This window comes from Rhodoferax sp. (assembly GCF_028689295.1).
Lineage (GTDB): Bacteria > Pseudomonadota > Gammaproteobacteria > Burkholderiales > Burkholderiaceae_C > Rhodoferax.
This window is the reverse complement of sequence record NZ_JAQTWL010000019.1, coordinates 1-42,924: the sequence shown is the minus strand read 5'-3', so window position 1 is coordinate 42,924 and position 42,924 is coordinate 1. Positions and strand designations below refer to the sequence as shown.

33 protein-coding genes, 1 pseudogene, 1 riboswitch and 1 other annotated feature are annotated in these 42,924 nt (G+C 62.0%); of the genes and pseudogenes, 12 read left to right on the top strand and 22 right to left on the bottom strand.

The annotated features are described in order from the left end of the window. Window positions 1-386: 386 nt before the first annotated feature. Window positions 387-1,615 (top strand): IS3 family transposase gene (locus PHF15_RS13990; protein WP_300121945.1). Its coding sequence is split into 2 segments (ribosomal slippage): window positions 387-678 and window positions 678-1,615, totalling 1,230 coding nucleotides; the frame shifts between segments, so codons are not numbered across the junction. Then, window positions 668-784: a sequence feature (AL1L pseudoknot), on the top strand. It overlaps the preceding gene by 117 nt. 225 nt (window positions 1,616-1,840) lie before the next feature. Beyond that, window positions 1,841-3,310 (top strand): mannose-1-phosphate guanylyltransferase/mannose-6-phosphate isomerase, encoded by a 1,470-nt coding sequence (locus tag PHF15_RS13985; RefSeq protein ID WP_300121944.1) that lies wholly within the window; start codon window positions 1,841-1,843, stop codon window positions 3,308-3,310. 4 nt (window positions 3,311-3,314) lie between these two features. Here PHF15_RS13985 and metF read toward each other — a convergent pair whose 3' ends face one another. The 3 genes from metF to ahcY all read right to left on the bottom strand — a co-directional run bounded on the left by metF (window position 3,315) and on the right by ahcY (window position 6,515). Then, window positions 3,315-4,154, bottom strand: coding sequence for a methylenetetrahydrofolate reductase [NAD(P)H] (gene metF / locus PHF15_RS13980; protein ID WP_300121943.1), 840 nt, complete (start codon window positions 4,152-4,154; stop codon window positions 3,315-3,317). Between the two features lie 65 nt (window positions 4,155-4,219). Beyond that, a complete protein-coding gene (locus PHF15_RS13975) occupies window positions 4,220-5,056 on the bottom strand; it encodes a TlyA family RNA methyltransferase (protein WP_300121942.1) in 837 nt (278 codons plus the stop codon). Window positions 5,057-5,063: 7 nt separating this feature from the next. Next, window positions 5,064-6,515: an adenosylhomocysteinase gene (gene ahcY, locus PHF15_RS13970; RefSeq protein WP_300121939.1), complete on the bottom strand. Its 1,452-nt coding sequence runs from the start codon at window positions 6,513-6,515 to the stop codon at window positions 5,064-5,066. 66 nt (window positions 6,516-6,581) lie between these two features. After that, a riboswitch (S-adenosyl-L-homocysteine riboswitch) is annotated at window positions 6,582-6,690 on the bottom strand. 126 nt (window positions 6,691-6,816) lie between these two features. Here ahcY and PHF15_RS13965 point away from each other — a divergent pair. From PHF15_RS13965 to glgX, 3 genes are read left to right on the top strand one after another with little or no spacing between them, the layout of a single operon-like run. Then, window positions 6,817-9,249 carry a glycogen/starch/alpha-glucan phosphorylase gene (locus tag PHF15_RS13965; RefSeq protein WP_300121937.1) on the top strand — a complete coding sequence of 811 codons (2,433 nt, stop codon included), beginning with the start codon at window positions 6,817-6,819 and terminating at the stop codon, window positions 9,247-9,249. Window positions 9,250-9,290: 41 nt separating this feature from the next. Then, entirely contained in the window at window positions 9,291-11,468 is a 2,178-nt protein-coding gene (gene glgB / locus PHF15_RS13960; RefSeq protein ID WP_300121934.1) for a 1,4-alpha-glucan branching protein GlgB, read from the top strand. Further along, a complete protein-coding gene (gene glgX / locus PHF15_RS13955) occupies window positions 11,456-13,576 on the top strand; it encodes a glycogen debranching protein GlgX (protein ID WP_300121931.1) in 2,121 nt (706 codons plus the stop codon). Before glgB ends, glgX begins: the two co-directional genes overlap by 13 nt. A 53-nt stretch (window positions 13,577-13,629) precedes the next feature. On the opposite strand, the gene malQ is transcribed toward glgX, so the two are convergent. From malQ to PHF15_RS13935, 4 genes are read right to left on the bottom strand one after another with little or no spacing between them, the layout of a single operon-like run. Beyond that, the gene (gene malQ / locus PHF15_RS13950; RefSeq protein ID WP_300121929.1) at window positions 13,630-15,144 is read right to left on the bottom strand and encodes a 4-alpha-glucanotransferase; all 1,515 of its coding nucleotides are present in this window, start codon (window positions 15,142-15,144) and stop codon (window positions 13,630-13,632) included. 51 nt (window positions 15,145-15,195) lie between these two features. After that, complete coding sequence (gene glgA / locus PHF15_RS13945) at window positions 15,196-16,644, bottom strand: glycogen synthase GlgA (RefSeq protein ID WP_300121927.1); 1,449 nt, start codon at window positions 16,642-16,644, stop codon at window positions 15,196-15,198. Window positions 16,645-16,661: 17 nt separating this feature from the next. Next, window positions 16,662-17,939, bottom strand: a complete 1,278-nt coding sequence (gene glgC, locus PHF15_RS13940) for a glucose-1-phosphate adenylyltransferase (RefSeq protein WP_300121925.1) — start codon at window positions 17,937-17,939, stop codon at window positions 16,662-16,664. A 26-nt stretch (window positions 17,940-17,965) separates the two neighbouring features. Then, window positions 17,966-19,618 (bottom strand): alpha-D-glucose phosphate-specific phosphoglucomutase, encoded by a 1,653-nt coding sequence (locus PHF15_RS13935; RefSeq protein ID WP_300121924.1) that lies wholly within the window; start codon window positions 19,616-19,618, stop codon window positions 17,966-17,968. A gap of 193 nt (window positions 19,619-19,811) precedes the next feature. Here PHF15_RS13935 and PHF15_RS13930 point away from each other — a divergent pair, with 193 nt between their 5' ends. The 4 genes from PHF15_RS13930 to PHF15_RS13915 are packed head-to-tail and all read left to right on the top strand — an operon-like array spanning window position 19,812 to window position 24,996. After that, on the top strand, window positions 19,812-21,443 hold the full coding sequence (locus PHF15_RS13930; protein ID WP_300121923.1) for a peptide chain release factor 3: 1,632 nt from the start codon (window positions 19,812-19,814) through the stop codon (window positions 21,441-21,443). A gap of 39 nt (window positions 21,444-21,482) precedes the next feature. Further along, complete coding sequence (locus tag PHF15_RS13925) at window positions 21,483-22,604, top strand: MFS transporter (protein ID WP_300121922.1); 1,122 nt, start codon at window positions 21,483-21,485, stop codon at window positions 22,602-22,604. A gap of 36 nt (window positions 22,605-22,640) precedes the next feature. After that, the gene (locus PHF15_RS13920) at window positions 22,641-23,108 is read left to right on the top strand and encodes a DUF2721 domain-containing protein (protein WP_300121921.1); all 468 of its coding nucleotides are present in this window, start codon (window positions 22,641-22,643) and stop codon (window positions 23,106-23,108) included. A gap of 10 nt (window positions 23,109-23,118) precedes the next feature. After that, the gene (locus tag PHF15_RS13915) at window positions 23,119-24,996 is read left to right on the top strand and encodes a putative nucleotidyltransferase substrate binding domain-containing protein (RefSeq protein WP_300121920.1); all 1,878 of its coding nucleotides are present in this window, start codon (window positions 23,119-23,121) and stop codon (window positions 24,994-24,996) included. Window positions 24,997-24,999: 3 nt separating this feature from the next. On the opposite strand, the gene PHF15_RS13910 is transcribed toward PHF15_RS13915, so the two are convergent. The 8 genes from PHF15_RS13910 to PHF15_RS13875 all read right to left on the bottom strand — a co-directional run bounded on the left by PHF15_RS13910 (window position 25,000) and on the right by PHF15_RS13875 (window position 33,893). Then, entirely contained in the window at window positions 25,000-27,174 is a 2,175-nt protein-coding gene (locus PHF15_RS13910) for an exonuclease domain-containing protein (RefSeq protein WP_300121919.1), read from the bottom strand. Next, window positions 27,171-27,545 carry a response regulator gene (locus PHF15_RS13905; RefSeq protein WP_300121918.1) on the bottom strand — a complete coding sequence of 125 codons (375 nt, stop codon included), beginning with the start codon at window positions 27,543-27,545 and terminating at the stop codon, window positions 27,171-27,173. Before PHF15_RS13905 ends, PHF15_RS13910 begins: the two co-directional genes overlap by 4 nt. Before the next feature lie 12 nt (window positions 27,546-27,557). Next, entirely contained in the window at window positions 27,558-30,278 is a 2,721-nt protein-coding gene (locus PHF15_RS13900) for a sensor histidine kinase (RefSeq protein WP_300121917.1), read from the bottom strand. A 2-nt stretch (window positions 30,279-30,280) separates the two neighbouring features. Next, on the bottom strand, window positions 30,281-30,493 hold the full coding sequence (locus PHF15_RS13895) for a hypothetical protein (protein WP_300121915.1): 213 nt from the start codon (window positions 30,491-30,493) through the stop codon (window positions 30,281-30,283). Window positions 30,494-30,526: 33 nt separating this feature from the next. After that, the gene (locus tag PHF15_RS13890) at window positions 30,527-30,880 is read right to left on the bottom strand and encodes a hypothetical protein (RefSeq protein WP_300121913.1); all 354 of its coding nucleotides are present in this window, start codon (window positions 30,878-30,880) and stop codon (window positions 30,527-30,529) included. Window positions 30,881-30,995: 115 nt separating this feature from the next. Next, complete coding sequence (locus PHF15_RS13885; RefSeq protein ID WP_300121912.1) at window positions 30,996-32,801, bottom strand: sodium:solute symporter family protein; 1,806 nt, start codon at window positions 32,799-32,801, stop codon at window positions 30,996-30,998. 10 nt (window positions 32,802-32,811) lie between these two features. Beyond that, a complete protein-coding gene (locus tag PHF15_RS13880; protein ID WP_300121911.1) occupies window positions 32,812-33,072 on the bottom strand; it encodes a DUF4212 domain-containing protein in 261 nt (86 codons plus the stop codon). Window positions 33,073-33,320: 248 nt separating this feature from the next. Further along, window positions 33,321-33,893, bottom strand: coding sequence for a hypothetical protein (locus PHF15_RS13875; RefSeq protein ID WP_300121910.1), 573 nt, complete (start codon window positions 33,891-33,893; stop codon window positions 33,321-33,323). A 111-nt stretch (window positions 33,894-34,004) separates the two neighbouring features. Between PHF15_RS13875 and PHF15_RS13870 the strand changes: the two genes are divergently transcribed. Then, the gene (locus PHF15_RS13870; RefSeq protein ID WP_300121909.1) at window positions 34,005-34,610 is read left to right on the top strand and encodes a CDP-alcohol phosphatidyltransferase family protein; all 606 of its coding nucleotides are present in this window, start codon (window positions 34,005-34,007) and stop codon (window positions 34,608-34,610) included. Beyond that, complete coding sequence (locus tag PHF15_RS13865; protein ID WP_300121907.1) at window positions 34,607-35,347, top strand: DUF3047 domain-containing protein; 741 nt, start codon at window positions 34,607-34,609, stop codon at window positions 35,345-35,347. The genes PHF15_RS13870 and PHF15_RS13865 overlap by 4 nt, the downstream gene beginning before the upstream one ends. A 36-nt stretch (window positions 35,348-35,383) precedes the next feature. Here PHF15_RS13865 and selD read toward each other — a convergent pair whose 3' ends face one another. Genes selD through PHF15_RS13835 form a run of 6 tightly spaced genes read right to left on the bottom strand, consistent with a single transcriptional unit; the run spans window position 35,384 to window position 41,253 of the window. Continuing rightward, window positions 35,384-36,478 (bottom strand): selenide, water dikinase SelD, encoded by a 1,095-nt coding sequence (gene selD / locus PHF15_RS13860; RefSeq protein ID WP_300121906.1) that lies wholly within the window; start codon window positions 36,476-36,478, stop codon window positions 35,384-35,386. Between the two features lie 2 nt (window positions 36,479-36,480). Next, window positions 36,481-36,699 carry a hypothetical protein gene (locus PHF15_RS13855; RefSeq protein ID WP_300121905.1) on the bottom strand — a complete coding sequence of 73 codons (219 nt, stop codon included), beginning with the start codon at window positions 36,697-36,699 and terminating at the stop codon, window positions 36,481-36,483. Further along, window positions 36,696-36,911 carry a cysteine-rich CWC family protein gene (locus PHF15_RS13850; protein WP_300121904.1) on the bottom strand — a complete coding sequence of 72 codons (216 nt, stop codon included), beginning with the start codon at window positions 36,909-36,911 and terminating at the stop codon, window positions 36,696-36,698. The genes PHF15_RS13855 and PHF15_RS13850 overlap by 4 nt, the downstream gene beginning before the upstream one ends. Before the next feature lie 28 nt (window positions 36,912-36,939). Beyond that, entirely contained in the window at window positions 36,940-38,178 is a 1,239-nt protein-coding gene (locus tag PHF15_RS13845) for an ATP-binding protein (RefSeq protein ID WP_300121902.1), read from the bottom strand. A 44-nt stretch (window positions 38,179-38,222) separates the two neighbouring features. Continuing rightward, window positions 38,223-40,460: a malate synthase G gene (locus PHF15_RS13840; RefSeq protein ID WP_300121900.1), complete on the bottom strand. Its 2,238-nt coding sequence runs from the start codon at window positions 40,458-40,460 to the stop codon at window positions 38,223-38,225. 34 nt (window positions 40,461-40,494) lie between these two features. Further along, entirely contained in the window at window positions 40,495-41,253 is a 759-nt protein-coding gene (locus PHF15_RS13835) for a haloacid dehalogenase type II (RefSeq protein ID WP_300121898.1), read from the bottom strand. A gap of 142 nt (window positions 41,254-41,395) precedes the next feature. On the opposite strand from PHF15_RS13835, the pseudogene PHF15_RS13830 reads away from it, so the two are divergent. Continuing rightward, window positions 41,396-42,472, top strand: a pseudogene (locus PHF15_RS13830) (CoA transferase); the annotation flags it as partial. Here PHF15_RS13830 and PHF15_RS13825 read toward each other — a convergent pair. After that, the coding region (locus PHF15_RS13825) for a M20/M25/M40 family metallo-hydrolase (protein ID WP_366520617.1) at window positions 42,461-42,924 on the bottom strand (464 nt) is incomplete at its 5' end. The pseudogene PHF15_RS13830 and the gene PHF15_RS13825 sit on opposite strands and share 12 nt — an antisense overlap.

Sequence of the window (42,924 nt, the reverse complement as noted above, 5' to 3'; positions counted from 1 at the left end):
TGTTTTTAATGATCTTGAAGCAACTTTTACACCGCTTCTTTTTTGTTTCACTGTGATCAGCGAAGCCTTGTATTCTAGCACGCCTTTTTTGCGTTTTTCCTAGAAATTTTGAATATTTCTAGGAAAATTTTATTTCGCAGAGAAGGCTGTTTTAGTGCAAGCTACGCCGTGATCAGCGAAGCTTTTCATTTTAGCACGCCATTTGTGTCCTTTGCTGGAAAAATTTTGGCATTCATCAAAGACCGTCAAGCATTGGTGTGTGAATCGCCCCGGGTTTGAACTGACCCCCAGAAGTTGGACGGTTGCGATGCATCCTAACAGTCAATGTTTCTCAGCTGAATCGCCCCGGGAATTGAGGAGGCTCCAAACTTTGAGAAGATGGAGCCATGAGCAAGAAATCAAATCGTTTTTCCCCCGAAGTGCACGAACGCGCGGTGCGCATGGTGCAGGAGCACCGTGGCGAATACCCATCCCTGTGGGCCGCCATTGAATCGATCGCACCCAAGATCGGCTGCGTCCCGCAAACCCTGCATGAATGGGTACGCAAGCAGGAGATCGACACCGGACTGCGCGAAGGCGTCACCAGCGAAGAGCGTGAGCGCATCAAAGCCCTGGAGCGTGAGAACAAGGAACTGCGCCGGGCCAATGAAATCCTCAAGCTGGCCAGTGCGTTTTTTGCCCAGGCGGAGCTCGACCGCCGACTCAAGTCCTGAGAGGTTTCGTGGACAAACATCGTGACACCTACGGGGTCGAGCCAATCTGCGAAGTTTTGCAGATTGCCTCGTCCGGGTATCGTCGCCATGCTGCTTGCCAACGCAAACCAGAACTGCGCTGTGCACGTGCCAAGAGGGAGGACACCCTGATGCCAAAAATCCAGCAAGTCTGGCAAACCAACATGCAGGTCTACGGCGCAGACAAGGTCTGGCATCAGATGAACCGTGAAGGCGTCGAGGTGGCCCGTTGCACGGTCGAGCGGTTCATGAAACGCTTGGGGCTGCAGGGCGTGCGCCGGGGCAAGGTCGTTCGTACCACAGTGCCAGATAAGGCGCTGCCTTGCCCGCTGGACCGGGTCAATCGGCAGTTCAAAGCCGATCGTCCCAACCAACTGTGGGTGTCGGATTTCACCTATGTTTCAACCTGGCAGGGCTGGCAATACGTGGCCTTTGTGATCGATGTGTTCGCCAGGCGCATCGTGGGCTGGCGTGTCAGCAGTTCCATGCGCACGGATTTCGTGCTCGATGCGCTGGAGCAGGCTTTGTATGACCGTCAGCCAGACCAGAATGCACTGATCCATCATTCAGACAGAGGTTCGCAGTACGTCTCCATCCTTTACACCGAGCGCCTCGCCCAGGCCGGGATAGAGCCTTCGGTGGGCAGTCGTGGCGACAGCTATGACAACGCACTGGCCGAAACGATCAATGGGCTGTACAAGGCCGCATTGATTCACCGCCGTGCTCCCTGGAAAACCAAGGAAGCCGTGGAACTGGCCACCCTTGAATGGGTGCACTGGTTCAACCACATCCGACTGCTGGAGCCGATTGGGTATATTCCACCGGCCGAGGCTGACGCAAACTACTATCGGCAACTCGCCGAGAAGACCAAAAACACGATCTGACTTAAACCAACTGGCCTCCACGAAACCCGGGGCGATTCAGTGCGATTGGGCCGTAGCATTTTGTTTGAAGACATCCGAATCGCCGTTGACGTGCGCTTTAACGAAATGATAGTGTCGCCCAGCTACTGCGTTGATCGCAGCGAATCCCTTTATCGTGACGACCATTGGGCTCTGTTTCCCTGTAATATTGCCCGCGCTTAGACTGACCTATGAGAGCTATTCAACATGCCTACATCCATACTAATCCAGCCCGTGGTTCTCTCCGGCGGCTCCGGCACCCGCCTGTGGCCACTGTCGCGAGAAAAATATCCCAAACAATTGCTTAGTTTGGTGGGGGACGAGTCACTGTTGCAAGCCACGGTGCGGCGTGTGCAGGGAACGCCCGGCGTCGAATTGGCGCCACCCATGATTGTGTGCAATGAAGAATACCGTTTTGTCATCGCCGAGCAGCTCCGCCTGCTCGGCCAAAATGGGACCGTGGTGCTGGAGCCATGTGGCAGGAATACTGCGCCGGCCCTGACGATCGCGGCGTTGTCCGCGCAAAAAAATCAGATCGATCCGGTCCTGCTGGTGATGCCCGCCGACCATGTAATTACCGACGTCATAGCCTTCCAGCAAGTGGTCAGCCAGGGAGCGGCTTTGGCTGAGGCCGGTGCTGTGGTCACTTTTGGTATCACGCCCGATGCCCCTGAAACAGGCTATGGCTATATCCAGTCAGGGGATGCCTACAGTGGCGCGAGCGGCACTAGCGCCCATTTGATCAAGCGTTTTGTCGAGAAGCCCGATCTGGCCACCGCGCAGTCTTACCTGGCAGAGGGCAGCTATCTGTGGAACAGCGGTTTGTTTATGATGCGCGCCTCGGTCTGGCTGGCCGCCATGGGGCACTGCCGTCCCGACATTCTGACCGCCTGCCAAACCGCCTGGGACCAAGGCCAAGCCGATGGCGAATTTATCCGTGTCGGCAAGGAGGGTTTTGCACAATGTCCTAGCGACTCGATTGATTACGCCGTGATGGAGCGCATTGCCGCCAGCGGCCAAGCTGACGCAGCCGAATTACCTGTCGGAGTTGTATTGCCCCTGAGCGCAGGCTGGTCTGACGTCGGCGCTTGGGACGCCTTGTGGCAAGTGCTGCCCAAGGACAGCCATGGCAACGTGAGCCAGGGCGACGTGCTGCTGCAGGATTGCGAAAACACGCTGGCGATCTCTGGAGGCCGGTTGATTGCCTGTGTCGGCGTGCGCGACCTGGTGGTGGTGGAAACGGCCGACGCCATTTTGGTTTCGCACAAGGATACAACCCAGGATGTGAAAAAGATCGTCGATGCGCTCAAGGCCAAAGGTCGATCAGAGGGCAGCATCCACCGCAAGGTGTTCCGCCCCTGGGGCTGGTACGACGGCGTGGATGCGGGTGAGCGCTTTCAGGTCAAGCGCATCGTCGTCAAACCGGGTGGCACGCTGTCGCTGCAAATGCACCACCACCGTGCCGAGCACTGGATTGTGGTCAGCGGCACCGCCAAAGTGACCAAGGGTGATGAGAGCTTTTTGCTGTCAGAGAACGAGTCCACCTTCATTCCGCTGGGCACCACCCACCGCCTGGAAAACCCTGGCCGCCTGCCCCTGGAAATGATCGAGGTGCAGTCGGGCTCCTACTTAGGTGAAGACGACATCGTGCGTTTCGACGACATGTACGGGCGTTGACGTCTCAAAGTCCCAGCCGCCTGCAAATTTCCAGCGTCGCGGCACTCTGGTTCATGCTGTAAAAGTGCAGGCCGGGTGCGCCACCAGCGCGCAATTGCTCGCACAAATCCGTTACCACATCCAGACCAAAGGCCTTGATGGAGGCGCTGTCATCGCCAAAGCTTTGCAAGCGCAATCTGATCCAGCGCGGAATCTCGGCACCACAGGCGTCGCTGAAACGCATTAGTTGCGCTGAACTTGCAATGGGCATGATGCCCGGCACCACGGGCACGCTCACGCCCAGTGCGTCGGCATCCTCGAGAAAGCGGAAATAGGCATCCGAGTTGTAAAAATACTGGGTGATGGCCGAATCGGCCCCCGCCTGCACCTTGGCGGCAAAGGCTTTCAAGTCGGCCTCGGGCGACCTGGCTTGCGGGTGCATCTCTGGGTAAGCCGCCACTTCGATGTGAAAGTCATTACCCATCTCGGTGCGGATAAAGGCCACCAGATCGCTGGCGAAATGAAATTCGCCCCCAGTGCCATAGCCGCTTGGCAAATCGCCGCGCAGCGCCACCAGACGCTTCACGCCCATGGCCTTGAGAGTGACCAACTGTTCTCGCACGCGCACGCGCGTGGCGCCAATGCACGAGAAGTGCGAAGCCGCGCTGACGCCCTCGCTCAAAATGTCGCGCACCGTGCTGAACGTGCCCTCTTGGGTGGAGCCACCGGCACCAAAGGTCACCGAGCAAAACTCGGGCGTGAGCGCATAAATCTGCTGGCGAACCACGCGGAGCTTCTCGACGCCCTCGGGTGTCTTGGGCGGAAAAAATTCAACGCTGACAGGAAAACTGGTGTTGGAAGTCATGACGACCTTCTAAAGTCATGGAGACATCGCCTGCCCCTTGGCGCGTCGGTCTGTCCCGCGGTGTTTCAGGATGCTGCGTCTTTGGTCGCACCAATAAAAAATTCACGGTTGCCATCACCGCCGGTGATCGGTGAATCAAACCAGTGCGTCACCTTCAAACCCAGCTCAGCACAGGCTTCGCGCAAACGCTGCTCGACCAGCAGATACAGCGTCGCATCCTTCACGATGCCGCCCTTGCCCACTTGGCCGGGTTGCAGTTCGAACTGGGGTTTGACCAGCGTCAGCAGCGTGCCACCGGCTTTGAGCAAGGGCACCACTGCCGGCAATACCAGCGTTTGCGAGATGAACGACAAATCGGCCACGATCAGGTCAAATTCGGGGACAAATTCAATGTCAGCTGCGTCCTGGCCTTCGTCACCATCATCAAGGTCAAATTGGCCACCATCCCCCGTGCTATCTTCGTAGGCAGCCACCAGATCAGCGGCCTCCAGCGCACGGGCGTTCACGGCTTCCACGCACAACACCCTGGGGTCCGCGTACAGCTTGGGGTGCAACTGGGAACTGCCCACGTCCACACCCACAACGAACCTGGCCCCTTGTTGCAGCAGGCAGTCGGTGAAGCCACCGGTGCTTTGACCCACGTCCAAGCATTGGAAACCGTCCACGGACAAACCAACCTGCTTCAGCGCCGCTTCCAATTTGAGGCCGCCGCGCGACACATAGCGGGCTTCCGAGTCGTCGAGCAGGCGCAACGCGGCATCGTTCGGCACGTGGTCACCGTTTTTGCCGGCCCGACACCAGCCGTCGGCCAGTTGCCACTCCACCCCACCAGCAATCAGGCGCTGGGCCTGCGAGCGGGTACTGGCCAGGCCACGCTGCACCAACAGTTGGTCAATGCGCATGGGGTGCCTAGTAGCGGTAAGAGTCGGCCTTGTACGGGCCGGACTTGCTCACGCCAATGTAGGCGGCTTGCCCGTCGGTCAGCTCGGAGAGTTGCACGCCGACCTTTTTCAGGTGCAGGCGCGCCACTTTTTCGTCCAGCAGCTTGGGCAACACATAGACTTGCCCAACCTTGTAGCTTTTGGGCTTGGTGAACAGCTCAATCTGTGCAATGGTCTGGTTGGCGAAGCTGGAGCTCATGACAAAGCTGGGGTGGCCGGTGCCGCAACCCAGGTTGACCAAGCGGCCCTTGGCCAGCAAAATGATGCGTTTGGCCGGAGTCTTGCCCTTGGCCGGAAAGATCACATGATCGACTTGCGGCTTAATCTCTTCCCACTTGCATTTGGCGAGCGAGGCCACGTCGATTTCATTGTCGAAGTGGCCAATGTTGCACACGATCGCCTGGTCTTTCATGGCCGCCATGTGCTTGTAGTTGATCACGTTCAGGTTGCCGGTGGCGGTGACAAATATGTCGCATTTGTCGGCGGCGTATTCCATGGTCACCACCTTGAAGCCTTCCATGGCCGCTTGCAGCGCGTTGATCGGGTCGATCTCGGTCACCCACACCTGGGCAGAGAGCGCGCGCAGAGCCTGGGCGCAGCCCTTGCCGACGTCGCCGTAGCCTGCCACCACGGCCACCTTGCCAGCAATCATCACATCGGTGGCACGCTTGATGCCGTCCACCAAAGACTCGCGGCAACCGTACAGGTTGTCGAACTTGCTCTTGGTCACCGAATCGTTGACGTTGAAGGCGCGCAGCATCAACTCGCCCTTGGCCGACATGTCGTTCAAGCGGTGCACGCCAGTGGTGGTTTCTTCGGTCACGCCGATGATGTGCTTGATGCGCCGGCTGTACCAGGTCGGATCGACTTTCAGCTTGGCCTTGATGGCGGCATACAGGCAGGTTTCCTCTTCGCTGGTCGGGTTGTCGAGCAGCTTGGCATTTTTCTCGGCCTTGGTGCCCAAGTGCATCAGCAGCGTGGCGTCGCCGCCATCGTCCAGGATCATGTTCGGGCCTTCAGCCGCCGCGCCCTTTTTGCCACCAAATTCAAAAATGCGGTGGGTGTAGTCCCAATAGTCGGTCAGCGACTCGCCCTTGTAGGCAAACACCGGGATGCCTTCGGCCACCAAAGCGGCGGCGGCGTGGTCCTGGGTTGAATAAATGTTGCATGACGCCCAACGCACCTCGGCGCCCAGCGCCGTCAGGGTTTCGACCAGCACCGCGGTCTGGATCGTCATGTGCAGGCTGCCGGTGATGCGCGCACCCTTGAGCGGCTGCTCTTTGGCAAATTCTTCACGGATGGCCATCAGGCCGGGCATTTCGGTCTCGGCAATGTTGAGCTCTTTGCGGCCCCATGCGGCCAGGCCGATGTCGGCAATGATGAAATCAGTGGGTTTAGCAGTTATTGATACGGCGCTCATGGTTCACTCCAAAAGTTAAGGTGACAACCACAGCATGCAGGGCGGGAAAAATCTCACCTCACGCGTTGTGGGTGAGCGCCGTTGTGAAACGCTGGGCCAGTTGCCGCAGCGGGTTCCGAGCCTCACTCAGCGCCGGGATACTGCCCTGACGTGAGCTGCAACGCTCCTCGGAATGGGCGCGATTATAGAGATGTGGCAAGACCCGCGAGTTAAACGTGGTAACCGCACGGTCAAATCAACACGAATTGGCGTGCAAAATACAGCTTTGCCGTTCCATTGCCAAAAGTCTGAAAGAATCCAGTTGAACGTTTCCACCACGCCCCTCGCCGCCCCGCTGCCCGACCAAATCAACGCCCACCTGCTGCACACCATCGGAGTGGCGCCAGAACACGCTTCAGCCAGCGATCTGATGCAGGCCACCGCCCAGGTCGCGCGCGCTCAGCTCTCCAGGCGCTGGGTGTTCACGCAGTCGCAGGAGAAAAAACAAAAGGCGCGTCGCGTGGTCTATTTGTCGATGGAATTTTTGATGGGGCGCACGCTGTCCAATGCGCTGGCCGCGTTGAACCTCACCGAAGGCGCCGCTTCGGGTCTGGCTCAGCACGCCCAGCGCCTCGAAGACATTGCCGGCCATGAGACCGACGCAGCCCTGGGCAACGGCGGCCTGGGGCGCCTGGCGGCGTGTTTTCTGGACTCGATGGCCACGCTGGGACTGCCGTCCTTTGGCTATGGCATTCGCTATGAGTACGGCATGTTCGCCCAGGAGATTCAGAATGGCAGCCAGGTCGAGTATCCCGACTCCTGGCTCAAAGATGGCACCCCCTGGGAGTTCCCGCGGGCCGACTTGACTTATACGGTGCGTTTTGGCGGCAGCGTGGCGCACCTCAACGGCAATGTGGCTTGGAAACACGCCGGCGAGGTCGCCGCCAAGGCGTATGACATGGTGGTGCCAGGCCACGGCACTGAAAAGGTCAGTACTCTGCGCTTGTGGAAAGCGGTGGCGCCCGACCATATCGACCTGGGGGTCTTCAACGCCGGCGACTATGCCCGCGCTGCCTCGGCCAAAAACGAATACGAGAACATCTCGTGGGTGCTGTACCCCAACGACAGCACGCCCGCCGGCCGCGAGTTGCGTCTCAAGCAGGAGTATTTCTTTGTCGCGGCCTCGATGCAAGACCTGATCCATCGCCACTTGACTGAACACCCCTCGCTGGACAACCTGGCCGAGCACGTCGCCATCCACCTCAATGACACCCATCCGGCCATTGGCGTGGCCGAGTTGATGCGCATTTTGTGCGACGAGCACGCTTTTGACTGGGATCGCGCCTGGGCGCTGAGCGGCAAAACATTCTCCTACACCAACCACACCCTGATGCCAGAGGCGCTGGAGACCTGGCCACTGAGCCTGATCCAGCAAGTGCTGCCACGGCACATGGAAATCATCTTCCGCATTAATAAGGAATTCCTCGACCTGGCCGCGCGCTTTCGCCCCGGCGACCATGATTTTTTGAAACGCTTGTCGTTGATCGACGAAACCGGCGAGCGCCGGGTGCGCATGGCCCATTTGTCGGTGGTCGGCAGCCACCTGGTTAATGGCGTGTCGGCGCTGCACTCCGAGCTGCTGGTGCACACGATTTTTGCCGACTTTGCGTCCCTGTGGCCCAATCGCTTCACCAACATGACCAATGGCGTTACGCCGCGGCGCTGGCTGGCGCAGGCCAACCCGGGCCTGGCCGCCCTGCTTGACGAAACGCTGGGCAAAACCTGGCGGCTCGACCTCGACCAGTTGAAGCGGCTCGAAAGCTGCCAGGGCGATGCGGCGTTTACCGGGCAATTCATGGCCATCAAGCGCGCCAACAAAGTGCGGCTGGCCGATTACATCGCGCAAGCCACGGGTGTTCGGGTCAGTCCGGACAGCCTGTTTGACGTGCAGGTCAAACGCATCCACGAGTACAAGCGGCAACTCCTCAATCTGCTCCATGTGGTCAGCCGCTACCAGGCCATTTTGACCAACCCGCAAGCACCCTGGGTGCCGCGCACCGTCATCTTTGCCGGTAAAGCTGCGTCGAGCTACCAGGTGGCCAAGTTGATCATCCGGCTGATTCACGATGTCGGCCTGACCATCAACAACGACCCCCGCATCGGCGACAAGCTCAAGCTGGTGTTCCTGCCCAACTACGGCGTATCGGTGGCCGAGGTCATCATGCCCGGGGCCGATCTGTCCGAGCAAATCTCCACCGCGGGCACCGAGGCCTCGGGCACCGGCAACATGAAGCTGGCGCTCAACGGCGCCCTGACCATTGGCACCGACGACGGCGCCAACATCGAAATCCGGCAGCAGGTTGGCGATGACAATATTTTCATCGTCGGACTCAAAACGCACGAAGTGCGCCAACTGCGGCTCGAGGGCTACCACCCTCTGCAGCACTACCAGGACAATCCCGCGCTCAAGGCCGTGCTCGATGCCATTGGCGACGGCCAATTCTCCCCGGACGAACCCGAGCGTTACCGGGCCCTGGTCAATTCGCTGGTGTGGGGCGGCGACCACTACCTGCTGCTGGCCGACTTTGCGTCCTATGTCGCCACCCAGGCGAAGGTGGACGAACTCTACAGCCGGCCTGATGCGTGGTGCCGGTGCGCCATTCGCAACGTGGCGGGCATGGGCGTATTCTCCTCAGACCGTACCATTGGCGAGTACGCGCGCGACATCTGGCATGTTGCGCCGACGCCCGACTGATTTCAAAATCCCGACCGACCGCATCACCCCGAGCCCTTGCCATGTTGCACCACCACACCATCGAGATGATCTGCAACGCCAGCCACGGCGACCCGTTCGCCGTGCTCGGGCCGCATGCCACCCGGGACGCGCAAACCTCGGTGCGCTGTTTTTTGCCCAGCGCCACCAGCGTCGCGGTGCTTGATGCCCATGATGCGTTGGCAGCACGCCTCAAGCCGCGTGCCACCGGTTTTTTTGAAGGCAAAGTCAAGGCTGCAACCAGCGCCACCTATCGCCTGCAGGTGCAGTGGGAAAGCGGCCTGAGCAGCGTCCTTGACGACCCCTACCGATTCCCGCTGGTGCTCGGCGAGATGGATGTATGGCTGCTCGGCGAAGGCACACATTTGCGCCCCTTCGAGGTGCTCGGCGCGCACCTGGGCGCCATGCTGGGCGTGGACGGCACGCGCTTTGCGGTGTGGGCTCCCAACGCCAGCCGCGTCAGCGTGGTGGGCGACTTCAACCATTGGGACGGCCGCCGCCACCCGATGCGCCTGCGCCGCGAGTGCGGCGTCTGGGAGCTTTTCATACCCGGCATTCCCAAGGGCGCGCTCTACAAATTCGAGATCCGCACGCGTAGCGGCGAGGTCTTGCCAGCCCGCGCCGACCCCTACGCGCTGCAAGCCGAACTGCGCCCGGCCACCGCCAGCCGCGTGGCTCAGTTGCCAGAAAAAATAGCGCCGTCTGGACAACGCCAACAGGCCAACGCCCTGGACGCTCCCGTGAGCATTTACGAGGTCCATCTTGGGTCGTGGCGCCGCGTCGCAGAAGACGGCAACCGCTGGCTCAGCTGGGATGAACTCGCCGACGCGCTGATTCCCTATGCAAAGGACATGGGCTTCACCCACCTCGAATTGATGCCCATCAGCGAGCACCCGTTCGACGGCTCCTGGGGCTACCAGCCGATCGGCCTGTACGCACCCACTTCCCGCTTTGGCGATGCCGATGGCTTTGGCCGCCTGGTGGCGCGCTGCCATGCCGCCGGCATCGGGCTGATTCTCGACTGGGTGCCGGCGCACTTTCCCAGCGACGCGCATGGCCTGGCCAACTTCGATGGCACTCACCTTTACGAGTACGCCGACCCGCGCGAAGGCTTCCATCAGGACTGGAACACGCTGATCTACAACCTGGGCCGCACCGAGGTCAGCAACTTCCTGGTTGGCAACGCGTTGTACTGGCTGGAGCGTTTTGGCGTCGATGGCCTGCGCGTCGATGCGGTGGCCTCGATGCTCTACCGCGACTACAGCCGAAAGGCCGGCGAGTGGATTCCCAATGTGCACGGCGGGCGTGAAAACCTGGAGGCCATCGCCTTCCTGAAACGCGTCAACGAGGTGGTCGGGGTGGAGTGCCCGCAGGCCATCACGCTGGCCGAAGAGTCCACCGCCTATCCTGCTGTGTCGCGCCCGACCTATGCCGGCGGCCTGGGCTTTCACTACAAGTGGAACATGGGCTGGATGCACGACAGTCTGGCCTACATGGCGCGCGACCCGATCTACCGCCAGCATCACCAGGGCGAAATGAGCTTCAGCCTGGTCTACGCCTTCAACGAGAACTTCGTGCTGCCGATCTCGCACGACGAAGTGGTGCACGGCAAAGGCTCGCTGCTGGGAAAGATGCCGGGCGACCGCTGGCAACAACTCGCCAACGTGCGCGCCTTTTTGGGATACATGTTTGGACATCCCGGCAAGAAGCTGCTCTTCATGGGCTGCGAATTTGCCCAGGAGCGCGAATGGAACCATGACCAGAGCCTGGACTGGCATTTGCTGGATCTGCCCGGCCACGCCGGCGTGCAGCGCCTGGTGCGCGACCTCAACGCGCTGTATCGCGCCACCCCGGCGCTGTACCAGCAGGACTTCGTGCCGGCGGGCTTCGAGTGGATCGACCACAACGACGCCGCCCATTCGGTGCTGAGTTTTGTGCGCCATGGTCTCGACGCCAGCACCTTCACCGTGGTGGTGTGCAACTTCACGCCGCAAGTCTGGCCAGGCTACCGTCTGGGCGTGCCCCGCGCGGGCAACTACCGCGAGATGCTCAACACCGACTCGGCCCACTACGGCGGCAGCAATGTCGGCACGCCCCTGGGCTGCGCCACAGCTGAGCCCACGCCCAGGCACGGCAAGCCATGCTCCATCTTGCTCACCCTGCCCCCTTTGGCCACCGTATTTTTTAAATGGACCGCTTGACCATCTCCCGTCTGCAGGACGGCCACCCGTGGCCAATGGGCGCCCATTTTGATGGCCACGGCGTTAACTTTGCCGTTTTTTCAACGCATGCCCAAGCCATGGAGTTGTGCCTGTTCGACGCCGAGGGCAAACAGGAGTTGGCGCGACTGCCTTTTCCCTGCCATACCGTCGATGTCTGGCACGGTTACCTGCCGGGGGCGCAACCCGGCCTGGTGTATGGCCTGCGCGCGCACGGCCCCTGGCGGCCCGACAAGGGACACCGCTTCGATGCCAGCAAACTGCTGCTCGACCCCTACGCGCGCGACATCGTGGGCCCGTTCGACTGGCGCCCTGAGCACTTCAGCCCCGACCGCCTGCACCCCGCGCACAAGGACAGCCACGACAACGCCGCCTATGCGCTTAAGGGCCGCGTCACGCACGACCGCTTTGACTGGGGCGATGACGCCGCCCCGGGCATCACCCTGTCCGACACGGTGCTCTACGAATGCCACGTCAAGGGCTTCTCCAAACTCAACTCGCAGATACCGCCCGAGCTGCGCGGCAGCTATGCAGGGCTGGCGCACCCGGCCTCGATCAAGCACTTGAAGGATTTGGGCGTCACGGCCATCAGCCTGCTGCCGGTGCATTACAGCCTCAGCGAAGAACGCCTGGTCAGCCAGGGACTCACCAACTACTGGGGCTACAACACCATCGGCTTTTTTTGCGTCAATCCGCAACTTGCCAGTCGGCAGGATGGCATGACAGAACGCGACGAGTTTCGCCACATGGTGCGCGCCCTGCACGCGGCCAAGCTCGAAGTCATTCTGGACGTGGTCTATAACCACACCGCAGAAGCCGATGAGTCCGGCCCCACCCTCAGTTTCAGGGGGCTCGACAACGCCAGCTATTACCGCTTGCCTCCCGACAACCCCGGCCACTACGAAAACTACAGCGGCTGCGGCAACACCCTGAACCTGCGCCAGCCCAAGGTGCTGCAAATGGTGATGGACAGCCTGCGCTATTGGGTCGAAGAGATGCATGTCGATGGCTTCCGCTTTGACCTGGCGCCGGTGCTGGGCCGCACCGACACCGGCTTTAGCGCCCAGGCCGCATTTTTTGCCGCCATGGCGCAAGACCCGGCGCTGTCGCATGTCAAGATGATCGCCGAGCCCTGGGACACCGGTCCAGGCGGCTACCAGGTGGGCGGCTTCCCGCGCGGCTGGCTGGAGTGGAACGATAAATTCAGGGACTGCATGCGCAGCTTCTGGGTTCGTGGTGCAGCCGCGGGCGCCGAGATGCCGTCGGGCTGCACGCGCGGCAACTTTGCCATGCGCCTGTGCGGCTCGTCCGACCTGTACCAGGAGCGCCGCCGCGCGCCAGCCAAGTCGGTGAACTATGTGGTGTCGCACGACGGCTTCACCCTGCTTGACCTGGTCAGTTACAACCAGCGCCACAACGAGGCCAACCTGGAAGACAACCGCGACGGTCACAACGACAACCTGAGCTTCAACTGCGGCGAGGAAGGCCCCAGCGATGACCCGGTGGTCCGGGAATTTCGAGCCCGGCTGCAGCGCGTGCTGCTGGCCAACACGCTACTGGCCCAGGGCACGCCCATGCTCTGCGCTGGCGACGAACTCGGCCACAGCCAAGATGGCAACAACAACCCCTATTGCCAGGACAACGCCACCACTTGGATCGACTGGTCGGGGTTAGATGCTGATCTGCTGGCCTTCAGCCAACATGTGATTGGTCTCAGGCACCAATTGCAACCCTTTGCCAACCGCTGGTACAACGGCATTGCCGATGCTATCGGCCAGTATGACGTGTCATGGTGGAATTTTGATGGCAGCACGTTGCAGGGCGATGGCTGGCACCAGTCAACCGCACGCACCCTGGCTTGCCTCATCGGCAAACCCGGCCGCAGCGCCACCCCCTTGCTGCTGCTGTTCAACGCGAGCGCCACCGAAGAGTCCTTTCTCTTGCCGCGCGGTCACTGGCAGGCCCTGCTCGATACCAGCCAGCCGCGCGGACAAAGCGCCCAGCAAGGCAGTGGCGGCAAGGGCCTGCGAGTCGCGGCGCACAGCCTGATGCTGTTGCAGCAAAGCGCCAGAGACTCGGTCCTTACCTGAGTTTTGCCAGGCGCTTCATCGCCAATCGTTCCAGCATTGACCCTGTTGTGGTGCTAAATTTTCAGGCGGTCAAAGTCCACCCGGCCGCTGGCGGCTGTGATGTCGGCCAGCTGCCGTGCCACTTCCGGCCCGACCCAGTCCCATTTGAATCGCCACGCCCAGCAGCCCATGGTGCCGGGGGTGTTCATGCGGTGCGCGCTGCCCAGCCCCAGCACATCCTGGAACTGGCACAGCGACAAGCGCGCCACCGAAAAGCTGGCGGCGCGCACCATCGCCCAATGCACCGCATGGCCGTCTAGCCCCAAGTAGTGTTCAGCAAAGGCCCGCTCGCGCGCGCTGGCACTGGCCCACCAGCCGGGCACGGTGTCGTTGTCATGGGTGCCGGTATAGACCACGGTGTCGGGCTCGAAGTTGTGCGGCAAAAAGGGGCTGCCGGCATCGCCGGAAAAAGCAAACTGCAGCACCCGCATGCCGGGGAAACCCGTGCGCTCGCGCAACATGGTCACCTCATGGGTGATGATGCCTAGGTCTTCAGCGATGATGGGAAGGTCGCCCAGCGCCGTCGACAAGGCCTCGAACAGCGCGTCGCCCGGACCGGGCAGCCAGCGGCCTTTCACCGCATTGGGTTCACCAGCCGGAATTTCCCAGTAATCGACAAAGCCGCGAAAGTGGTCGATGCGCACCAGGTCGGCCAGATGCAGTTGGCGGCGCACCCGCTCGATCCACCAGCGGTAGCCGTCATGCGCCATGGCAGCCCAGTTGTACAGCGGGTTGCCCCAGCGCTGGCCAGTGTTTGAGAAAAAGTCGGGCGGCACGCCGGCCACCACGCGCGGCTGGCCGCTGGCATCGAGCTCATAGAGGTCTGGCCGGGCCCAGCAGTCGGCACCGTGGTGCGCGACAAAAATCGGCAGGTCGCCCACCAGCCGCACGCCTTTGTCGTGGGCATAACGCTTGATGGCCTGCCACTGCAGCTCGAACTGCCACTGCACGAAGCGCCAAAAGGCGATTTCCTGCGCATGGCTGGCGCGCACCTTGGCCAGCGCCACCGGATCTCGCAGGGCCAGCGCCGGTGGCCACTCGGGCCACAGCGCGGGGCGGTGGGCCTGATCAAGCGCCATGAACAGGGTGTAGTCGTCCAGCCAGGCCTGCTCACCCAGGACCCAGGCGGCCAGGTCAGCCTGGTCCTGCGCCGTGGCGTGCTGCTCAAACCCGGCAAACGCCTCGCGCAATTTTTGCAGCCGCCAGGGCGTCACCGCCGCATAGTCAACGCGCTCCTCATCCCAATCGGCTTGCAAGCTTTGTGACGTCAGCCAGCCGCGTTGCACCAAAGGCTCGAATGCCACCAGCAGCGGATTGCCGGCAAATGCCGAGCTGCCCATGTAAGGAGAGTCACCCGGCCCAACCGGCCCCAGCGGCAAGGTTTGCCACAGCGTTTGCCCGGCGCTGTGCAGCCAGTCGATGAAAAAATACGCATGGGGGCCGAAGTCACCCATGCCGTGCGGCCCGGGCAAAGAGGTGGGATGCAACACCACCCCGGCGGCGCGCTGCGCCATCCATGAATCAGCCATGCGTGACAAACTCCCCATAAAAATCAAAAGAACGGCTGTTTTCCAGACCACTCAACCAAGCAGGCGCTGGTACAGCGCCACATACTGCGCTGCCGCTTTGTCCCAGCCCAGTGGCTGCGCCATGGCACGCTGGCGCACGCTGCGCCACTCGCTTTTGCGTTCATACAGCGCCAATGCGCGGCGCATGGCACGCGCCAGCGCCTCGGGCGTGAAATCATCAAACACAAACCCATTCGCCGTGCCGTCGGCCAGGTTTTCCAGCGCGCAATCGACCACGGTGTCAGCCAGGCCACCGACCCGGTGCACCAGCGGCAGGCTGCCGTATTTCAGGCCATACATTTGCGTCAGACCGCAGGGTTCGAAGCGCGATGGCACCAGCGTGACATCAGTGGCCGCAAAAATGCGATGGGCGAAGGCTTCGTCGTAGCCAATGCGCACCGACACTGCTTGCGGGTGGGCTGCCGCGCGCGTCTTGAAAGCAGCCTCGAGCGCGGCATCGCCGGTGCCCAGCACCACCATTTGCCCGCCCCGGGCGATCAGCTCATCAAGCACCGCCATCACCAGGTGCAGCCCCTTTTGCTCGGTGAGACGGCTCACCACGCCAAACAGCGGCGCCTTTCCTCTGGCATCCAGGCCCAGTTCCAGCTGCAACGCGCCTTTGCAGCGCGTCTTGCCGGCCGGCGTCTTGGCATCGAAGGGGTGGGCGATAGCTGAATCGGTGGCCGGGTTCCAGACCGCCTCGTCCACCGCATTGAGGATACCGCTCAGATCATGGGCACGCGAGCGCAGCAGGCCATCGAGTCCGCAACCCTGCTCTGGCGTCTGGATTTCCCGGGCGTAGGTCGGGCTCACAGTGGTGATGTGGTCGGCGTAATAAAGCCCGGCTTTCATGAACGACAACTGGCCATGAAACTCCAAGCCGTTGACCGAGAAAGCAGCGTTGGGCAGACCGAGATCGAAGAAATGGCTCGGCGCAAACACGCCCTGATAGGCCAGGTTGTGCACGGTATAAACGCTCGCCACCTGCCTGCCCTGGGCTGGCCCATACGCCAGGTAGGCTGGCGTCAGGGCGGCATGCCAGTCGTGGCTGTGCACCACCTCGGGTTGCCAATGGGCATCGAGTCCGCACGCCAGCCTGGCCGCCACCCAGCCTAGCAAGGCAAAGCGCCGATGGTTGTCATGGAACGGCCGGCGCTGCGCGTCTTCATAGGGTGTGCCAGGTCGGCAATACAAAGCTGGCGCATCGATCACATAGGCAGCCAGGCCCGGCGTGCCCAGTACGCCCTTGCGCAGCAGCACGCGCTCACCCCAGGGGGCGGTGAGCTCGGCCAGCACGCTGGACGACTGCAGATCGCCCATGATCGGCGTAAAACCCGGCAACAACACGCGCACATCGCAACCGGCGGCCTTCAGGGCGACAGGCAGGGCGCCCGCAATATCGGCCAGGCCCCCGGTTTTGAGCAGCGGAAAAATCTCGGCGCTGACTTGCAATACATTCATCTAAAAAGTCTTTCGTTTCACAGCCTGGCCAGCATGTCGCGCGTGATCAGCACCACGCCGCCTTCGGTTCGCTCGAAGCGCTGCGCGTCGAGCACCGCATCTTCGCCCACCACCAAGCCTTCCGGGATTTCGCAGCCGCGGTCGATCACCACTTTGCGCAGGCGGCAGTGGCGGTGAATGGTCACATCGGGCAGCACCACGGCCTCGTCGATATGACAGTCAGAATGCACCCGCACCTCGGAAAACAGCACCGAATGCGCCACATGCGAGCCCGACACAATGCAGCCGCCCGACACCACGGTATTGGCATAAATGCCATGGTTGCCATCCTTGTCCGGCACAAATTTGGCCGGTGGCAACTGGCGCTGGTAGGTCCAGATCGGCCATTCGGTGTCGTAAATGTCGAGCTCCGGCACGGTCGAGGCCAGGTCCAGGTTGGCAGACCAAAACGCGTCGATGGTGCCGACGTCACGCCAGTAAGGCTCCACCTCTTTGACCCGTGACACGCAGGACAGTCCGAACGGATGCGCCAGTGCCCGGCCATCAGCCACGGCCTGCGGAATCACGTTCTTGCCAAAGTCGTGCTCTGACTGCGGATTGGCCAGGTCATCATCGAGCAGTTGATACAGGTAATCTGCGTCAAAAATGTAAATCCCCATGCTGGCCAGCGACACGGCGTCATTGCCAGGCATTGGCGGCGGGTCATCAGGCTTTTCGACAAAAGCGGTGATTTGGCGCGTCTCGTCGATGGCCATCACCCCGAACGCGCCGGCCTCTGCGCGAGGCACTTCGATACAGCCCACCGTGCAGCCCGCATCACGGGCCACATGGTCCTTGAGCATGATCGAGTAGTCCATCTTGTAAACATGGTCGCCGGCCAGGATCACGATGTATTTTGGCTTGCTGGAGCGGATGATGTCCAAGTTCTGAAAAATGGCATCGGCTGTGCCGCGGTACCAGTGCTCCTCGCCTGCACGCTGCTGGGCCGGCAGCAGGTCCACCATTTCATTGAGCTCGGCGCGCAAGAAACTCCAGCCGCGCTGCAAATGGCGCATCAGCGAATGCGATTTGTACTGTGTCACCACCGCCATGCGCCGGATGCCCGAGTTCAGGCAATTCGACAGCGCAAAGTCGATGATGCGGAACTTGCCGCCAAAGTACACCGCCGGCTTGGCGCGCGTGTCGGTCAATTGCTTGAGCCGCGAGCCGCGACCGCCGGCCAGGATCAAGGCCACGGTATGCCGCACCAGTTGATGGGTTTCCGGGGCTCTTGTCTCTATCTGGGCTTGCACCATGAATGTCTCCTTGAGGTTGATTTTTTTCAGGTGGCCACCGTGGGGCCGGCCATGCCGGTGCGCACCCTGATACCGGCGACCTGTTCGGCCACAACCGCCAGTTCGGCCAGCGCCTGCTGCACGGGCTGGTCCTGCTGGGCCACGTCGGCCTCGTAACGCTCCAGGTACAGCCGCAGCGTGGCGCCCTCGGTGCCGGTACCCGACAGCCTGAAAATGACGCGCGCGCCATCGTCAAACATCAGGCGAATGCCCTGCTGGCCCGAGACGGAACCATCCACCGGATCGGTGTAGGAAAAATCATCGGCCACCACCACCCGACGTTGGGCAAACTGCCGCCCGACAAGGGCGGGCAAGGCAGCGCGCAAAGCCTCCATCAGCGTATTGGCCACATCCACCGCAATGCCCTCATAGTCATGCCGGGTGTAGTAATTTCGGCCGTAAACACGCCAGTGTTCGCGCACCAGAGTCTCCACCGAACGGCCCGTGGCGCCCTGCAAACTGAGCCAGAACAAGATCGCCCACAGCCCGTCCTTTTCGCGCACGTGGCTGGAGCCGGTGCCGTAGCTCTCTTCGCCGCACAAGCTGACGCGCCCGGCATCAAGCAGGTTGCCAAAAAACTTCCAGCCGGTAGGGGTCTCGAAACAGGGCAAATCCAGCGCCTTGGCCACGCGGTCCACCGCTGCCGAGGTCGGCATGGACCGCGCCACGCCGAGCAGTCCGTCCTTGTAGCCCGGAATCAACTTGGCGTGTGCGGTCATCAGCGCCAGGCTGTCCGACGGCGTGACGACAAAGTTGCGGCCCACCACCATGTTGCGGTCGGCATCGCCGTCCATGGCGGCGCCAAAGTCGGGTGCATCGGCCCCTTGCATGTGGGCAATCAGGTCTTCGGCGTTGACCGGGTTGGGGTCGGGGTGCAGGCCACCAAAATCTTCCAGCGGCACGGCATTGACCACCGTGCCCGCCGGGGCGCCCAGCTCGCCCTCCAGAATCGCCCTGGCATAGGGCCCGCCCACGGCGTTCATGGCATCCACGCGCATCGCGAAGCCGCGTGCAAACATGCCGCGCAGCAGGGCGAAGTCGAACAGTCCGCGCATCACCGCCGCGTAATCCGCCACCGGGTCGATCACCTCGACCTGCAGCTGCTCGACTTGCTGCAAGACCAGACGATCCAGGTCAATGTCGGGGGCGTCGCTCTGGCGCAGTTCAGACAGCACCTGGGTGCGCGCATAGACCGCCTCGGTCAGGGCTTCGTTGGCCGGGCCGCCATTGCCGGCGTTGTACTTGATGCCGAAGTCGCCCTCCGGCCCACCCGGGTTATGGCTGGCCGACAGCACGATGCCGCCAAAGGCGTGACGGCGCCGGATCACCGCGCTGACTGCAGGCGTGGACAAAATGCCGCCTTGCCCCAGCAGCACACGCGCCAAGCCGTTGGCCGCTGCCAGTTTCAGAATGATTTGCACCGCACTGCGATTGAAGAAACGGCCGTCGCCGCCCAGCACCAGGGTCTGGCCATGCAAGGCGCGGCCCCCGGCTCCGCCGGCGTTGAGCACGTCGAACAGCGCCTGCGCAAAATTTTCAAGGTAGCGAGGCTGGGTGAACACCGTCACCTTTTTGCGCAAACCCGAAGTCCCGGGACGCTGGCCTGCAAAGGGCTGGGTTGGAATTGTCTGGATGGCCATGATGGGTAACACCTGCTGCAACTGTGACCACTTGAATTTAGCACCAAACACCCCCGAGAAAACCGCCCGCCCAGCCTTTAAAATGTGGCGATTCCCTAGTGGCTGCGCCAATTACCCGGTTTTCTGGTCAAACCAGCCGTTTGCCTGACCCGTGCTGACCACCCGGCAGCCACCTCCCATTCGAGACCACCCCGTGACCTACGCTTTTGAAACCCGCCGCCGCCGCACTTTTGCCATCATCTCGCACCCCGACGCGGGTAAAACCACGCTGACCGAAAAGCTGTTGCTGTTCTCGGGTGCCATCCAGATTGCGGGCTCGGTGAAGTCCCGCAAAGCCACGCGCCATGCCACCAGCGACTGGATGGAGATCGAGAAGCAGCGCGGCATTTCGGTCGCCAGCTCGGTCATGCAGATGGTCTATCGCGACCACGTCATCAACCTGCTCGACACCCCCGGCCACAAGGACTTTTCAGAGGACACCTACCGCGTGCTCACGGCCGTGGATTCGGCCTTGATGGTGATCGACGCGGCCAACGGCGTCGAGAGTCAAACCCGGCGCCTGATCGAGGTCTGCCGCCAGCGCGATACCCCCATCATCACCTTCATCAACAAGATGGACCGCGAAGTGCGCGACCCGCTCGACATTCTGGACGAGGTCGAGCGTGAACTTGGCATGCCTTGCGTGCCCATGACCTGGCCGGTCGGCCAGGGCAAGACCTTCGGTGGCATCATCAATCTGCGCACCCAGACCATGACCGTGTTTGAATCTGGCTCAGAGCGCCTGCCGCACGACTTCGAGGCCATGCCGCTGTCTAGCCCCGAGGCACTGCAGAAGCGCTTTGGCCACGAATGGGACACCGCCCTGGAAAGCATGGAGCTGGCCACCGGCGCCAGTCCCAGGTTCGACCGCGAAGCCTTTCTGGCCGGCAAGCAAACCCCGGTGTTCTTTGGCTCGGGCGTAAACAACTTCGGGGTCATGGAAGTGCTCGACGCGCTGGTCGATCTGGCGCCCTCGCCGGGTCCGCGCACCAGCTCGTTCGTGGTCAACAAACAGCCCGTCATCAAGGAGGTCCACCCCGAAGACGACGCTTTTTCAGGCGTGGTGTTCAAGGTGCAGGCCAACATGGACGCCAACCACCGCGACCGCATCGCCTTTGTGCGCATTGTCTCGGGTAAATACACACCGGGCATGAAACTCAAGGTGATGCGCACCGGCAAAGAGCTGCGCCCCACCAGCGTGGTCACCTTCATGAGCCAGCGCCGCGAGGCGGTGGAAGAAGCCTATGCCGGCGACATCGTCGGCTTCACCACCCACGGCGGCGTGCAACTCGGCGACACCATCACCGACGGCTCGGTCAACCTGCTGTTCACCGGCCTGCCGTTTTTTGCACCCGAGATGTTCATGACCGTGGTGCTGAAGAACCCGCTGCGCACCAAGCAGTTGCAGCAGGGTCTGGCGCAGTTGGGCGAAGAGGGCGCGATCCAGGTGTTCCGGCCCGAGATGGGCGGCAACATGCTGCTCGGCGCCATCGGCCAGCTGCAGTTCGAGGTGGTGCAGCACCGCCTCAAAGGCGAATACGACGCCGATGTGCGGTTGGAGGGCAGCCAGTACACCGGCGCGCGCTGGATCACCGCCGACTCGCCCGCCGAGCTGAAAGAATTTGTCTACGCCTACCCGCAGCGCATGGCGCGCGACGCGGCCGACACGCTGGCCTACCTGTGCACCAGTCCCTACGACGTGCGGCTGGCGCAGGAGCGCTTCCCCAAGATCCACTTCCACCCGCTGCGCGAGCATGCCGGGCTGGCGTTGCAATCGGCGGGATAAATCTTGCGACAAGGCTTGCTGAGCGTCTTTGGCTCAACTTTGTTCCTCCTCTCGGGCGTTTTCATGCTGTCGCCGCTGCTGTTGCTGCTGCTCAAGCAAGCCGACGTTTCCAGCACGGTCGCCGGGCTGTTTGCGGCCACCACCTGGCTGGGCATTTTCATCATCACGCCCTTTGCCTCGGTCATCACCCGCCGACTGGGACGGCGCCGCGCCATGTGGCTGACCTCCACCCTCCCACTGGTCGCTGCGCTTGGTTTTTTCACGACCAGCAGCCTGTGGCTGTGGTTCGTGCTGGCACTCGTCGCTGGCCTCGCCGATGGACTGCGCTGGGTGCTGGCCGAGGCTTTTATTGCAGAATTTGCCCCAGCGGGACAGACGGGCCGCTACATCGGTGCCTTTGCCACCATGATCGGACTCACCTTTGTGATTGGTCCGGCGCTGCTGGCCTGGGTCGGCCCCGACAATGCCCAAGCCCTCTGGCTGGTGATGGCGCTGCTGGCCATCGGCCTGGGCTGGACCGCCCTGATTCCACCGCTGCCGCCGGACGCTGATCGCCACAGTGCCGGCATCGGCCTGCACGGACTGTTGCGCGCAGTCCGGTCCCATCCGGTGATCATGCTGGCGGGGTTCCTGGGCGGTTTTTTTGAACTCGGTCTGGCCTCCATCCTGCCGCTTTACGGGCTTACCCTGGGCTTGGGCGCCAGCGCGGCGGCACTATTGGTGTCGGTCAGTGGAATGGGCGGCACGCTGGCGGCGCTGCCTGCGGGCATGCTGGCAGACCGTTTTGATTCGCCCGTTCTGGGCCGCAGAACCATGATGGCAATCTGTGCCGGACTTATTTTTCTGTCGGCCTGCGCCAGTCCCTGGGTCAGCCAGCACCGGGGGCTGATCTGGCCGATGGTGGCCATCTGGGGCGCCGCGGGAGGCGCCCTCTACACCCTGGCCATGATCGACATTGGTTCGCGCGAAAAAGGCATGACACTCGTCAACGCCACGGCCGTGCTGGTGCTGACCTATACCCTGGGTGGGCTGATCGCGTCGGGCATCTCCGGGGCGTTGCTTGACTTGTCAGTCGGCATTGGTTTTCCGGCCCTGTTGATGGCGGTGGCGGCCATTGGTTTGGTCGCACTGCTCAGAAACAGACACACCCGAAGCGCATGAAGTTACAGTGAGACGATTCACCACCGGGGAACGACCATGTTTTTTGCCACCGACCTCGACACCGTCACCCACGGCATCCAGCTTGCCGTGGCGCCGGTTTTTTTGCTCACCGCCGTGGCCGGCATGATCGGCAGTGTGGCCGGTCGCCTGGCGCGCATCATCGACCGCGCCCGCGTGCTCGAAGACCGCATCGAGGTCGCTCCATCCAACAATCCGATGAACGCTGCCTTCTCCGAGCTCAAGCAACTGCGACAGCGCGGCGCGTTGGTCAACGCCTGCATTGCGCTGCTGACGTTTTGCGCCATCATGATCGGTTTGACCATCATGGCGCTGTTTCTGGGCGAGACCACAGAGTGGCAAATATTTCGCATCGCGACCATCCTGTTTCTGTCTGGCGTGACCTGCTTCTTGCTGGCCCTGCTGTGTTTTCTGACCGAGACCCTGATCGCCACCCGCATGCTCAAATTTGGCCGAAAATTGCCCAAATCCCCGTCACAACCGTGAAGCCTCTGCCATGCCCGCCACGCCCAAGCCCTCGCCCCTGTTGACCAGCCACCTCTCCCGGCAGCGGACTTTTGGCCAGCTCAGCGCCAAAAGCCGTGACGCGTTGGCCGCCCAGTTCACCCTGGTCTCGGTGACGGCGGGCACCACGCTGATGACGCAGGGCCAACTGCCGAGCCGGCTGGTGCTCGTCCTGAGCGGCGCAGTGCGCCTGAGCGACCCCGATTTGAATCTGTCGGTGCAGTTGGAAACGGGCGACCTGTTTGGTTTTGGCGCCACGCCGACGCCGCAATTGGCCACCTGGCAGGCCGTGGCCGCCGCCGATTGCGATTTGGCATGGTTGTCGGCGCAAGGCCTCGAGCAACTGTGCGCCAAGCACCCGCAACTTGCCTTCTTTTTCCCCTCCATTGCGCCAGCGGATCAACCGCAGGCCAGGCAGTCCAGCCAGGTCAGCGAATCCGGCAGCGCGCTGAACCTGCTGAACACCCCCATTCGCACCCTGATCAAACGCGAGCCCATCACGCTGCCGCCCCACACCTCGATCCAGGACACCGCAATGGTCATGCGCGACCGGCGCGTGTCCTCGGTGTTGCTGGTCGAGCAGGGCCTGCTGTTCGGCCTGGTCACCGACCGCGACCTGCGCAACCGCGTGGTGGCGCTCAATCTGGACATCACCCGCCCGATCTCCGACATTGCCACACTGGCGCCGATGACGGTGAGTGCCAACAGCCCTGCGTTCGAAGCCCTGCTCCTGATGGCGCGCCACAACATCCACCACATGCCGGTGATGGACGGCGGCAACATCCTGGGCATGATCACCGCCACTGACCTGACCGAGCAGCACAGCACCTCGGCGGTGTACCTGGCCGGCGACATCTACAAGCAAACCACGCTCGACGGCCTGAAAAGCATCAGCGGACGCGTCGGTCAACTACAACAGCACCTGGCCGCCGCCGATGCCAGCGCCTACAGCACCGGCCACATCGTGACCGCCATCACCGACGCCATCACAACCCGGCTGATTCACCTGGCCGAGGCGCAAATGGGGCCGGCCCCGGTGGACTACGTGTGGGTGGCCGCCGGCAGCCAGGCGCGCAACGAGCAAACCGCCAAGTCCGACCAGGACAACTGCCTGATGCTCGATGACGCGTTTGATGAAGCCGTGCATGGCGAGTACTTCAAGCGTTTCAGCAAATTTGTCTGCGACGGCCTGGCCGAGTGCGGCTACATCCACTGCCCGGGCGAAATGATGGCCATGACCGACACCTGGCGCCAGCCGCGCCGGGTCTGGGCCGAGTATTTCCGCAAGTGGGTGGAGCAACCCAAACCCAAGTCACTGATGCTGACCTGCGTGTTTTTCGACCTGCGCGCGATCCACGGCAAGGCCGAGCTGCTCGACGGCCTGCGCCAGCAGGTGGTGCAGCACACCAAGGGCAACAGCCTGTTTCTGGCGCACATGGTGAGCAACGCCCTCAAGCACCGCCCGCCACTGGGTATGTTCGGCCAGATCACGCTCAGCCGGGGTGGCGACCACCCGCACACCATCGACCTCAAACACACCGGCATCGTGCCGATCGTCGATCTGGCCCGGGTCTATGCGCTGGCCGCCGGCGTCACGGTGGCCAATACCCACGACCGGCTCGAAGTGTCGGCGCAGGCCGGCGAAGTGACCGGGCAAAGCGCGCGCGACCTGCGCGATGCACTGGAGTTTTTGGGCAAGCTGCGCATTGCCCACCAGGCGCACCAAATGGTGCTGGGCCAGGCGCCTGACAACTTTCTGGCGCTGGAAGAACTCAGCAACTTCGAGCGCAGCCACCTGAAAGACGCGTTCAGCGTGGTGCAAACCCTGCAGGGCGTGCTGGGTCAGCGCTATGCGGGCGGGCGCTTCTAGATCTCAGTATTTCAGCCGGGCGTAATAGGTCTTTTGCGCTGCCTCACGCGCCTGGCGCAGGGTGATGATGCCCATGGCCTGCAGCAGCGGCAGCAGGCGCAACCAGACTTCGGCAGTCACCATGGCGTCACCCAGCGCGGTGTGACGGCCCAGCACGGTGATGTTGAAGCGCTCGGCAATCGCCTCCAGGCGGTGCGATTCCTGATTGGGGTGCACCACGGCAGAGAGCAGCAGGGTGTCGAGCACCGGGTGGTTGAAGACCAGCCCGGTGTTGCGCTCCTGCAGTTGCAGGAACTTCATGTCGAAGGCGGCGTTGTGCGCCACCAGCACGGTGTCTTGTGCGTAGCTGTAAAACGCCGGCAGCACCTGGGTAATCGGCGGCTTGCTCTTGACCATGTCCTGCGTGATACCGTGGATCGGCACCGTGGCGGCCGGAATCAGGCGCCCGGGGTTGACCAGTTGTTCAAAACTTTCCTGGCGCAGCAGCTTGCCGTTGACAATGCGCGCCGCGCCGATCTGGATGATCTGATCGCCCTCGGACGGGTTCAGGCCGGTGGTTTCGGTGTCGAACACGGTAAAAGACAGCTCGCTGAGCCGCCGGTCTTCGAGCGCGCTGCTTTGGTCGGTGGTCTGGAACAGGTCGAAGTCGTAGTACTCGGGGCGGCTGTCGCTTTGCAGAATCTGCGTCGCCTCCAACTGCTCCTGCACGCTGGCCAGCGGCAGCAGAAACCTGAAAAATGCCTCGTGGCGCACGCGCTCGCGCTCGAACCACATCTCGCCACCATGGCGCTCGATGACATCGCGCACGGTCAGCGGCGTGCTCTCGGCGCCAAAGCGCATGCTGTCCATTTCCCAGCTCATCACGGTCTCGGTGCTCATGGCCTGGCCGCTCCAGATCAGGTCGAGCTGGGCGCGGTTGCCACTGGCCTGCAGGCGCAGCCGGAAAAACTTGACGTCGAACTCATCGACCAGACGCATGGCCAGGTAGTCGAGCGCCTGCGTCAGGCTGAAGCTATCGACCTTGAGCCAGACACTGGCATCCAGGTTTTCCAGCGTCACCGGGCGCTGGTTGCGCGCCTCGATGCGCCGCTGCGTGGCCAGCAGCACGTCGGCGCCGAGCATTTCTTCGAGCGGCCAGCGCGCCTTGAGTCCCTGCGTGGCCTGTTGCGTCATGTCGTTGATGCGCGCGCTCATGCTGTGCACCTCTTCGCGCACCACGGTCAGAAAGCGCTCGTGCATGGGTGCTTCAAGGTCCGGGAAGGCCAGCATCTCGACCGCCGCCTGAATGTTGGCCAGCGACGAGCGGCTGCCCTCGGTCAGGCCGTGCAGCAACTGGTCGCGCAAGTGTTCTTCTTCAAAAGCCCGCGTCACGTTGTCGAGCATCAGCACAAAGCCGCTGATCTCGGCCGCGCTTCCCAATGCATCGACATTGCGCACCGGCGCCATTTGCACCTTGAGCAACTGCCCCGCTTGCGTGGTGGTGACGAACTGCGCCGACGGGCTGCCGGCGCCGCGGCTCAGGCGCTGCTGGATGCTCTCCAGCGCGTGCGCCACCAGCTGCCGGTCGAACACGGCGTAAATGGAGCGCCCGATGCCCACCAGCTCGGCGCCACCAGCCAGCGTCGGCGCCACCGACAGCGCCTTGAATTGCAGCCGGGCGCGGCTGTTGTACAAAATGATGCGACCATCGAGATTGCACACCACCACGCTTTGCGTGAGCTCGCTCATCAGCGCGGCCAGGCGGTTTTTTTCCTGCTGCACGCTCAAGCTGGCCTGGGCAATTTGCGTGGCCACATCGGCGCGCAAGGTGTCGCGCTGGGCGGCGAGCTCAAATATCACCTCGGCCAGCGCCTGGGTCTCGGTGGTGCCCAAGTGGTTCATGGGCGCGGCCCGCGGCGCCGCCAGCAACACCTTGGTCTGCTCCAGCAAGCGCCCGGGCGCACTGGCATAGCGCCGGAACAGCCAGCGCAGGGTTGAGGCAATGGCCACCAGGCCGAACACCCAGGTCATGCCGATCAGCACAAAACGGGGCGCCAACTGCTCTGCCAGCACCGCGCGTTGCGCAGAATCCAGGGTCGAGGCAATCAGACCGATGGTCAGCAGCAGCCAGACCACCGTGGCCAGGCCGATCACGACGATCGCCAGGATCAGGCGGCGGTCGATCTTGAACCGGTTCATGCAGTGCGGCCCAACATCTCGGCCACCTTTTGCACCAGTTCACGGGTGGCAAAAGGCTTGGTCATGTAGGCGTCGGCGCCCAGCGCCAGCCCCTTGGCGACATCGGTATCGCGACCCTTGGCGGTCAGCATCAGGATTTTGGTGGCCTGCACTGCCTCCAGGCCGCGCACTTCCTGGCACACCTCGAAACCGGTCTTTTTTGGCATCATCACATCGAGCAGCACCAAGTCGGGCTGCTCCCGCGTGATGGCGTCCACCGCCTCCTGGCCGTCACGCGCAATCACCACGGTGTAGCCTTCGCGCTTGAGCAGATACTCCAGCGAAATCACGATGTTGGGCTCGTCATCGGCCACCAGTATTTTTGGACTCATCTCGCTCCTCTTTTATATTTTGAAGGGCAGGTAAAAGCAAAATGCCGCTCCCTGCCCCGGTTGTGACTCCAGCCACAGTCTGCCACCAAAGTGCTCCACGATCTGGCGGCTGATCGGCAGCCCCAGACCCGTGCCCTGCGGCCGGTTGGCAGCATCGCCGCCCTGGCGGAATTTCTCGAAAATCAGCGCCTGCTGCTCTGCCGTCACACCGGGGCCGTTGTCACGCACGGTGACTGTCACGCCGGTATCGTCGCTGCCCAGGCTTACATCAACCCGACCGCCGTGAATGGGCACAAACTTGCCGGCGTTGGAGAGCAAATTGAGCAGCACCTGGGTCAGCCGGTCGGGGTCGGCCATCAAGATCAGCGGCTGCGCCGGCACAGTCACGCTCACTTGCGTCTGGCGTTCCCGAAACAGTTCCGACGTGGTCACCACCGCTTGCTGCACCAGCGCGCACAGGTCCACCTCGGTGTTATGCCACTCGGCATGACCTGACTCGATCTTGGCCATGTCGAGCACCTGGTTCACCAGCCGCGACAAACGCTCGGTTTCGCTGACGATGATGGCGATGAACTGGCAGCGCTGCGCCTCGGCCATGGCCGGGTCGTCGCGCATCAGTTCGGCCAGCGCCCGAATGGATGTCAGCGGGGTGCGCAGCTCGTGCGTCACCGACGACATGAAGTCGTCCTTGAGCCGGTCCAGGCTCTTGAGCTGCTCGTTGGCGGCGCGCAGTTCGCGCGTGGCGCGCTCCAGCGAGGCTGACTTTTCTTCCAGCTCTTGAGAGTGCGCGCGCAACTGCGAGGTTTCGTCCAGAATGCGCAGCACGTCGTCGGGCGTCAGGGTTTCTTCCTCGACACTGCTGGCCACCAGCACCCGGGCGGAGGCGCTGCCGACAGCCCCGGCCAATTGGGTCTCGACAAACTGCACCAGACGCGCGTCAGGCGTGATGCCGCTCAGGCTGTTCACCCCCACCTGGCGCGCGTAAGACGAAAACAGCTCTTGTGCCCGCTCCATGCCCATGAAGCGAACACACAGGCGCAGCAGATCCGGCACCGTGGCGCGACCGCGCCAGAACACCGGCCGCGCCGTGGTGGTGCGCTCGAACACATCGACGAACAGCAACGCCTGGCTGGCCTCCTGGCCACTGGGCGCACGCCACAACGACAAGCCCACATAGGCGCCAATGTTGGCCAGCAAACTCCAGAACAACGAATGCGTCAGATTGTCCAGACCGTGCAGGCCAAACAACTGCTCGGGCCGCAGCCAGCTCAAGCCCCACAGACCCTGGATCAGAAATGCATCGGGCAACCAGCCCGACTTGGCCAGCGAAGGCAGCATCAGCGTGTAGCCCCACATCACAAAGCCGGCCAACAGGCCCACCAGCGCGCCCTGGCGCGTGGCGCCTTTCCAGTACAAGCCGCCGAGCACCGCCGGCGCAAACTGGGCCACCGCCGCAAAGCTGATGAGGCCGATGCTGACCAGCGCATAGGCTTCACCGGCGAGGTGGTAGTACACATAACCCAGCACCAGCACCCCCAGAATGGCGGCCCGGCGAATGGTCAGCAGCGCACGCGTCAGGTCGTGCCCGGCCTCCGATTTGAAATGGGCGGTGCGCAACAGCAGCGGCATCACCAGCTCGTTGCAGACCATGGTCGAGACCGCAATGGTCTCCACGATCACCATGCCGGTGGCTGCCGACAAGCCGCCGATAAAGGCAAACAGCGCCAGCGCCGGCTGCCCGGCTGCCAAAGGCAATGACAGCACAAAGTTGTCGGCATTGAGTTTGGCGCCGTCGAAGTACAGCAAGCCGCCCAGGGCAATCGGCAAGACGAACAGATTGATGGCCAGCAGGTACATCGGAAACACCCAGACCGCCCGGCGCAGATGGCTCTCGCGCACGTTTTCCACCACCATCACCTGAAACTGGCGCGGCAAAAAGATCACCGACAGCATCGACAACAGCGTCAGCGCGAACCACTGCGTCCAGGCAAAGCTGCCGCTTTGTTCCAGCCGCAGCAGTTTGGCCAGCTCGGGCACCGCATGGGCACGCGTGAACAAGTCGTTGAGGCCATTGAACATGCCATAGACCACGAACAGCCCCACCGCCAGAAAGGCTATCAACTTGACCACCGACTCGAAGGCAATCGCCGCCACCAGTCCCTCGTGACGCTCGGCCGAATCCAGGTGCCTGGCGCCAAACACCATGGTGAAACCCGCCAGCGCCAGCGCCATGTAAAAGGTGCTGTCCTGCGCCCAATGCGCCTGCACCGGCAACTCGCCCAGCGTGGTCGCCGTGAGCAGGCCATAGCCGGCCGAGACCGCCTTGAGCTGCAGCGCGATATAGGGCACGATGCCCACCACGGCAATCAGCGTGACCAGCCCGGCGAGCAGCGGGCTTTTGCCGTAGCGGCTGCCAATAAAGTCGGCGATCGAGGTGATGCGGTAGGTCTTGGCGATGCGGATCATCTTGCGCAGCACCAGCCATCCCAGCGTCATGGCCAGCGTCGGCCCCAGGTAAATCGGCAAAAACCAGATGCCGCCCGAAGCGGCGCGGCCGACGCTGCCAAAGTAGGTCCAGGCGGTGCAATACACCGCCAGCGACAGGGCATAGGTCCATGGGTTGGCAATGATGGAGCGGCCTTGCGCCGCGCGCCAGTCGCCAAAGCTGGCCACCGCAAACAGCAGCAGCAGGTAAGCAAACGAAGCCCCGACCACCAGTACGGGCGACAACATGGCTAGTCTTCCTGATCCAGCGAGATGTGCCGTTCCATCAGCCACGCCAACGCCACGATCAACAGCGTCCAGAGCGCCATCAGGGCCGTCGGGAAAAGCGGCAACCCAAACACGCTGGCATCCACGTCCCACAGACCCAGCAGCGGAAAATTGAGCACCAGCCAGCCGCAGAAAAACAGGGCCACGAGGCGCTGCGTCGTCAAACTGTCAGCCATGCCTGCCTCCTGAAAGTTGATGTTACCCGGTGCTCAGGCCTTGCCCTTGAGCCAACTGGCATGGGCATGGCGGCTGAGCGCAAAACTGGCAATGAACTTGCACCAGATGGTGCTGCCGGCAATGGCGCTCCAGGTGCTGTATTCCCAATAGCCGCCCAGTACAGCGCCAATCACACACACGATGATGACACCACTCACCAGATTGATCGCCATCTCGTACGGCGCAAATTTTTCCGGGTTGGGCGGCGCCTCGCCGCGCTTGACGGCCACTTCGGAAAAGTCCCGATTCATCACAATGCGCCAAGCCCGGCGCAGCCAGACAAAACTGATGGGGAAAAGCGCCAAAAACAAAATCCACGTCATTGCGACGCTGATATCAAACACCATGTCAGGCTCCAGAACAAAATAAAAAACCCTGCCAGCATGTTGACCGACAGGGCTTTGATTGTCACCCTTGCCCACGGCTGTGGGCAAGGGGTTGACTCAGGTTGTTGGCGCCAGCTTAGTGCGCGCCGTCCACAATTTTGGAACCGCGCGGAATACGCACAGATTCAACCATGTGCTGAATATGCTCGGGTGGCTCGGGGGTGACCTTATCGACAGCAAAAGCCACCGCAAAGTTCACCAGCGCGCCAATGGCACCGAAGGCTTCAGGCGTGATGCCGAAGAAGGGGTTGGCGCCACCGATCAAGGGCAGGAAGTCTGTGCCCTTGATAAAGAAGATACCCTTGTGCGCAAACACGTAGAACAATGTGATGAACAAGCCCGCCAGCATACCGGCCATGGCGCCTTCCTTGTTCATCTTCTTGCTGAAGATACCCATCATGATGGCCGGGAACAGCGACGAAGCGGCAATACCAAAGGCCAGCGCCACGGTACCGGCCGCAAACCCTGGCGGATTCAAGCCCAGGTAGCCCGACACCACAATCGCAACAGCCATGGCAATCTTGCCAGCCAGCAGTTCACCCTTTTCAGAGATTTCCGGCATGAAGATGCCCTTGATCAGGTCGTGCGACACGGCCGAAGAAATGGCCATCAGCAAGCCCGCAGCGGTGGACAGCGCAGCGGCCAAACCGCCAGCAGCCACCAGACCGATCACCCAGTTGGGCAGCAAGGCAATTTCAGGGTTGGCCAGCACAATAATGTCGGCGTTCACTTCGAGCTCGTTACCCTTCCAGCCCGCAGCCGTGGCTTTGGCCACAGCGTCAGGGTTTTTGGACTTGTCGTTGTAGTACTGGATGCGGCCGTCACCGTTCTTGTCGGTGAACTTCAGCAGACCGGTCTTTTCCCAGCGCTTCATCCAGTCAGGACGACCTTCGGCCTGAATGCTGGCTTCAGGGGCATACAAATCGCCGCCCTTCACTACAGCCGTATTGACCGTGGCATGCAGGTTCAGCTTGGCCATGGCCGCCACAGCAGGGGCCGTGGTGTACAGAATGGCAATGAACACCAGCGCCCAGCCAGCGCTTGAGCGTGCGTCTTTCACGGTAGGCACCGTGAAGAAGCGCATGATCACGTGCGGCAGACCGGCAGTACCGATCATCAGCGACATGGTGTACACAAACATATTGAGTGTGCTACCCGCCGTGGTGGTGGTGTATTTGCCAAAGCCGAGGTCAGTTACCACACCGTCCAGCTTCGCCAATAGCGACATATCGGTACCTGTCATCGTGCTGCCCAGACCCAACTGGGGCAGGAAATTACCTGTTAGCTGCAAGGAGATGAAGATCGCAGGAATGGTGTAGGCCAGAATCAGCACGATGTATTGCGCCACCTGGGTGTAGGTGATGCCCTTCATGCCGCCGAACACGGCGTACAGGAACACGATGCCCATACCGACATAGATACCCACGTCGGCGGACACGCCCAAAAAGCGCGCGAACGCCACGCCGACACCCGTCATCTGACCAATGATGTAGGTCAGTGAGGCGGTCAGCAGGCACAGCACGGCGATCATGGCAGCGCCCTTGGAGTAGAAGCGGTCACCAATGAACTGCGGCACGGTAAATTTGCCGAACTTGCGCAGGTAGGGTGCCAGCAACATCGCCAGCAGCACGTAGCCACCGGTCCAGCCCATCAGGAACAAGGCGCCACCGTAACCCATGTTGGCGATCAGGCCGGCCATGGAGATGAACGATGCAGCAGACATCCAGTCAGCGCCGGTGGCCATGCCGTTGAGCACCGGGTGCACCGAGCCGCCCGCAGAGTAGAACTCACTGGTGGTACCGGCACGTGCCCAGACGGCAATACCGATGTAGAGCGCAAAGCTCAGGCCCACCATGAGGTAGATTGTGGTTTGAAGATCCATGTTTTAGTCCTCAGTCTTCATGAACATCGAACTTGATGTCCAGGTTATTCATGCGCCAGGCGTAGTAAAAAATCTGCGCCACGAAGATGTACATGGAACCCTGGTGTGCAAACCAGAAGCCCAAGGGGTAACCACCGAGGTGGAATTGGTTGAAAAAGTCAACAAATAAAATGCCCGCCCCGAAAGACACCAGAAACCAGAGGATCAGCACATTCCTCAAAAGTTTGATGGTTTCCTTCCAGTAGGCACCACTGTCGTAGTCATGCTTCATGAAGTCTCCTGTTTAGAAATAAGACAAAACAGCAATTGCTTGCTGCGCCCGTACATTACGCGGTATCCAGCCCGCAGTGTTGCGGGGTGGACTATCACGGGGCTTGCTTACAGTTTTCTGATGAAAAGCTCGGTAATTTGCGAACCAAGGGTAAACACTTATCAACTATATTTTTCAGGGGCAATGCTTGCTTTACATCAAATAATCGGCAAATTGGTGTAGACCCTCTCTGTGCAAGAGGGCCTTGACTACTGCCGAGGGGCAGACGCAGCGCCTTTTGCCGGTTTGGCGGCAGGTTTTGGCGAGCCCAGGTGCTTGTCGATGGCCGTGGCCAGCGCCTTGACCTTGGGGTCCACCGTGGCGCGCATGTCTTCCACCAGCTTGTCGGCCAGGGATTTTTGCAGTTCACCACCCATTTGCTGATATTTACGATTTACCGGGGATTCGATGAGGGCGATGAGCTGCTTGAGCTCATCCTCGGAAAATTTTTCTGCCAGCAGCACGCCCACCGTTCCGGGAGCCAGCTTGACGGCCTTCTGGCGCATCAGGGGCACCACCTCTTCGGCATATTTTTTCAAATCGGCCTGGACTTCCTTGGCCACCGCCTCACGCTTTTCAGGCGGCACGCGGGTTTGCAGGGCCACGCTCACCGCCTGCTCCATTTGCAACGCGGGGCGCAGGGCGAGCGCCTGCGCCGACTGCTCGATGCCGGCACGTTGCAACTCAAGCAATTTGTCAACCAGCGCCTGTTTGGCCGGGCTGGTTTGGGCAAAGGCGGCAGCGCTGGTCAGCAGCAACAAGGCCAACAGGGTTTTCTTCATTCATAGCTCCAATCGGGTAAAAGAGTGCATTTACAGAGCGCTGGCGTGCCGACCTGGCGCCCGGGTCCGCTATGCTTGTCACAACGAAGCTTAACCTGTTTGAATTTATCCATGTTCGACCGCTCTGTCAGCCTACGCATCGCCCCCTGGATCCAACGCCTTGCGCGGCAGGCCAGGCGCATGGGCCTGTCGGCCAATCAGCTCACGCTGCTGGGCTTTTTGTTGGGACTTTTTGCCGCATTTTTGATTGCCTTTCAAGCGTATCTTGTGGGGGCCATCGTGATCCTGGTGTCAAGGCTGCTGGATGCGCTCGATGGCGCCGTGGCGCGCCTGACCCAGCCGACCGATGCCGGCGGCTTTTTGGACATTGCGTTCGACTTTGTCTTCTACGCCAGCATCCCGCTGGCCTTTGCCTTCAGCGACCCGGCTCGCAACGCGCTGCCGGCGGCGGTGCTGCTGGCAGCGTTCATTGGCACCGGCTCGAGCTTTCTGGCCTTTGCCGTGCTGGCGGCCAAGCGGGGCTCAAGCAACCTGGCCACGCCCGACAAGTCGTTCTATTTTCTGGGCGGACTGACCGAAGCCAGCGAAACCCTCGCCTGTTTCATGGCCATGTGTGTCTGGCCCGGCCTGTTCATCGAGCTGGCCTATGGCTTTGCCGCGCTCTGCACCATCACCACGGCCACACGCATCTGGTGGGGCTGGCGGGCCTTTCAATGAGCGAGCCTATTTCAAACCACTTGGCCGGCCTGGCCGCCACCTGTTTTTTAGGGATTAGCACGGCCCATGCCGCACTGGCGCCTTTGACCACGGCAGGCGGCGCAACCGGGCGCGCCACGCTGCACCCGGCCTGGCGCTTGAGCGGTCTGCCCAACGACAAAGCGCCGCTCAGCAAGTTTGAGGCGATCACCTTGGGCGGCGAAAGCGTGGTGGCGCTGCGCACGCAAGCGTCCTACGGCGTGCTGACCCACGTATGGCAAGGCCCGGCACCCGAATTTTTGAGCTGGCGCTGGCGACTGGCGCAGCCGCTGGCCACCGCCGACATCAAAACCAAAGCCGGTGACGATGCGGCGCTCAAGGTCTGCGTGATGCTGGACCAGCCGCTGGCCGACATCCCCTTTTTGCAGCGCTCGGTGCTGGCCCTGGCCCGCTCGGTCAGTGGGCAAAACCTGCCCAGCGCCACACTCTGTTACCTCTGGGACAGCCGCTACCCGGCAGGCACCACCGGCCCCAACCCCTACAGCGCGCGGGTGCGTTTTATGGTGCTCAATGGCTCGGAATCAGCCACCGGGCAATGGGTCACCCAGCGCCGCAATATCGCTGAGGACTTTTCCCTGCTGTTTGGTCAGGAGAGCCCGACTTTGCCACCGGTCACCGCCGTGGCCGTGGGTGCCGACGGCGACAACACGCAGGGCAGCAGCCTGGGCTATGTGGCCCAGTTGCGTTGGCTGCCCTGAGCCTGGGTGGGCCAAATAGATGGGCGGCAGCTGGGCTTAGAGAAGCAGGTGGGTCGCGCCATTGAAGACGCGCACTTCCCCAATATCCGCAGCATCGGCAAAGCCGTGCGCCCGGAAGACGGCCATCACCTTGTCAACTTCTGACGGCGCACAACTCACCAGCAGGCCGCCGCTGGTTTGCGGGTCGGTCAGCAGGGCTTGCTCGACCGCTGAAAAACCAGCGGGCAAACTGACCTCATGGCCGTAAGCCGCCCAATTGCGGCCTGACGCGCCGGTGATGCAACCCTGCTGCGCCAGTTCGCGAACGCCGTCCAGAAACGGCACCTTCTGCCAGTCCAGTTGCACCGTGCAGGCGGCACCGCGCGCCATCTCCAGCGCGTGGCCGGCCAGGGCAAAACCGGTGACATCGGTCATGGCGTGCACGCCATCAAGCGCGGCCAGCGCAGGGCCGGGCGTGTTGAGCTGGGTGGTGACGCGAATCATCTCGGCGTAGCCCGCAGCAGTTAGCTTGTCTTTCTTGAGCGCCGCCGACAGCACGCCCACACCCAGCGGCTTGCCCAGAATCAGACGGTCGCCCACTTGCGCGCTGGCGTTGCGCTTGACCCGCCCCGGGTGCATCAGGCCCATGGCGACCAAGCCGTAAATGGGCTCGACCGAGTCGATGGTGTGGCCCCCCGCGATCGGAATACCGGCGGCGCGGCAAACGCTGGCACCGCCCTCCAGAATCTTGCCAATGGTCTCCACCGACAGCACGCTAATGGGCATGCCGACCAGCGCCAGCGCCATGATCGGCGTGCCGCCCATGGCATAGACATCGCTGATGGCGTTGGTGGCGGCAATGCGGCCGAAGTCGAACGGGTCATCGACGATCGGCATGAAGAAGTCGGTGGTGGCAATCAGCGCCTGCTCGTCGTTGAGCTGGTACACGGCCGCATCGTCCGAGGTCTCGATGCCCACCAGCAACTCCTTGGGCATCGGCATGGCCGTGGTGCCCTTGAGGATGTTGGACAGCACGCCGGGCGCGATTTTGCAACCACAACCGCCGCCATGCGACAAGCTCGTCAGGCGCGGCTCGGTGCGCGCAGGGACTGCCGCAGCGGCAGGCGTCAAAAGTGAGTTTTCAGAAGACATGGTCAATGGGCGATGAACTGGCGCCACAGGCGAACCGCCAGCAGCACGATGGGGGCGCTGTGCAGCAGCAAATCAAAAATGTCCAGCGGTTTGACCAGCGTGCCTTGGGTCAGCATGCGCAGCTTTTCGATCAGGTGCGGCTCAGGCGTGATCGGCGCCACCGCCATCCAGGCGGCCAGCGCGATCAGCACCACCAGCGGAATGTTGTCGAGCCAGTTCATGCCTGACTGGCTTTCACGCAGGCCGCGCACAAGCAGGCCACACCTCGCGCCGCTTCCGGGATTTTGTTCAGCAACTCGGCGCTGAACTGCGTTTGGGTGCACCAGCAGGGCGGCTGCTGGACGCCGGTGGCCGCCTGCACCTCCATGGCGCACTGGTTGGGCTGTCCGCACAGCGGGCAGTGCTGCGGATCGAGGGCTGAGGTGGGTGTCATGGTGAAGACAGGGATTGGAAGTAGAGGCTTATTTTAAGAACTTGCAGACCAGGCCCACCGCATCGACCGGGGGCATGACCTCAATCCCGTCTTTGGCCGGATAACAGTTGGGAACAGGTGCAATGAGCAGTTTTTTGCTTGCGCCCACATCTCTGGCCGCTTCATAAAAGCCGCGAGAGACTGTGGGGGCGGACGATCGCTTGATTTCACAAACCCAGGTCTGGCCACTGGGTGCAGTCAGCACCAGGTCGCACTCGGCGCCATGCGAGGTTCGGTAAAAAGTGGCCTGGGCCTGAGGCGCGGCAGCGATGAGTTGCTCCAGCACATGGGCTTCCCAGCTTTGTCCAGCAACGGGATGCGACAACACGGCCTCCAGGGTGGGCAAGCCGAGCAGCGCATGCGTGAGGCCGCTGTCTCGCACATACACCTTGGGCGCGCGCACCAGTCGCTTGCCCGCGTTGCCACTCCAGGGCGGCAGGCGCCGCACCAGCATCAGGTCGCACAGCAGATCAATATAGCGCGTCACGGTTTGCCCGGAAACGGCCAGCGCACCCGCCAGTTGCGATTGATTGAGCAATTGCCCCTGGTGGTGCGCGAGCATGGTCCACAAGCGGCGCAGCGTGGCCGCTGGAATGCGCAAACCCAGCGCCGGAATGTCGCGCTCCAGGTAGCTGGTGATAAAAGCCTCACGCCAGCGCAAACTGGCCGCATCTGTCTTGGCCAGATAAGACAAGGGGAAGCCACCGCGCACCCAATGGCGGTTCAGCAGTGCGTCTGCTTCGCCGGGCGCCATGGGTTGAGCGTTTTCCGGAATCAGTTCGCGCAGTTGAAAAGGCGTCAGTTCCAGCATGGCAATGCGCCCTGCCAGGCTCTCCGAGGCCTGTCCGAGGAGAACGCCAGACGCAGAGCCCAGCAATAAAAATTGCCCCGCCATTTCACCCGCACGGCGCCGTTCGTCAATCACGCCGCGCAGGATGGCAAACAATTCAGGCACGCGCTGAACTTCATCCAGAACCAACAGTTGCCGATGATGTGCGGCAAAAAAGCTTTCCGCATCGTCCAACTGGCGTCGAGCAGATGGCAACTCCAGGTCGAGGTAGAGGGGCTTGGCTGCGCCTGTGCCAGCGTGCCGGCCCACCCATTGGCGCGCCAGGGTTGTTTTGCCCACCTGTCGCGGCCCCAGCAAAACCACCGCCGGGAACTCATTCAGGAGTTGGGTCAGGGACGCGACAATGGCACGATCAGCAGGATTAACGGAGATATCCATCCGTGTAATTTTATTATTAAATCAACAAATTACACGGTTATTTTTTATTTAACCAGCGCCGCCTTCACCTTCAGCCGCCAGCCATGCAGCAACGGCTCGGTGTAGCCACTGGGTTGCGCCAGGCCCTTGAAGACCAAATCACAGGCGGCCTGGTAGGCCATCGAGGTGTCGAAGTGGCCCGCCATCGGCTGGTACAGCGGGTCGCCTGCGTTCTGGCCATCGACCACGGCAGCCATGCGCTCGAAGGTTGCCTTCACCTGGGCCTCGGTCACCACGCCATGGTGCAGCCAGTTGGCCATGTGCTGGCTGGAGATGCGCAGCGTGGCGCGGTCTTCCATCAGGGCGACGTTGTGGATGTCGGGCACCTTGGAGCAGCCCACGCCCTGATCGACCCAGCGCACCACGTAGCCCAGAATGCCCTGGGCGTTGTTGTCAAGCTCCTGCTGTTTTTCGGCCTCGGTCCAGTTCTGGCTGGCGGCAACAGGGACGGTCAGCAAGCCAGCCAGCAAGGCATCGCGCTCTTGCTGGGGGTTACGCCTGGCATGCGTTTTTTCCATCTCTTTTTGGACCTCGCTGACCAGCACCTGGTGGTAGTGCAGCGCATGCAGCGTGGCACCCGTCGGGCTGGGCACCCAGGCGGTGTTGGCGCCGGCCTTGGGGTGGGCAATCTTTTGCTCCAGCATGGCTTTCATCAAATCAGGCATGGCCCACATACCCTTGCCGATCTGGGCTTTGCCGCGCAGGCCGCAGCTCAAGCCGACCAGCACGTTGTTGTGCTCGTAAGCATGGATCCAGGCGCTGCTCTTCATATCGCCCTTGCGGATCATGGGGCCTGCCTGCATGGCGCTGTGCATCTCGTCGCCAGTGCGATCCAGGAAGCCGGTGTTGATGAAGGCGACACGGCTGGCGGCGGCGGCAATGCAGGCTTTCAGGTTGACGCTGGTGCGGCGCTCTTCGTCCATGATGCCGAGCTTGACCGTGCTGTCGGGCAGGCCCAGCATGGCTTCGACGCGGCCAAACAGCTCGCTGGCAAATGCCACTTCTGCCGGGCCGTGCATCTTGGGCTTGACGATGTAGACCGAGCCCTTGCGCGAGTTGCGGATGGCGTCCTTCTTGGTCTTGGCCAGGTCGTACATGGCAATCGTGGTGGTGACCACGGCATCCAGAATGCCCTCGGGAATTTCACGCACGGTGCCGGCCTTGTCGGTGTACAAAACGGCCGGGTTGGTCATCAGGTGGCCGACGTTGCGCACGAACATCAGCGAGCGGCCGTGCAGGCGCACCTTCTGCGGGGTGCCGTCGGGTGCGGTGTAGATGCGGTCGGCGTTGAGGCCGCGCTGCAGCGTCTTGCCGCCCTTCTCGAAGGTCTCGGTCAGCGTGCCATTCAGGATGCCCAGCCAGTTGCTGTAAGCCAGCACCTTGTCGTCGGCGTCCACGGCAGCCACCGAGTCTTCCAGGTCCAGAATCGTGGACAGCGCGGCTTCCACCACCAGATCGGCCACACCGGCGGCGTCTTTGGCACCAATGGCCGTGGCGCGGTTGATGATCAGGTCCAGGTGCAGGTCATTGTGCTCGAACAGCACGCTTGAAGGCGCTTTTGCCTCGCCCTGGTAGCCGACAAATTGCTTGGCATCAAGCAGGCTGGTGTTGCTGCCGTCGGCCAGTTTCACCGCCAGCTTGCCGCCCTTGATGCGGTATTCGACTGAATCGACATGCGAGCCCTTGCGCAGCGGGGCGCAGCGGTCGAGCACATGGCGCGCATAGGCGATCACCTTGGCGCCGCGCCTGGGGTTGTAACCGCCCTTTTTACCGACCTTTTCGCAGCCCTTGGCCTCATCGATCACATCGGTGCCGTAGAGCGCGTCATACAAACTGCCCCAGCGTGAGTTGGCTGCGTTCAGCGCGTAGCGGGCGTTCAGAATCGGCACCACCAACTGCGGCCCGGCCTGTTTGGCCAGCTCGGCATCGACGTTTTGGGTGGTGATGCGGGCCTTTTTGGGGGGCTCGACCAGATAGCCGATGCCGTCCAGAAAGGCGCGGTAGGCCGGCATGTCGGTGATCGGACCAGGGTGGGCCTTGTGCCAGGTATCGAGCTCGGTTTGCAGGCGGTCGCGCTCGGCCAGCAGGGCGAGATTCTTGGGCGCCAGGTCGGTCACGATGGCGCCAAAACCCTTCCAGAATTTGGCGGGTGCGATGCCGGTGCCGGGTAGCACCTGGGTGTCGATGAATTGGCACAGGTTGGCGGCAATTTGCAGGCCGTTCTTGGTGATGCGTTCAGTCATGGTGGTGAGACTCGGAGTTAAAAATCAGAAAAAATCAGGCTTTGAAAAAATCCAGCACGTCGCGCAAATCAGCGCCGGTGCGGCTGGGCTGGGTGCCCAGTTCCTCAAAAGGCAAATGGTAACGGTTGACCCACAGCGTCTGGTAGCCATACCAGGTGGCGCCCAGCGCGTCCCAGGCATTGGAGCTGACAAACACGATGTCTTGCGCGGCAAGCCCGGTGGCCTGCTCGCCCAGCGCGTAGGCATCCGGATGGGTTTTGTATTTGCGAATGGGATCGACGCTGATAACGTAATCGAGCAGGCCGTCAAAGCCGGCCGAATGCACGGCGGCCTGCAGCATGGCGGCGTCGCCATTGCTCAAGATGCCCATCGGAATGCCCTGGGCCTTGAGTTGTTTCAAGACGGCCAGGTTTTCCGGGAAGGCGTCCAGATGCTGGTACTGTGCCAGCAGCATCTCGATGGCGGGCTCATGCTCCAGCAGAAAGTCGTCGTGCGCCAAGGTGCCACCCACGATCTTCTTGAGCGCAAACACCAGCGCGGCCCGGGTCAGCACGCCAAACGGCTGGTAATGCGCCCCATGGTTGCTGGTGGTGACCAGGCGGGTGTATTCAATCTGCTTGTCGCGCCACAGCACACTCACCGCCTGGCCGTGGCCGGGGAAAAGTTCGTCTGCCAGCTGCGCCACGCTGTACACGTCGAGCAAGGTACCGTAGGCATCGAACAGCACGGCGCGCGGCTGGCTGCGGCCGGGCGCCATCTGTTGAGCCAGCGGGTTTTGGATTGAATTTGGCATGGCCTGATTTTAAGGAGGGATGCTGACACCGGCCTTTGAAGCGCCATGCAAGAGCTTTGACCAAAATGCGGGTAATGCCACGTCAGCCCAAGCTGGGAAATAATCAGGGCGTTTCGTCCACCTGTTTTTGCCGAGCTCTCTGATGTCATCCAACCAAACCACCACGTCACACGCCCTGCCCTTGACCGGCCTGCGTGTGGTCGAATTCACCCACATGGTCATGGGACCGACCTGCGGCATGGTGCTGGCCGACATGGGCGCCGAGGTGATCAAGGTCGAACCGATTGAGGGTGACCGCACCCGGCATTTGCTCGGTGCGGGGGCCGGGTTTTTTCCCATGTTCAACCGCAACAAGAAAAGCATCGCCATCGACCTGCACAAGCCCGAGGGCGCAGCCATTGCGCGCCAGCTGGCGGCTGGCGCCGACGTGGTGCTGGAAAACTTCAAGCCCGACACCATGGCCAAGTACGGGCTCGACTACGCCACGCTGTCGCAGGTCAATCCCAAGCTGATTTACGTGAGCCACAAAGGTTTTTTGCCCGGCCCCTACGAGCACCGCACAGCCCTGGACGAAGTGGTGCAAATGATGGGTGGGCTGGCCTACATGACCGGCCGACCCGGCGACCCGCTGCGCGCGGGCACCAGCGTCAACGACATCATGGGCGGCATGTTTGGCGCCATTGGCGCTTTGGGCGCCCTGATCCAGCGCGGCATCACAGGCCGTGGCCAGGAGGTGCAAAGCGCGCTGTTCGAGAACAACGTGTTTCTGGTCGGCCAGCACATGTTGCAATACGCCATGACAGGCCAACCCGCCGCGCCCATGCCGGCGCGCATCTCGCCTTGGGCGGTGTACGACGTGTTCACGGTGAAAGACGGCGAGCAGATTTTTATCTCGGCGGTGAGTGACGCGCAGTGGTCTACCTTTTGCGATGTGTTTGGTTTTGCTGACCTGAAATCTGATGCGCGTTATGCCTCCAACAACGACCGCGTGCGCGAGCGCCCCACCTTGATGCCGATACTTCGCGAACGCCTGGCACACTACAGCGCCACTGAGCTGGGTCACTTGATGGAAACCAACAAGTTGCCCTTCGCGCCGATCCGTAAGCCCGAGGAACTGTTTGACGACGAGCACCTGCTGGCGACCGGCGGCCTGGCCGACATCACTCTGCCCGACGGTGCGCGCGCCGGCCAGACCAGCAAGGCCACGTTATTCCCCTTCACTATGGACGGCCAGCGCCTCGGTGTGCGCCTGAGCCCGCCCGTGCTGGGCGCCCATACCGATGAACTGTTGAACGCGCTGGGCCTGGATGCGGATGCTGTTCAAGCCCTGCGCGAGACAGGCGCCGTGGGCTGAGTTGTCAGGCTGACAAGGCATGGCCTGCTCCGCCAGGCTGGCGTGCAGCGCGGCGCCCAGGGGCAGCACGTCGTCATTGAAGTCGTAACGGTTGTTGTGCAGGTGGCAACTGCCCAGGCCGTTTTCTGCGCCCTGGCCAAGCCGCAGGTAGGCACCGGGTTTGACGCGCAGCATGAAGGAGAAATCCTCGGCGCCCATGCTCGGCTCCAGGTCACGCACCACGTTGGCGGCACCGACCAGGCTTTCCGCCACGTCGCCGGCAAACTGGGCCTCTGCGGCAGTGTTGAGGGTGGCCGGATACATGCGCTGGTAAGTCA

What these genes read in the sequence shown, in the direction of transcription:
- PHF15_RS13920 (WP_300121921.1), top strand. Translation starts at nt 22,641, where the DNA reads ATGTTTTTTGCCACCGACCTCGACACCGTCACCCACGGCATCCAGCTT.
- PHF15_RS13875 (WP_300121910.1), bottom strand. Translation starts at nt 33,893, where the DNA reads ATGAAGAAAACCCTGTTGGCCTTGTTGCTGCTGACCAGCGCTGCCGCC.
- malQ (WP_300121929.1), bottom strand. Translation starts at nt 15,144, where the DNA reads ATGGCTGATTCATGGATGGCGCAGCGCGCCGCCGGGGTGGTGTTGCAT.
- PHF15_RS13865 (WP_300121907.1), top strand. Translation starts at nt 34,607, where the DNA reads ATGAGCGAGCCTATTTCAAACCACTTGGCCGGCCTGGCCGCCACCTGT.
- glgX (WP_300121931.1), top strand. Translation starts at nt 11,456, where the DNA reads ATGGACCGCTTGACCATCTCCCGTCTGCAGGACGGCCACCCGTGGCCA.
- PHF15_RS13975 (WP_300121942.1), bottom strand. Translation starts at nt 5,056, where the DNA reads ATGCGCATTGACCAACTGTTGGTGCAGCGTGGCCTGGCCAGTACCCGC.
- metF (WP_300121943.1), bottom strand. Translation starts at nt 4,154, where the DNA reads ATGACTTCCAACACCAGTTTTCCTGTCAGCGTTGAATTTTTTCCGCCC.
- PHF15_RS13880 (WP_300121911.1), bottom strand. Translation starts at nt 33,072, where the DNA reads ATGAAGCATGACTACGACAGTGGTGCCTACTGGAAGGAAACCATCAAA.
- ahcY (WP_300121939.1), bottom strand. Translation starts at nt 6,515, where the DNA reads ATGAGCGCCGTATCAATAACTGCTAAACCCACTGATTTCATCATTGCC.
- selD (WP_300121906.1), bottom strand. Translation starts at nt 36,478, where the DNA reads ATGTCTTCTGAAAACTCACTTTTGACGCCTGCCGCTGCGGCAGTCCCT.
- PHF15_RS13850 (WP_300121904.1), bottom strand. Translation starts at nt 36,911, where the DNA reads ATGACACCCACCTCAGCCCTCGATCCGCAGCACTGCCCGCTGTGCGGA.
- PHF15_RS13835 (WP_300121898.1), bottom strand. Translation starts at nt 41,253, where the DNA reads ATGCCAAATTCAATCCAAAACCCGCTGGCTCAACAGATGGCGCCCGGC.
- PHF15_RS13845 (WP_300121902.1), bottom strand. Translation starts at nt 38,178, where the DNA reads ATGGATATCTCCGTTAATCCTGCTGATCGTGCCATTGTCGCGTCCCTG.
- glgA (WP_300121927.1), bottom strand. Translation starts at nt 16,644, where the DNA reads ATGAATGTATTGCAAGTCAGCGCCGAGATTTTTCCGCTGCTCAAAACC.
- PHF15_RS13905 (WP_300121918.1), bottom strand. Translation starts at nt 27,545, where the DNA reads ATGAGTCCAAAAATACTGGTGGCCGATGACGAGCCCAACATCGTGATT.
- PHF15_RS13840 (WP_300121900.1), bottom strand. Translation starts at nt 40,460, where the DNA reads ATGACTGAACGCATCACCAAGAACGGCCTGCAAATTGCCGCCAACCTG.
- PHF15_RS13900 (WP_300121917.1), bottom strand. Translation starts at nt 30,278, where the DNA reads ATGTTGTCGCCCGTACTGGTGGTCGGGGCTTCGTTTGCTTACCTGCTG.
- glgB (WP_300121934.1), top strand. Translation starts at nt 9,291, where the DNA reads ATGTTGCACCACCACACCATCGAGATGATCTGCAACGCCAGCCACGGC.
- PHF15_RS13885 (WP_300121912.1), bottom strand. Translation starts at nt 32,801, where the DNA reads ATGGATCTTCAAACCACAATCTACCTCATGGTGGGCCTGAGCTTTGCG.
- PHF15_RS13910 (WP_300121919.1), bottom strand. Translation starts at nt 27,174, where the DNA reads ATGAACCGGTTCAAGATCGACCGCCGCCTGATCCTGGCGATCGTCGTG.
- PHF15_RS13935 (WP_300121924.1), bottom strand. Translation starts at nt 19,618, where the DNA reads ATGGCCATCCAGACAATTCCAACCCAGCCCTTTGCAGGCCAGCGTCCC.
- PHF15_RS13890 (WP_300121913.1), bottom strand. Translation starts at nt 30,880, where the DNA reads ATGGTGTTTGATATCAGCGTCGCAATGACGTGGATTTTGTTTTTGGCG.
- PHF15_RS13855 (WP_300121905.1), bottom strand. Translation starts at nt 36,699, where the DNA reads ATGAACTGGCTCGACAACATTCCGCTGGTGGTGCTGATCGCGCTGGCC.
- PHF15_RS13895 (WP_300121915.1), bottom strand. Translation starts at nt 30,493, where the DNA reads ATGGCTGACAGTTTGACGACGCAGCGCCTCGTGGCCCTGTTTTTCTGC.
- PHF15_RS13915 (WP_300121920.1), top strand. Translation starts at nt 23,119, where the DNA reads ATGCCCGCCACGCCCAAGCCCTCGCCCCTGTTGACCAGCCACCTCTCC.
- PHF15_RS13870 (WP_300121909.1), top strand. Translation starts at nt 34,005, where the DNA reads ATGTTCGACCGCTCTGTCAGCCTACGCATCGCCCCCTGGATCCAACGC.
- PHF15_RS13985 (WP_300121944.1), top strand. Translation starts at nt 1,841, where the DNA reads ATGCCTACATCCATACTAATCCAGCCCGTGGTTCTCTCCGGCGGCTCC.
- glgC (WP_300121925.1), bottom strand. Translation starts at nt 17,939, where the DNA reads ATGGTGCAAGCCCAGATAGAGACAAGAGCCCCGGAAACCCATCAACTG.